The sequence below is a fragment of the Burkholderia sp. AU33423 genome (assembly GCF_002223135.1).
Lineage (GTDB): Bacteria > Pseudomonadota > Gammaproteobacteria > Burkholderiales > Burkholderiaceae > Burkholderia > Burkholderia lata_D.
This window is the reverse complement of record NZ_NKFH01000007.1, coordinates 1130302-1187972: the sequence shown is the minus strand read 5'-3', so window position 1 is coordinate 1187972 and position 57671 is coordinate 1130302. Positions and strand designations below refer to the sequence as shown.

Sequence of the window (57671 nt, the reverse complement as noted above, 5' to 3'; positions counted from 1 at the left end):
AAATGTCGAAATTCTCCTTCGCGCGCAGCGTATGGACGCCGTAGTAGGCCTCATTCGGAATGCTTCGCTTACCTAAAAGATCCGCTTCGACGCGGAAGCCGTTTTCTGTCATCGTGCCCCTCCTGGATGTCTCGTGCCGCTCGTCGTGCGCCGCTTCCCGACGCGACGGGTTCGCATTCTATGCCTTTGCAAAAACAAGCTCACTTCTGTATTATCGAAAGCGGTTTTGCGTGGGACGCAACAATGAGAATCGAATGAAAAAAGGCGCAAGGGAAACCGGCATCGATCACCTGGGGGCGATGCGCGCGTTCGTCAGAGTGGTCGAAACGGGGAGTTTTTCGGCGGTCGCCAAGGAGATGCACGTGTCGACGTCCACCGTCGCACGCAAGGTCACGGCGATCGAGGAGGCACTCGGCGTCGCGCTGCTGCACCGCTCCACGCATAGCGTGACGCTCACCGAAGCCGGCCACATCTACCTGGAACGCGCCGTCACGCTGATCGCCGATCTCGACGACACCTTGCGCGTGGTCGCCGAGCTGAATGCGCAGCCGAGCGGCCCGCTGAAGCTCACCGCACCGGTGGCATTCGGCCGCCGCCATCTCGCGCCGCTGGTCGCACCATTCCTCGCGCGCTACCCGACGATCCAGCTCGACGTGCGGCTCACCGACAACCACAACGACCTGGTGGCCGGCGGCTTCGATCTCGACATTCACGAAGGCGAGAACTACCTGGACAACCTCGTCGTTCACCGCCTGTCACGCAACGACAGCATCCTGTGCGCGACGCCCGGCTATCTCGACCGCTGCGGGCGCCCGTCCACGCCGGACGACCTCAAGCAACACAACTGCCTGCGCTACGTGCATCCGGAAGGCGATCCGCGCTGGGATCTCGTGAACGGCGACGCGCATCACAGCGTGCTGCCGGCCGGCAACCTCGTCACCGACCATTCGGAGCTGCTGCTCGAAGCGACCTGCGCGGGGCTCGGCATCGCGGAGTTCGAGATCTGGCTGGTGCGCGACCTGCTCGCGAGCGGCCGGCTCGAAGCCGTACTGCCGCGCTACCGGCTGCAGAACCGGCTGACCGGCGAATACATCTACATCGCGTATCTGGCGAACCGGCGCAGCTCGGCAAAGCTGCGCGTGCTGAAGGACTTTCTCGCGGAACACCTCGCGCATATCGGCGAGCTGTCGGCGCTGGAGCTGACGAAGATTCGCGGCGCGAGGGTGTAGCGCACGCGCCTTTGGTCGCGTTCGCGCCGCTGCGCACGGCCCGCGTCGCGGACCACCGGCAGCAGCGCATTCACGCCGTTTCAGGCCGCTCAAGCCGCCTGCAATTCGAACGGGAACGTGGCGTGCCCGATCTCGACGCCCTGCGTGTTGAGCATCCGCGGCCGATGGAAGCCGGCCAGTTGCGCACGCTGCTCGGCCGTGCCGATCTGCAGCCGCTCGAGCAGCTCGCTGACGACCATGTAGAGCACGTCGAGATTGCCGTCCTCGATCTTCACCGAGATGCCGAGCGCGCCATCGGCGCCCAGCGCCCGCGTGCGCGCCGACGCACGCACGCCGATTCCGTAGCACGCATCGGCGCCGAGCTTGCCGACCACCTGCCCGTCGAACGCGTTCATCAGCACCGTGCAATAGCGCCCTTCGCCGGCAACCAGCTCCGGATACGCGGTCATCGCATGATGAATGCGCGCCAGCGCACGGACGCGAGCGGTGATGTCGCCACCGCCCGCTTCCACCGTATCCGCCCCGTCGGCCAGCGACGCGTAAAGCCGCGCGAGCCGGTCCAGCGAAAACGCCGGCGTCGGCAGGTTGCACCCATCGATGCCCCACTCGACCTCGTCGTCGCGCAGCCCGCACGCATCGGCCACCACGTGCTTCACGCGCACCTGCATCGGATGCTCGGGCAGATGGTAATCGGCGATCGCGGCGCCGATCGCCTGCGCGCCGGCCAGCATCCCGACGTGCTTGCCCGAACAGTTGCTGCACACGCCGGTCGGCGTGTAGTCGCGCTTGATCCACGCGCGATACACCGCGTCCGACAACGGCGGATGGCCGCCGCAACGCAAGTCGGATTCGTGCGCGGCGACCTTGGCGAGCATCGCGCGCGTGCGTTCGATGTGCCGGTCCTCGCTGCTGTGCGACGCGCACATCAGCGCGATATCCGCATCGTCGAAGCCGAAGCGCTCGGGTGCGCCCGTCTCGATCACCGACAGCGCCTGCGCCGGCTTGGCCGCCGACCGCGCAAGCGTCATCCGGAACGGATCGCCAAACCGGGCCAGCAGCCGGCCGCGTGCATCGACCACCGCCACATGGGCGACGTGCGTGTTCTCGATCGCATCGCCTCGGTACGTGACGACTGCTGCGCGTTGGGTGTCCATCTTGTGTTGTCTCCATACTTCGGGCCTGCTTGCCGGGGCCCGTCCAACCGGTACGGCAGTGTATCGAGTCGTCGCCGCCGCGCACCGGCCGGGTGATGGAAAGTGGTGTTGCACGCCACGCAAAGGCAATCCGCCCCCCACGAAAGCCTGACCAAATTAGTACAAAAACCATTCGATCGTTTACAGAATTAGTACCAATCCGTACAATTGCGACCGCAAACGCGAATCATACGCATTTACATTGACGTTTTCCGATATTCCGTGCTGCCCGCCCGGCATCGAGAAGACGCATCCGCTCACCGAACCTTCTGCTGCCTCTCGATATGCCCGCCCAGTTCAAGACGAGGCCTCGCGCCCTCGTGTCGGCGCTGACCTGCTCCGTTTTCCTGACCCCGCTGCTCGCTTCCGCCGAAACCGCCCCTGCTCCGGCGCCCGCCGCCGGCCAGCCGGCCCCGTCCGCCGCCGGCCAGCCGGCCCCGTCCGCCGACGTGCAGGCGACGCTGCCGACGATCAACGTCCAGTCGACCGCGCCGTCGGACATGCAGGTGAAGCGTTCGCCGTCGTACAAGTTCACCGCGCCGCTGCTCGACACGCCGCGCTCGATCACGGTGATCCCCGAGCAACTGATCAAGGAAAAGAACGTCACGTCGTTCGCCGACGCGCTGCGCTCGGTGCCGGGCATCACGTTCCTCGGCGGCGATGCGGCCGCGAACCCGTCGGCCGATCGCCCGGTGATCCGCGGCTTCGAATCGCGCAACTCGATCTTCGTCGACGGGATGCGCGACTCGGGGCTGCAGAACCGCGAAACGTTCGCGGTCGAGCAGATCAGCGTGATCAAGGGCCCCGATTCGGTCTACGCGGGCCGCGGCTCGGTGGGCGGCAGCATCGACATCGTCACGAAGACGCCGAAGAACGACAACTTCATCAACAGCAGCATCGGCTTCGGCACCGACGGCTACAAGCGCGCGACTGTCGACGCGAACCACAAGATCAACGACACGACGGCCGTGCGCCTGAACGTGATGGGTCACGATGCGAACCAGGCCGGCCGCAACGACGTGTACAACAAGCGCTGGGGCGTCGCGCCATCGATCGTGTTCGGGCTGAATACGCCGACTACGGTAACGGTCAGCTACTACCACATGAACTCGTACGACATGCCGGACTTCAGCGTGCCGTTCCGCGCGTCGGGCGGCACGCCGGTGCCGACCGATCGCGGCCAGTTCTTCGGGTTGAACACGCGCGACTACCGGTACGGGCAGACCGACACCGCCCAGGTGCGCGTCGAGCACAAGCTCAACGACGACTGGAAGCTGAAGAACACGACGATGTTCGGCCGCTCGACGCTCGACTACGTCGCGACAAACCCGCAGATCCTCGCGTCGAACCCGAGCATGCTGAGCCTGCAGGCGAAGAGCGGCAAGTACGCGCTCAACGGCTTCTCGAACCAGACCGAAGTGACCGGCAGCGCGAGCCTGTTCGGCATGAAGCACACGATGACGGCCGGCGTCGAGTTCAGCCATGAACAGGCGCGCTACGAGGGCTACCTCGTGTCGGATTCGGCCGGCAACAACATCCGCTCGGGCGGCCCGTGCTCGGTGGCCGGCAACTGCACGCCGCTCGCGGGCGGCTGGAACCCGAACATGCCGTGGACCGGCAGCATCGTGCTGAACGGCGACAAGGGCTTCCCCGGCGCGACGACGAACACGCGCACCGACACGGTTTCCGCGTACATCTTCGATACCGTGAAGCTGTCCGAGCGCTGGCAGTTCAACACGGGGCTGCGCTTCGACCGCTACGACACGACCGGCAAGCAGGCCGGCGTGGCCGACCTGTCGAACACGTCGAACCTGTTCAGCTACCAGTTCGGCCTCGTGTTCAAGCCGGTGAGCAACGTGAGCCTGTATGCGTCGTACGGCACGTCATCGAACCCGCCCGGTTCGAACGGCGGCCTCGGCGGCGGCACCGACCAGATCACCGCGACGAACCAGGATCTCGCGCCGGAGCGCTCGCGCAACATCGAGATCGGCGCGAAGTGGGATGTGCTGCAGGACCAGCTGTCGCTGACGTCGGCGCTGTTCCAGACCGAGAAGACCAACGCACGCGTGAGCGACGGCCTCGGTCACACGGTCAACGCGGGCAAGCAGCGCGTGCGTGGCGTCGAATTCGGCTTCGCGGGCAACCTGAGCCCGAAGTGGCACGTGTTCGGCGGCTACTCGTACCTGAACGCGATCACGACCGATGCCGGCCCCGGCAGCCCGGGCGCATCGGGCCTGCCGATGGTGATGGTGCCGAAGCACAACTTCACGCTGTGGACGAGCTACGACGTGATGCCTAAGCTCACGCTCGGCGCGGGTGCAACGGTAATGAGCCAGACCTATGCGTCGGTATCGGCGACGACCAAGAAATGGACGCCCGGCTACGCGCGTTTCGACGCGGCCGCGACGTGGCGCGTGAACAAGACGATGGACGTTCAACTGAACGTGCAGAACCTGTTCGACAAGAAGTATTACTCGAGCGCGTATCCGATCTACGCGACGTGGGCGCCGGGCCGTTCGGCGATGGTCACGCTCAACTTCTATCAGTAACACTGCGGGCGGCGGGAGGGCCTGGTATGGCCTTCCCCGCCGCGCTCACCACGGCAGCGAGTACGTCTTCACGTTCGTGAAGCTCTTCATCGCTTCCTGCACACCCTCCTTGTACCCCAGCCCCGAATCCTTCACGCCGCCGAACGGCGTCACTTCGAGCCGGTAGCCCGGCACTTCGCGCACGTTCACGCTGCCGACCTCCAGCTCGGTGATGAAGCGCGTGATGTGGTCGAAGCGGTTCGTGCAGACCGACGACGACAGTGCATAGTCGGTACTGTTCGACATCCGGATCGCTTCGTCGATGTCGCGGAAGCGCATGATCGGCGACACGGGGCCGAAGGTTTCGTACTTCACGAGCGGCATATCGGGCGTCACGCGATCGATCACCGTCGGCGAATACAGCGCGCCGCTGCGCACGTTGCCGACCAGCAGCCGCGCCCCGCGTGCGATCGCGTCATTCACCTGCTGCTCGCAGAACTTCGCGGCTGCCTCGTCGATCACCGTGCCCATGTCGACCGACGGATCGGCCGGATTGCCGTATGACCACGCCTTGGTTTTCTCGACCACCAGCTCCGTGAAGCGATCGGCCACCGACTCGTGCACGAGCATCCGCTTGATCGCCGTGCAGCGCTGGCCCGAATTCTTGTACGAGCCCGACACCGCGAGCGTGCTCGCTTCGTCGAGATCGGCATCTTCCATCACGATGATCGGATCGTTGCCGCCGAGTTCGAGCACCGCGCGGCGGTAGCCCATCCGCGACGCGATCGACTTGCCGATCGACACGCCGCCCGTGAACGTGATCAGGTCGATCGCCGGGTTCGTGATCAGTTCGTCGGCAATCTCCTTCGGGTCGCCGGTGAGCACTTGCAGCATCTGCGGCGGCAACCCGGTTTCATACAGGATGTCCGCGAACAGGTAGCACGACAGCGGCACCTTCTCCGACGGCTTCACGACGATCCGGTTGTTGGTCGCGACCGACGGCACGATCTTGTGCGCGACCTGGTTCATCGGGTGATTGAATGGCGTGATCGCCGAGATCACGCCGAGCAGCGGGTCACGCTGCGTGTACACGCGGCGCTTCTTGCCGTGCGGGGTCAGGTCGCACGAGAAGATCTGCCCGTCGTCCTTCAGCACTTCACCGGCGCCGAACGTCAGCACGTCGGCCACGCGGCCGGCTTCGTATGTCGAATCCTTGATGCACAGACCAGACTCAGCCGTGATCAGCGCTGCAATCTCGGCAGTGCGCAAACGCACGATGTCGGCTGCGCGGCGCAGGATCGCCGCGCGATCGTAGCGCGTGAGCGTCGGCCGATAGGCGCGTGCGGCGGCAAACACGCGCCGCACGTCGTCCAGCGTCGCCTTCGGCACGGTGCCGACCAGCACGCCGTCGTACGGGTTGCGCACGTCGATGACGGCGTCGCGCCACACGCGCTGCCCGTCGATGCGCAACGCCTCGTGCCGCACGTCGGATGCGGGAATCGGCTTCAGGACCGTGCTCATGTCGTCTCCGTCTTTGTGCAGCGTGATCGTCGTCACGCTTCGGTTACCGCACCACCACCAGCCCTTCGTATTCGAGGCAGCGGCACAGCGTCGCCCAGGCCGGCGTATCGGGCCATTCCCGTGCGCGGGCATCGATGCGGATCGGCCGCCCGAATTCGCGCGACGCGCAAGCGAGCAGCGTGTGCGCGATGCCGCTGCGCCGATACGCGGGTTCGACGTACAGCCGCGTGAGCGACGGTGATCGCATGGCGCTGCCACCGTCGTCGTCGATGCCGAGTTCGCCGATCGCCTCGTCGTCGCGATACGCGACCGCCGTCGCACGTGCATCGTCGAACACGATGCGGATCACGCGCTCGCAGCGATCCCTGAATACGACGACGTGCATGGCGTCCCTCTCCTTGGCATCACGCTGAAGGCGAACGCGATGCGCGCACGCCTCCCTGCGCCCGCGAACCGGGGACTAATCCGGATCGTCCAGGGGCGACGGTTTGAGTATCGTCTTGCCACATCGGCACGCAGTAGTGCCAGACGGCACCTTTCATTGAGTCCACATCCATGGCGCGACGCGCGTATGCTCGCGACACCGCGCCCCTCGCGGGCCGCGCGCATCACGCGCACCGCCTCGCGTTTCCCGTACCGATCACAGGAGGAAGCATGCCGAGTCGGACCCCGACCGCCTTATGGGCCCAGCAGTTCCGGCGGTCGTCGGCGTCGAGCCTGCAGGACCAGATCCGGCGGATGCTCGTGGCCGCGATCCTCGACGGCCAGCTCGCGCCCGATGCCGCGCTGCCGTCGAGCCGCGAGCTCGCCGACCAACTCGGCGTCGCGCGCAACACCGTCGTGCTCGCGTACCAGATGCTCGTCGAAGAGGGCTACCTGATCTCGCGCGAACGCAGCGGGCACTTCGTGAACCCGAAGATGCTCGAGGGCCTGCCCGGCTTCTCGGCCGCCAAGCCCGCCGTGCAGCCCGGCGGCGGCGACGACACGCCGGGCCGTCCCGCATGGGACGAGCGCATCGCGCATCCGCCGTCGAGGCAGCGCAACATCGTGAAACCCGCGAACTGGCAGCACTACGAATATCCGTTCATCTACGGGCAATTCGACCAGTCGCTGTTTCCGACCAACGACTGGCGCGAATCCTGCCTGAAGGCGCTGTCGGTGATGGAGATCCGCAACTGGGCGCCCGACCTGATCGAACGCGACGATGAATCACTGATCCAGCAGATCCGCACGCGCGTGCTGCCGCGGCGCGGCGTGTTCGCAATGCCCGACGAGATCGTCGTCACGAACGGCTGCCAGCAGGCGCTGTATCTGATCGCGGACCTGCTGTGCGGCAAGCACACGACGGTCGGTTTCGAGAACCCCGGCTATCCGGACGCGCGCAACATCTTCGAGAACCGCAACGCACGGCTGCTGCCGCTACCCGTCGACGGCCACGGGATCGCACCCGGCGCGCTCGGCGCGACGCTCTCGCGCTGCGACTACGTGTACGTGACGCCGAGCCACCAGTGCCCGACCACCGCGACGATGCCGGTCGAACGCCGCCGCGCGCTGCTCGATTGCGCGCAGCAGCATGACTTCGTGATCATCGAGGACGACTACGAGAGCGAGAACACGTTCTCCGGCACGCCGCATCCGGCGCTGAAGAGCCTCGATACGGCCGACCGCGTGATCTACGTCGGCAGCCTCTCGAAGACGTTCGCGCCGGGGCTGCGGCTCGGCTACGTGGTCGGGCCGCGCGAGCTGATCCGCGAACTGCGTGCGCTGCGGCGGCTGATGGTGCGCCACCCGGTCGCGTATATCCAGCGCGCGTTCGCGACCTTTCTCGCGCTCGGCCATCACGACGCGTTGCTGCGTCGGCTCGCGCATGCGTACAGCGAGCGCTCGCAGGCGCTGATGGCCGCGCTCGATGCGCACTTGCCGGAAGCGCGGTACGTGCCGGTGACGGGCGGCGCATCGTGCTGGGTCGAGGGGCCGCCGTGGCTCGATGCGACGCGCCTCGCCGCCGATGCACAGGAAGCCGGCATCCTGATCGAGCCGGGCAGCGTGTTCTTCATGAACGATGAAGGCGATGCGCGGCGCTGCTTCCGGATGGGGTTTTCCGCGATCCCGCTCGAGCGGATCGAGCCGGGTGTGCGGGCGCTCGCGCAATGCGTGCGCACGCAACGTCCGGTGGCCTGACCGCACGCGAAAAAGCGTCGTGCGCCGGCGCAGCGCAGTCACCCGGGAGCACGAGCGTTGCGCGTGCGGCTGCTGGCGAAACCCGTTTCAACGATCGGCCGTGAGTCATCCTGCAACGTGACTCACGGCCGCACGCTTTCCGACCGCCTCGTCGGGTATCGATGAACCGCAGACGTGAACGCAAGACGCACCGATTCGACCGGCAGGCCATATCCGCTGCTTCATCGGACACCGCGTGCATCGCTCACGCTTGCAGACCGCTACAGTGCGGCTTCAACACACGATCGCCTGGATTGTTTTCGTTTCGATTCGTTTAGTAAATCCAATAAAAACATTACAACTCTCCAAATCCGATTGACAACGGATTCATCCAAATCCTAGTGTTACGACGCTGAAAGACGGCAACACGCCACGACGAACCGACGGTTCGATCGATTGGACTGCCGACGAAAAAGTGCATGGATAACCGGAGGGGGCGATCATGATTCGATTCACGACGCTCGCGGCAATCCTGGCCGCGGCGTGCGCGTTGAGCGGGTGCGGAGGCGGTGACGGCAGCGACGGAACCGCGGCGTCGGCATTGGCGGCACGCCCGTCGGACGCCGTGGCCGATACGACCAATCTCGATGACAACCGCAACCTGTCGTTGACACAGTACGTCGATCCGCTGATCGGCACGCTCGCGAGCAATTCTCCGAACCCGGTGCCGGCGGGACAGGCCGGCAGCGTCGAACCGGCCGCCGGCCTGCCGTCGGGCATGGTGCAGTGGGCGCCCGACACCAACACCACGCCCGCGCCGAACAACAGCCAGGAGCCGAACTCGCCCGCCGGCTACTACTACGATATCCACTCGATCCAGGGCTTCAGCGTGACGCACATGCCGGGCGCCGGCTGCAGCGGCAACAACGGCGAATTTCCGGTCATGCCGACCACCGACCCGGCTCAGCTCGCACCGACATTCAGTCATGCGAATGAAACGGCCAGGCCCGGCTACTACTCCGTGCTGCTCGACTCGCAAATCAAGGTGGAGCTGACCGCCACCCTGCGCACCGGCTTCGGCCAGTTCGCATACCCGGCCGGCAAACCCGCGCTGCTGGTACTCGATGCGACCCGCACCAATACCAAGACCTCGACCACTGGCGCCATCACGCAGGTTTCCGACAGCGCCATTTCCGGCAGCACGATCGGCGGCGGCTTCTGCGGCAACTCGGTGCCGGTACCCGTCTACTTCTACGCCGCCTTCGACCAGGCCTTCACGTCGGCGTCGATTTCGCACGGCGTGGCCCAGCTCGGTTTCCGCTCGGGCCAGACGGTCAGGATGAAGATCGGCATCTCCTACGTCAGCATCGCCAACGCGAAAGCCAACCTCGACGCGGAAACTCGCGGCTGGGACTTCGCGGGCGTACGCACGCAGGCCGACCGCATCTGGAACGACCGCCTCAATAGCATCCGCGTGGCGGGCGGCACGCTCGATGCGAAGAAGAAGTTCTACACGGCGCTGTATCACGCGCTGTGGGCACCCAGCATCTTCAGCGACGTGAACGGCCAGTACATCGGCTTCGACAATACCGTGCATCAGGTCGCCAAGGGCCAGCACGCCCAGTATTCGTCGTTCTCGGGCTGGGACATCTACCGCTCGCTGATCCAGCTGAAGTCGATCCTCAACCCGTCCGAAACGAGCGACATGATCCAGTCGCTGATCAACGACGCGGACCAATGCGGCGCGATTCCGCACTGGGTCAACGACAACGTCGAGGACGGCGTGATGCCGGGCGACGCCGGTTCGCTGATCGTCTCGAACGCCTATGCGTTCGGCGCGCGGCGCTTCGATACGCGATCCGCGCTGCAGCACATGGTGAAGATGGCGAACATCCCCGGCACGGCCTGCAACAACGTGACCACCAACGGCGGTCGCGCGAGCTACCTGCAGACCGGCTACATCACTGGCGGCGAGTGGGGGCAGGCTTCGTCCACGCTCGAATACACGAGCAGCGATTTCGCGATCTCGCGCTTCGCCGGGGCACTCGGCGACGCCGCCACGCAGCGCATGCTGCTGAGCCGCTCGGCCTACTGGCAGAACCTGCTCGACACCGCGCTGACGCCGCCGCTGATCGCGGCGCGCCAGTCGAACGGCGCGTGGATACCCGAGACGCCGAGCAGCGGCGACAACTACGTGGAAGGCAATGCCGAGCAGTACACGTGGATGGTGCCGTACAACGGTGCCGGCCTGTTCGCGCAGCTGGGCGGCAATGCGGCGGTGACGTCGCGGCTCGACCAGTTCTTCACGGTGCTCAATGCGGGCCTGAGCCTGCCCAACTTCTACATGGGCAACGAGCCGACCTTCGAGGTGCCCTGGCTCTACAACTGGGCCGGGCAGCCGTCGGGCACGCAGCGCGTCGTGCAGCAGATCCTCGCCAGCGCGTTCGGCACCGGCCCCGACGGCTTGCCGGGCAACGATGACCTCGGCGCCGTGTCGGGCTGGTATGTGTGGGGTGCGCTGGGCCTGTATCCGCAGATCCCCGGCGTGGCGGGCCTGGCGATCGGCAGCCCGCAGTTCCCGCAGATCGACGTCCGGCTCGGCAACGGCCGCACGTGGCGGATTCGTGCCGAAGGCGCGCCCGCGTCCGGCTATGTGCAGTCGCTGTCGATCAACGGTCGCGCGCACGATGTGCCGTGGGTCGCCTTCGACGACATCGCGAACGGCGCGACGCTGCACTTCGCGATGGGCAGCGCGCCGTCGCAATGGGGCAGCAGGAAACAGCCGCCGTCGTTCGGCGTGCCCGTGGCGATCAACGCGGTCGACAGCTACAACAATCGCGGCTTCAGCGCGGACGGTGCGACCAATGCCGACGGCCAGGGCGCGGACTTCGACGGCAGCCTGTTCAGCTACTCGCTGAATGCGTTGGCAGCGGCGGGCGTGCAGCCCGGCAAGCCGTTCGCGGTGGCCGGCGCCAGCGTCGCGGTCGCGGGCGGGCCGCTCTCGCTCGACAACACCGTGACCGTCGGCCAGACCGTGATGCTGCCGCCGGGATCGGCCGGCACCGGCGTGGTGGTGCTCGGCTCGGCCAACAATGGCCCGAGCAGCGGCACGGCGCAGTTGAATTTCGCCGACGGTTCGAGTCAGGCCGTCACGCTGGCGTTCGACGACTGGACGCTGAACGGCGGCAGCGCGCACGCCAGCGCGGCGATCGCCGTCACGATGGCGTACCGCAACTCGGGCAGCGGCCAGCAGGACAACGTCAAGACCTACATCTTCGCGCAGAAGATTCCGGTGCCGCCCGGCAAGGTGGTGACGAGCATCGTGCTGCCGCGCCAGGTGAGCGCCGGCAAGATGCATGTGTTCGGCATCGGCATGGCGGCGTCTTGACGTCCGCATGACCGACGGGGATGCATCGGGCCCTCCGATGTCTCCCCTCGCCGGCCGGCGCTGCTGCCGCGCGGCCCACGGCCGCCGTGACGTCCTCGCGTCACTGCAACGGTTCCGCGATATGCCCCTGCGGCAGCGCTTTTTGCTCATCGCTCCGCGTCGACGATTTCGATCGATGCGCGTCAAGGCACTCACCGTCGTGAGCCCGCGGGGCGCCGGCAGACAGGCGCACCGGTCAGGCGCCGCCGCTGGCCCAAGCGAATCCTCCCGACTGGCGCTACCGCCAAAAACGAGCGCTCACTAACGTGTCGATACCGCGTGCCGCATGCGCGCCAGCGCCTTGCGCACCGCCCACCATTCGACAGGAGACACGTTATGGCAGATACGCTCACCGCCCCCGTCACGGCCGCCACGCTCGCGGCGTTTTCCGACGCATTCAACCGGCACGACGCCAATGCGTTGATGGGCTTCATGACCGAGGACTGCGTGTTCGACGCGGCCGGCGGCCCCGACATCCACGGCACGCGCTTCGTCGGCCGTGACGCGGTACGCGCCGCGTTCGAAGCCGTGTTCAAGACCTTCCCCGACGCGCACTGGGGCCACGGCCGCCATTACATCGCCGGCGAGCGCGGCGTCTCCGAGTGGGTGTTCACGGGCACGCACGCCGAAGGCTGGCGCATCGAGGCCGAAGGCTGCGACCTGTTCGAATTCCGCGACGGGCTGATCGCCGTCAAGCGGGCATTCCGCAAGGAACGGCCGAAGCAGCCGGCCTGAGCGCACCGCCCCGGCCACCGTGCTCCCCACGCATTTTGAAACGAATCATTTCATTTCATTCCACATTCCCCGGCAGCGGGCGGAATGACTTGACCGGCCTTCCCCAGCAAATAGCATCTGGAACAAGACGTTCCGTTAATTGAACAATCGGAGACAACCCATGAGCGAACAATCCACCTCCCTGCGTGCATCGGCGAACGGTCCGCAGGACATGACGCCGTCCGAAGCCTTCGTCGAGACCCTCGCGGCCAACGGCGTGACCGACATGTTCGGCATCATGGGCTCCGCGTTCATGGATGCGATGGACATCTTCGCGCCGGCCGGCATCCGCCTGATCCCGGTCGTGCACGAACAGGGCGCGGGCCACATGGCCGACGGCTATGCGCGTGTGTCGGGCCGCCACGGCGTCGTGATCGGCCAGAACGGCCCCGGCATCAGCAACTGCGTGACGGCGATCGCGGCCGCGTACTGGGCCCATAGCCCGGTCGTGATCGTCACGCCGGAAGCCGGCACGATGGGCATCGGCCTCGGCGGTTTCCAGGAAGCAAACCAGCTGCCGATGTTCCAGGAGTTCACGAAATACCAGGGCCACGTCACGCACCCGGCGCGGATGGCCGAATTCACCGCGCGCTGCTTCGACCGCGCGCAGGCCGAGATGGGCCCGACCCAGCTGAATATCCCGCGCGACTACTTCTACGGCAAGGTCAAGGTCGAGATTCCGCAACCGCGCCGGCTCGACCGCGGCGCCGGCGGCGAACAGAGCCTGGACGACGCGGCCGCACTGATCGCGCAGGCGAAGTTCCCGGTGATCATCTCGGGCGGCGGCGTCGTGATGGCCGACGCGATCGAGGAATGCAAGGCGCTCGCCGAACGGCTCGGCGCGCCGGTCGTCAACAGCTACCTGCACAACGACTCGTTCCCGGCGAACCATCCGCTGTGGTGCGGCCCGCTCGGCTACCAGGGCTCGAAGGCCGCGATGAAGCTGCTGTCGCGCGCGGACGTCGTGATCGCGCTCGGCTCGCGCCTCGGGCCGTTCGGCACGCTGCCGCAGCACGGAATGGACTACTGGCCGAAGGACGCGAAGATCATCCAGATCGACGCCGATCACAAGATGCTCGGCCTCGTGAAGAAGATCTTGGTCGGCATCTGCGGCGATGCGAAGGCCGCGGCGATCGCGCTCACGCAACGCCTCGAAGGCCGCACGCTCGCGTGCGACGGCTCGCGCGGCGATCGCGCCGACCAGATCGCGACCGAGAAGGCCGCGTGGGAAAAGGAACTCGACGACTGGACGCACGAGCGCGACGCGTACAGCCTCGACATGATCGAGGAGCAGAAGCACGAGAAGCCGTTCAGCGGCGGCCAGTACCTGCATCCGCGCCAGGTGCTGCGCGAGCTCGAGAAGGCGATGCCCGAGGACGTGATGGTGTCGACCGACATCGGCAACATCAACTCGGTCGCGAACAGCTACCTGCGCTTCAACAAGCCGCGCAGCTTCTTCGCGGCGATGAGCTGGGGCAACTGCGGCTACGCGTTCCCGACGATCATCGGCGCGAAGGTCGCGGCGCCGCACCGCCCGGCCGTGTCGTATGCGGGCGACGGCGCGTGGGGCATGAGCCTGATGGAAACGATGACCTGCGTGCGCCACAACATCCCGGTGACGGCCGTCGTGTTCCACAACCGCCAGTGGGGCGCGGAGAAGAAGAACCAGGTCGACTTCTACAACCGCCGCTTCGTCGCCGGTGAACTCGACAACCAGAGCTTCGCGGCGATCGCGCGTGCGATGGGCGCCGAAGGGATCACGGTCGACCGCCTCGAGGATGTGGGCCCGGCGCTCAAGCGTGCCATCGACATGCAGATGAACGAAGGCAAGACGACGATCATCGAGATCATGTGCACGCGCGAACTCGGCGACCCGTTCCGTCGCGATGCGCTGTCGAAGCCGGTGCGCATGCTCGACAAGTACAAGGACTACGTGTAACGCCGCGTCGCCGACGCACCCCGTTGCCGGTCGCGCGCCCCTCTCGCGCGGCCGGCCCTCCGGCCGGACGCCGTGCCCCGTGCGGGCCGCCGCATCCGGCCGTTTTTCTTCCTTATCCGAGCAAACGATGAAAGCCCTCGACCGCATTCTCGACGCCGCGCGCCGCCAGCCGATGCGCATCGCGCTGTGCGAAGCCGACGATCCGCGCGTGCTGCAGGCCGCCGCACGCGCGACACGCGACGGCATCGCCCGCATCGTGCTCGTCGGCAACCGTGCGGCGATCCACGCGGCGGCCGCGCGCGACGCGATCGATCTCGACGGGATGACGCTCGTCGATCCGGCCACCGCCACGCAACGCGATGCCTATGCCGACACGCTGCACACGCTGCGCAAGAACAAGGGCATGACGGCCGACGCCGCGCGCGACGCGGTGCTCGACCCGCTCTGCCACGCGAACCTGATGGTACGGCTCGGCGATGCGGACGGCTCGGTCGCGGGCGCCGTGCATGCGACGGCCGACGTCGTGCGCGCGGCGATCCAGCTGATCGGCGTCGATCCCGCATTCCGGATCGTGTCGAGCTTTTTCCTGATGATGCTGTGCGAGCCGTTTCACACGATCAAGGGCGGGCTGATCTTCTCCGACTGCGCGCTGGTCGTCGATCCGGATGCCGATCAGCTCGCCGAGATCGCGATGGCTGCCGCCGACAGCGCGCACGCGCTGCTCGGCGAGGCGCCGCGCGTGGCGATGCTGTCGTTCTCGACGAGCGGCAGCGCGCATCACGCGGCGGTCGACAAGGTGACGGCCGCGACCGCGCACGTGCGCGCACTGCGCCCCACCCTCGCGATCGACGGCGACGTGCAGCTCGACGCGGCGATCGTCGCGGAAATCGCCGAGCGCAAGATCGCGCATTCGCAGGTGGGCGGCCACGCGAACGTGCTCGTGTTCCCGAGCCTCGAAGCCGGCAACATCGGCTACAAGCTCGCCGAGCGGATCGGCCGCGCGAAAGCCGTCGGCCCGCTGCTGCAGGGGCTGCGCCGCCCCGCGAACGACCTGTCGCGCGGCTGCAGCGCCGCCGACGTGTATCACGTGATCGCGGCAACCACCGTGCAGGCGCAGGCGGCCGCGCAACGCGCCGCAACCGGCGAGGCTGCGCACGCATGACAGCCGACAAACTGGCGATCCTGATCGCGGTGATCGGCGCCGGCAGCTATTTCCAGACCGTCACCGGCTTCGGGCTCGGGATGATCGTGATGGGCGCGACGAGCGGCTTCGGGCTCGCGCCGCTCGCCACCGTCGCCACGCTGATGAGCGTCGTGTCGCTCGCGAACGGCGCGACCGCACTGCCCGGCCGGCTGCATCACATCGATTGGCGCGCGGTCGGCGCGGCGACGCTCGGCATCCTGCCGTCCGTCGTCGCGGGCGTGCTGCTGCTCGAATGCCTGAGCCGATCGGCGGCCGACCTGCTGCAACTGATCCTCGGCGCGGTCGTGCTGTACGGCGGACTGAGTGCGGCGCTGCGCCCGACGCCGCTCACCGAGCGCTCGGACAACCGCAGCTTCTTCGTCAGCGGCCTGTTCGGCGGCTTGCTCAGCGGAATGTTCGGTGTGTCGGGGCCGCCGCTGATCTTCCAGTTCTACCGGCAGCCGCTGACGCTCGTGCAGATCCGCTGCGCGCTGATCGTGCTGTTCACGACAACCTCGGCCACGCGCGTGCTGTACAGCGCATGCGAAGGCCAGCTCGATCGCGACATCTGGCTGCTGGCCGCGATCGCGACGCCGGTCGTGATGCTGACGACGGTCGCCGCGCGCCACTATCCGCCGCCGCTGTCGCCGGTCGCGCTGCGCCGGCTTGCGTTCGGTGTGCTGATGGCGATCGGCATCGGGCTGATCGCAACGTCGCTGCCGCCGCTGCTGCATCGCGCTTGATGTCGCGCGGCGTGCGCCGCGTCGAACCGCCCTGTTCCCGGCGATCGATTCGGACTCGACGCGTACACATTCGCCGCGTCCGCGTCCGCATCGAATGCAGTCACCCGCGTCACCGCCGCGCGCCGATCCATCCGGCGATTTCGACGAGCCGCTTCATGTCCGGCGCTGACGCGAGATCGATCGCGAGCCGGTGCCGGTAATAGGGGCCGAGATCGAGCCCGACGCCGAGCCCGAGCACTTCGACGCGGCCGGCCGACTCCTGGCGCGCAACCACCTGCTTCAGGTGGTTGTCGAGGTAGAACGGATCGTTCGCGAGCGCCGTCGCGCTATCCATCGGGCTGCCGTCCGAGATCACGACCAGGATCTTGCGCGCCTCCGGCCGCGCCGCGAGACGCGCGCACGCCCATTCGACCGCTTCGCCGTCCACACCCTCGCGGAACAGATCGGCCTTGAACAGCGCGGCAATGCCCGTGCGCGCATGTCGCCAGCGGGTATCCGCGTCCTTGAACACCAGGTGGCCGGTTTCGTTGAGCCGGCCCGGATGGCGCGGCTTGCCGCGCGCGAGCCAGTCGTGCCGTGCGCGGCCGCCGTTCCAGGCGAGCGTCGTGAAGCCCAGCACTTCGGTTGCGAGACCGGCGGCATCGCCCGCGCGGGCCAGCGTATCAACCATCAGCGCGACGCCGTCGATCCACGTCTTCATCGACCCCGAGCAGTCGATCAGGAACGCGAGCGCGCAGTCGGCATGTGGCCGCACGCGTTCGAGCCGGAACAACCGCCGTTCGGCCGGCGAGCTGACGAGTTGCGCGAGCCGGCGGCCGTCGAGCCGGCCATGCTCCTCGCCGAACGACCAGCCGTCGGCCTGCGGCACGACGAGCGCCGCACGCAACACACGTGCGAGCCGCGTGACGTTGATCCGCTGCGCGGCGACCTGGCCGTCGAGCCGGTCGCGATATTCGCGCAGCAGTGCCGCACGGATCTGCGCGGCCGGCCGGAGTTCGCGGTCGTAGCGCGTCGTGTACGCACGGTAGGCGGCGTCGCCACCGTGTAGCACGACGCTGTCGCCCGTCTCCACGAGAGCCGGCAAGTCGATGCCTGTGTCGTCGAAATCGACCCACAGCGAGAAATTCGTCAATGCGTCGTCCTGCTCGCGTGCATCTTCCGTCGCCGTTTCCACGACGGCTGCGCGCGCGTCGAGAATCATCGCCGCGATGCGCTTCGCAAGCGTCAGCGCATGTTCCGCGAATGCGCGCTGATCGTGCCGGCACCGCTTTAGCCCTGCGAGCTGCACACCGATCTCGGGCACGATCGCCGCCCGCGACGCTTCGATCAGGCCCTCCGTCTCTTCGAGCACGGGCCAGCCCGTCAGCCGCGACCATGCGATCTGCGCGACCGTGTACACGAGAATCCCGACATGCGTGTCAGCCTGCCCCGACCGGTGAAATGCGCGCGACCAGGTTTCGAAACGATGGCGCAGGTTCTGCACGACACCGCGCATCGCGGGCGGCGCCAGCGACTCACAGCGCAGTTGCTCGAGCATGTCGAACAGCACGCGTTCGACCGGATCGTCGCCGGACAACGCGCGATGCAGGCCCGCATCCGAATGCAGGATGCGCAGTGCGGCGCCGTCGGCCGCACCGCGCCACGACGCGAGATCGTCGTCGGCGGCCTGCGCGCGCAGGTGCGGCGCATGGATCGGCAGCGGCCGCAGGTCGCGGCATACGCGGCCGGCGCGGTAATGCAGCGCCGCATCGCGAGTCAGCGCACGCACCGTCGACGCGCCCAGCGCTTCGCGCGCCGATGCGCGGCGCGCGGCGTCGCGATCGGCGCTCACCGCCCCGCTCCCGGCTCGCCGCCGACACGCGACGCAACCGCCAGCTCCTCGCCGAAACAGCGCTGGTAATACTCGGCGACGACCGGCCGTTCGGCGTCGTCGCACTTGTTCAGGAACGTGAGCCGGAACGCGAGCGCCGGATCGCGGAAGATCTGGCAGTTCTCGGCCCAGTTGATCACCGTGCGCGGCGACATCAGCGTCGACAGGTCGCCGGTCGCGAAGCCGTTGCGCGTGAGCTCCGCGAGGCTCACCATCGATTCGAGCAGCGGGCGGCCAGCTTCGTCCGCGAGTTCCGGCACGCGTGCGCGCACGATGCCGATCTCCTCGTCGCGCGGCAGGTAGTCGAGCGTCGCGACCACGTTCCAGCGGTCCATCTGCGCGTGGTTGAGCATCTGCGTGCCGTGGTAGAGCCCGTTCAGGTTGCCGAGCCCGACCGTGTTCGCGGTCGCGAACAGCCGGAACGACGGATGCGGGTGAATCACGCGGTTCTGGTCGAGCAGCGTGAACTTGCCGTCGCGCTCCAGAATCCGCTGAATCACGAACATCACGTCGGGCCGACCCGCATCGTATTCGTCGAAAATCAGCGCGACCGGACGCTGCAGCGCCCACGGCACGATTCCTTCCTGGAATTCGGTTACCTGCACGTCGTCGCGCACGACGATCGCGTCCTTGCCGACGAGGTCGAGCCGGCTGATGTGGCCGTCGAGATTGATACGCACGCACGGCCAGTTCAGCCGTGCCGCGACCTGTTCGATATGCGTCGACTTGCCGGTGCCGTGCATCCCCTGCACGAGCACGCGGCGGTTGCGTGCGAAGCCCGCGAGGATCGCAAGCGTGACGTCCGGGTTGAACCGGTATGCGTCGTCGATATCGGGTACGTGGTCGTCGCGCGCGCTGAACGCGGGCACCATCAGGTCCGAATCGAACCCGAACCGTTCGCGGACCGACACCATGCAATCCGGCTTGTTCGCCACCCCATCCATTGCGTTGCGCTCCTGTCGTTGCTGTCGTTGCTGGCCGCGCGGGCGTCGATCGTCGCGCCCGCGCCGGTCGTGTTGACGGAACGATGCGTTCCATCACTGAAAATGCGTGCCGGGTTGTCGCGCCCACTGCCCCACGTGGCCGGCTTTCCAGGCCGTTCGGTACAATGGCCGCACTCCAGTTTCCGGAACGCCTGCCATGCTGCCCGCGGATACGCCCACGCTGCGCGCCTTCGCGCTGCTCGAACATCTCGTCCAGGCCGGCGATGCCGTGTCGCTCGCCGATCTCGTGCGTGAAGTCGATATCCCGAAGGCGTCGCTGCACCGGATGCTCGCGTCGCTCGAGGCTGGCGGCCTCGTGATCCGCGAGCCGGGCCGCAAGAACGCGTATGCGATCGGCCCGCGCCTCGCGCGGCTCGGCACCGGCGTGATGCTGCATGCGGGCGCGCGCCGGCTGCGCCACGCGATCCTCGAACGGCTCGTCGCCGATCTCGGCGAAACCTGCAACCTCACCGCGCTGCATGACACGGAAGTCGTCTATCTCGACCGCGTCGAAGCCGACTGGCCGCTGCGGCTCGACCTGAAGCCCGGCTCGCGCGTGCCCGCGCATTGCAGCGCCAGCGGCAAGTTGCTGCTCGCGCTGCTGCCGCGCGACGAACGCACCGCGCTGGTACGCGCGCTGGCGCTGCCGCGCTACACGCCGAACACGATCTCGGACCCCGAGCTGCTCGAAGCCGAACTCGACCGCACCGCGCACAAGGGCGTCGCGATCGACACCGAGGAATACGTCGCGGGCATCGTGTGCATCGCGGCGCCGATCGTCGGCGACGACGGGGCGTGCATCGCCGCGGTCGCCGTGCATGCGCCCGTGTCGCGCGCACCGCTGTCGCGGCTGCTCGACCATGTGTCGCGTTTGCAGGAAGCGGCGCGCGCGCTCGCGGAAACGTTCTAGTTCCCGCACGGCACGGCGGCGCACACGCAACGTCACGACGCGCGCTGGTAGTAGATGTTCTGCGGATGCCACGCATCCGCGAAGAAGAACCAGCGTTCCGCGACCAGCCCCGCGTACTGGATCACGAACGCCGCGCCGAGCGCGACGGCGGCCGCGACCGACGTCGGCGCGAGCGCGCCCGCGCCGGTCAGCACGAACGGCACCGCAAATGCGCCGATCAGGAAGCCGGCTTTCACCGCACGCAGCGTGCCGTTGCCCTGCCCGTGGAAGAACTCCCGCGTATTGAACGCGCTGGCCGTGAAGCCGCGCGACTTCTGTTCGACCTTGTCGCTGCGGATCCCGGTCGCGCTCTGTACGGTCGACTTCGGCCGCAGCCGCGCATTGCGTGCAAGCGACGCGAGCCGTGCCACGCAACCCGCGAGCGTCAGCACACACGCGGCCACCGCGAGCCGACCTACCAGCGCCGGCGCGAGCCACGCGGCGCACGCCGTCGCCAGCGTGCAGCCCGACGCGCAGCCGAGCAGCACGAAGTTCACGAGCGTCAGCGGGCTTGCCCATTCCTGCAGGAAGCGCAGGCACGCGTAGATCATCGCGGTGCACACGAACAGCGCGACGCTTGCAAGCGCGCCCGCCGCGCCGATCAGCAACGTGCCGGGCCAGCCAAACAGGTGCGCCGCGCCATACGCGAACGCGCACGCGAGAAACACCGGCAGCGCGATGCATTCGCGTGACAGCCACGACGTGCGCCACATCGCGATCGCACGCCATGCGCGTTCGGGGTGGCCGAGATGGAAGAACGACGCCAGCAGGCCGAGTGCGCCGAGCGCGACCGACAGCGCGGCACCCGTCACGTAGAACGACGCAGCGATATCGACACCTGCCGCGCGCGCCAGTGCCTCGACGATCACGAGCGTCAGCAGCAGGCCTTGTGCGGCACCGCACAGCGTGGTGAGAAAAACGACCGAAAAGGCTGGGCGCATGGGGACTCCGTTTTTTCGACTATGAGTAAGGGGCTGCGCGTTCAGCGCTGCGTCGCAAGCGACACGAGATCGATGTCGCCACGGGCCGCGCGAGCTTCGAACGACGCGTCCTCGTCGCGGCCGTTCGACGTGCTGCCGCATCCGCCGCTACTCCCGCAACCGCACGATGATTCGGTCTTCATGCGCGGCAGGTAATGGTTCGACGGCCGCGTGTCCCATTCGGGCATCAGCTGATAGCCGCCGCGTTCGCGGATCGCGCGCGACACCTCCGACTCCGGATCGTGCACGTCGCCGAACAGCCGCGCCGACGTCGGGCACGCGAGCACACAGGCCGGCTTGCGGTCGCGTTCGGGCAGCGCCGGGTTGTCGATGCGGTCCGCGCACAGCGTGCATTTCGTCATCTCCTTGCGGCCTTCGTCGAGCTCGCGGGCGCCGTACGGGCATGCCCACGCGCAGTACTTGCAGCCGATGCACTTGTCGTAGTCGACCAGCACGATCCCGTCCGACTTGCGCTTGTAGCTCGCGCCGGTCGGACAGACAGGCACGCACGGCGGATCCTCGCAGTGCAGGCACGACTTCGGGAAGTGGATCGTGTCGGTCATCGGAAACACGCCCGCTTCGTAGGTCTGCACGCGATTGAAGAACGTGCCGGACGGATCGTCGTCGTACGGGCGCAGATCGGCGAGACTGCCGGCTTCGCCCGACGTGTTCCATTCCTTGCAGCTCGTCACGCAGGCATGGCAGCCGACGCATACGTTCAGGTCGATGACGAGGGCCATCTGGGTCATGGTGGTGCTCCTTCGATCAGCGATCTTCAGACTTCGGGCCGGCCGATGTCGCGCGCCGCAGCCGCGCGGCGAATGCGCCGGTTCCCGCGAAATACGCCTGCACGCGCTGCAGCACGCGCGGCGTGCCCGGCAGCGCCGGCATCGGCGCGAACTGCGGCAACGTCGTCGCCGCATCGGCTTCGGCCGGATAGATCCGCACCTGCACGTCGTACCAGCCGGCCTGCCCCGTGATCGGATCGGAGTTCGACATCCGCGCACCGCCGCGCGCCGCATCCGGCAGCTCGTCGGTGATCACGTGGTTCAACAGGAAGCCGCGCTGCGACTCGCCCGCCTGCGGCCCGAGGTTCCACGCGCCGGCCGCCTTGCCGATCGCGTTCCAGGTCCACACGGTGCCGGGCTCGACCGCCTCGCTGTAGCGCGCGCGGCAACGCACCTTGCCCCACGGCGATTCGACGTAGATCCACGCGCCGTCGTCGATCTGCTGCGCGGCGGCCGTGACCGGGTTCACGAACAGGTGGTTCTCGCCGTGGATCTGCCGCAGCCATGCGTTCTGCGAATCCCACGAGTGGTACATCGCCATCGGCCGCTGCGTGATCGCCGCGAGCGGATAGCGGCCCGCATCGGTCAGCCCGCTTTCGAGCGACCGATGCCAGAACGGCAGCGGATCGAAATAGCGCGCGATGCGCTCGCGCAGATGGTCGGGCGGCTGGCGGCCCGACGTGCGGCCCTGCGCGGCGAGCCGGAATTTCTGCATCACGTCCGAGTAGAGCTGGATCACGATCGGCACGCCGAACTTGCGCATCCCGTTGTCGACCGCCCACTGCATGTACGGGCCGTTGCAGTTGCGCATGTACTGCAGCGGCTCCGGCAACCGGTGGTGGTACACGCAGTTGTTCTCCGCGTAGCGCTTCCATTGCTCTGGGTTCGGCTCGCCGACGACGGCCTTGTCACCCTCCTTGCCGCGCCAGCCGATCAGGAAGCCGGTGCCGGAATCGGGCGCGGTCTGGAAATTGATGACGAAATCCGGATAGTCGCGGTACTTGCGCTGCCGGTCCGCGGTCGTGAAGGCCGGAAACTTCAGCCGGCTCGCAAGCTCGATCAGCACTTCCTGGAACGGCTTGCACTCGCCGGTCGGCGGCACGACGGGTACCCGCACCGAGTCGACCGGCCCGTCGAATTCGGAGATCGGCCGGTCAAGCACCGACATCACGTCGTGACGTTCGAGGTAGGTCGTGTCGGGCAGGATCAGGTCGGCGAACGCCGTCATCTCCGACGCGAACGCATCGCACACGACGAGGAACGGGATCCGGTATTCGCCGTCGTCGCGCTTGTCGACCAGCATCTTGCGCACTTCCGTCGTGTTCATCGACGAATTCCACGCCATGTTGGCCATGAAGATCAACAGCGTGTCGATCGGATAGGGATCGCCACGCCACGCATTGGTGATCACCGAATGCATGAGCCCGTGCACCGCGAGCGGGTACTCCCACGAGAACGCCTTGTCGAGCCGCGCGGGCGTGCCGTCCGGATGGACGAACAAATCCTCGGGGCCCGCGGGCCAGCCGAGCGGGCCGGTGGCGAGCGGCGTGTTCGGCTTGATCTGCGCCGGGTCGTTCGGCGGTTTCGCCGACGGCGGCACCGCGCGCGGATACGGCGCCTTGTGCCGGAAACCACCCGGCCGGTCGATCGTGCCGAGCAGCGACATCAGCACGGCGAGCGCGCGGATCGTCTGGAAGCCGTTCGAATGCGCGGCGAGCCCGCGCATCGCATGGAACGCGATCGGCACGCCCTTCACCGATTCGTGTTCCTTGCCCCACGAATCGGTCCAGCGCACCGGCAGCGCGATCGCGTGGTCGCGCGCGACCGTCTCCATCTCGCGCGCCAGGCGGCGGATCGTGTCGGCCGCGATGCCGGTGATGTCGGCCGCCCATTCGGGCGTGCATTCGGCCACCTGTTCGCGCAGCAGCGTGAACGACGGCGCGACAGGCGTGCCGTCGTCGAGCGTATAGCGGCCGTCGAGCGCGGGCGCCGCGCCTTCCGTGTGATGCAGCACCGCGCGGTTCGTCTTCGTGTCCCACCACATCCGGTTCTGCGGATACAGCGCGTTGACCTCCGGCGCGCCGGCGTCGCGCACGAACAGCCCGAACGTGTCGGCGCCGTCGCGCTGGTCGACCAGCTCCGCCGCGTTCGTGAAGCGCGACACGAATTCGAGGTCGAACGCGTTGCGCGCGATCAGCTCGTGCATCAGCGCCATGAACAACGCGCCGTCGGTGCCGGGACGAATCGGAATCCATTCGTCGGCAATTGCCGCGTAGCCGGTACGCACCGGGTTGATCGCGATGAAGCGGCCGCCCGCGCGCTTGAACTTGCCGAGTGCGATCTTCAGCGGATTCGAATGGTGGTCCTCCGCGGTACCGATCATGAAGAACAGCTTCGCGTTGTCGAGATCGGGGCCGCCGAATTCCCAGAAGGAGCCGCCGATCGTGTAGATCATCCCGGCCGCCATATTCGCCGAGCAGAACCCGCCATGCGCCGCATAGTTCGGAGTACCGAACTGTTTCGCGAACAGGCCGGTGAGCGCCTGCATCTGGTCGCGGCCGGTGAACAGCGCGAACTGCTTCGGATCGGTGGCGCGCAGGTGCGCGAGACGCTTTTCGAGCACGTCGAACGCGACGTCCCACGACACCGGCTCGAACTGCGCGTCGCCGCGCTCGGCGCCCGGCTTGCGCATCAGCGGCTGCGTGAGCCGCGCGGGCGAATACTGCTTCATGATGCCCGACGAACCTTTCGCGCAGATGACGCCCTGGTTCAGCGGATGCGCGGGATTGCCGTCGATATAGCGCACCTCGCCGTCGCGCAGGTGCACGCGGATGCCGCAGCGGCACGCGCACATGTAGCACGTCGTCGTCTTGATCTCGGCCTGCTCGTCCCGCTCGCGTGCCCGATGTTCCATCGTCTGTCCTCGTTCGCGGATTCGCGGATGAGGGTGCGCCCGGCGGGGCGCACCCGTGAATCGGTTCATCCATGCTATGCCGGCACGCGGCCGACATAAAGTCGCATCCTCTGATCGATGCTATCGGTCGGCCCGATAGTTGCGCCGATCAACCATCGGATCGGGCCGGAAGCCGCATGCATGAAGGCCCGGCACGCGGGCCGGGCCTTCGGCGTCAGCCGTTACCGCGCATTACCCCACATCAACGCGGCGGATAGGCGAGCAGTTCGCTGTCATCGAGATGCTCGCGGCGGCTGCGGCGCGTGAGCCCGTAGGCGACGACCAGCACGCCGAGGCTGGCGACACCGAGCCACAGCGGCTTGCGCTGGTCCGGAATGAACGCCATCGCGACGAGAATGCCGACCATGCCGATGATCGCGACCCACGTGAGGTACGGATACGCCCACATCTTGACACGCAGCTTGCTGGCCGCCACCGGGTCGAGACGCTTGCGCAGGCGCAGTTGCGAGAACGCGATCAGCACGTACACGAACAGCGCGACGGTGCCGTACGAATTGACGAGGAACGCGAACACGGTATCGGGCGACACGTACGACATCACCACCGACACGTAGCCGAACACCGTGCCGAGCAGGATCGCGCGCACCGGCACGCCGCGCTTGTTGACCTTCGCGAGCGCGGCCGGCGCGTCGCCGTGGCGGGTCAGCGCGAACAGCATTCGCGACGCCGCATAGAGGCCCGAGTTGAGCGCGGACAGCACCGCCGTCAGCACGATCGCGTTCATCACGTTGGCGGCAGCCGGCAGGCCCATCACTTCGAGTGCGCTCACGTACGGCGTGGCCATCTGATGCGAGTTCCACGGCACCAGCGCGACGACGAGCGCGACCGAGCCGACGTAGAACACCAGCACGCGCGTGATCACCGAATTGGTGGCCTTCGCGACCGCTTTCGCCGGTTCCCTGGCCTCGGCCGCCGCGATCGTGACGATTTCCGCGCCGAAGTAGAAGCCGGTCGCCGCGACCGCCCCGCTCATCACCGGCCCGATGCCGAGCGGCATGAAGCCGCCGTGGCCGAGCAGCGTCGGCAGCACGGATGTCGTATGCATCGACGCGGGCCACAGGCCGAGCACGTAGAGGCCGCCGAGGAACAGGAACACGATGATCGCGCCGACCTTGATCGACGAGAACCAGAACTCGAACTCGCCGTAGCTGCCGACCGAGATCAGGTTCGTGAGCGTCAGTACGACCAGCAGCGCGAGGCTGATGATCCACGCGGGTGTATCCGGCAACCAGAACTGGATCAGCTTGGCGCCCGCCACCGCTTCGAGCGCGACGACGATCACCCAGAAATACCAGTACATCCAGCCGGTCAGGAAGCCCGCCATCTTGCCGGGCCCGCGCCAGTTGCCGAAGGCGAGCCGCGCGTATTCGTAGAACGAACCGACGGCCGGCATCGCGCATGCCATCTCGCCGAGCATCCGCATCACGAGCACGACGAGCCCGCCCGTGATCAGGAACGACAGGATCGCGGCCGGCCCGGTCTGCTGAATCACCACGCCGCTGCCGACGAACAGCCCGGCACCGATCACGCCGCCAAGCGCGATCATCGTCATGTGGCGCTGCTTGAGGCCACACTTCAGGTCACTCTGATTCGAGGGTTGCATGTCTTCTCCATATCCAGTTGTCCGGACGCCGCCCGCACGCCACCGTCGGGTGAGCGCGGGCGCCGCCGGCGACGGCGCGTGCAGGGGCGCCTGCAGCCCCGGCCGCACGGATTTCTGTTGCTTTTATTGTGTTCGACAGCCCGGCGCGCGTTACGTCACGCCGGGCGATATGCACTACGTTCAGGGCTTTTCGTCGTTCCTGAAGTAAGACAGGTAGAGCATCCGTTGCCCGAGGCGCCGGAACGGCGCGAACGGGTGGCCTGGCAGCGGCGACGTGAAGATCGGCAGCGTCTGGCGTGCACCCTTCCCCGCGATCTGCTCGGCCAGCCGGCGGCCGGCCTGCTGCGAATACGACACGCCGTTGCCGCCGTAGCCGAGCGCGTAGTACACCGACTGCCGCGGGTCGGGCTGGCACACGCGCGGCATCATGTCGTGGCTCACGTCGACCCAGCCCCACCATGAATACTCGATCTCCACGCCGCGCAGCGCGGGAAACTTGCGCGCCATCCCTTCCTTCAGCAATTCGAAGTGACGCGGGTTCGGCGCATCGTCACCGGTGATCGCGCTGCGGCTGCCGATCTGCAGACGGCGATCGGGCAGGAAACGGTAGTAGAAGCGCAGCGTGCGCGTATCGGTCAGCACCTGCGTCGTGCGGAAGTTGCACGCGTCGATCTCCGCGTCGGTAAGCGGACGCGTGACCATCGAGTTCGACAGGATCGGCATCACCTTGCTGCGCAGCGACGGATGCAGCGTCTGCGCGGTGTACGCACCGGTCGCGATGCCCACCGCACGGGCCCGCACGACGCCGCCGGGCGTACGCAGGCGGTGCACGCCGTCGATCGTCTCGAAGCCGAGCACCGGGCTGCTCGTATGCACTTTCGCACCGGCTTCGCGCGCGAGGCGCAGGTAGCCGAACGCGAGCTTCAGCGCATGGATGCCGATGCCTTCCGGCTCGTGCAATGCGCCGGCCGCTTCGTGATCATTGATGAATTCGCGGCGGAAGGTTTCGGCGCTCAGCAGTTCGGACGGATAGCCGAACACGTCCTTCCACACCTTCGCCTCGGCCGCGAGCTTCGCCATGATGCGTGGGCGATGCGCGATCAGGAAATGGCCGCCCGGTTGCGGGTCGCAGTCGATTTCCGACACGAGCGACTTGAAGTTCTCGAAGCCTTCGAGGATCTCGTCGTGCATCTTCAGCGCGACGTCCTTGCCCCAGCGCTCGATCCACTGCGAGCGCGACAGCCGGCCCGATGCGTTCTGCCCCTGCCCGCCGTTGCGGCTGCTGCAGCCCCAGCTCGTGCGGTTGGCTTCCAGCACGACGGCCTTGATGCCGTGGTCCCGCGCGAGGCACAGCGCGGTCGCGAGGCCCGTGTAGCCGGCGCCGATGATCGCGACGTCGACATCGAGATCGCGCGTCACGGGGCCGTCGTCGGGCGGCGGGGTGCCGGCCGTCGCGACCCAGTAGGTCGGCGCGTACTGCCTGCCGCACCCGGGCCCCGGCGACACGAGCGGATCGTAGGTCGGGTCGTAACGCGTGTCGTTCGGCCGGCCGCCGGCAAAGCCGCTCGCGGACCGTTCGATGGAAGGGGTCGACATGCTCAGACCTCCGACGCGGGCTGGCCTGCCGCGCCGCAACGGGCGCACGAGGCGATTCGACTGACTGATGCGGGGCGCGCGCTCGCCGCACGGGCGAATGCTGCCGACTGCCTGTTGGTCATGCCTGTCTCCTGATCGTTCTCTTCGGGTCGATCGTGTGCAGATGCTTCAATGCGGCGATCTGTCGAGGAAAGTGTAGGCAGGCCGATTTTTCGCAGGTAGGGCCAGTGGACCGGATTCGCTTGGACCAGCGTGTGGGACAGCGAACGGCGGGTAACAGCTGGCGACAGGTGGACGGCGACGGTCAGAAAGGTTCAGCGGCACTAGCCCGCCGCCGCCGGGCAATCGGGACGTTGAACGGTGGGCAACAGCGGGCAGACCGCAGACGGCGTCGGTCGGCAAGGAGGCAGCGGCGTGGGCACGACGCCGCCGGACGACCGGGACACCGAACGGCGAGCAACGGGCAGACGGCGACGGTCAGCGTCGCAAGCACGACACCGCCAGAAGACCGGGCGCCGATACGACCCCCAACCGCGCCCCGCCCCATCCACCCCGCCCGCCGTCACATCGCGCGCACCACGACGCCGTCCACGCCGCCGCGCTTCTCGATCGCCCGCGCGGACACGATCGACAGGAGTGCAGACAACATCACGTAAACCCCGACGAGCCACGGCGCCCCGCCGTTCACGCGCAGCAACGCGGTCGCGACGATCGGCGTGAGCCCGCTCGCGAAGATGCCCGACACCTGGTAGACGAACGAGATGCCCGTGTAACGCACGTTCGCGTCGAACAGCTCCGCGAACAGCGCGGCTTCCGGCCCGTACGCCATCGCGTAGAAGATCCCGAACGGGATCACCAGCGCGAGCCACACGGCGAGCAGGTGGGTCGACTGCGTCTGCAGCAGCCAGAACGCGGGCAGCACCGACAGCCCGCACAGCGTCGCGCCCCATCGGTACACGCGTGCGCGGCCGAGCCGGTCCGACAGGCCGCCGAACACCGGGATGAACACGCACATCACGACCGCCGCGCTCATCACGCCGAGCAGCGCGTCGCCGCGCGAGATCGACAGGTTGCGCGTCATGTAGCCGATCGAGAACACCGCGAACACGTTGAAGAACACGCCGTCGATATAGCGCGCGCCCATCCCGAGCAGGATCGCCTGACGATAGTTGGCGAGCAGCTCGACGACCGGCAGCTTCGTATCGCGCCGCTGGCGCTTGAGCGCGACGAACTCGGGCGTATCGGCCACCCGTGTGCGAATGTAGAAGCCGACCGCGACCAGCAGCAGCGACGCCGCGAACGCGACGCGCCAGCCCCACGCGAGAAAGGCGGCGTCCGGCAGCGCACGCGACAGCGCCGCGACCACGCCGGCCGCGAGGCACAGCCCGATCGCGAGCCCGATCTGCGGCAGGCTCGCATACAGCCCGCGCCGGTGCGGCGGCGCGTACTCGTACGCCATCAGCACCGCGCCGCCCCACTCGCCGCCCAGGCCGATGCCCTGCAGCACGCGCAGCGTCAGCAGCAACACCGGCGCCCACATGCCGATCTGCGCGTAGGTCGGCAGGAACGCGACGCCGGCCGTCGACACGCCCATGATCAGCATCGTCAGGATCAGCGCGGACTTGCGCCCGACGCGGTCGCCGAGATGGCCGAACAGCAAGCCGCCGAGCGGCCGCGTGACGAAGCCGACCGCGAACGTCGCATACGCGAGCATCGTCGACACGAACGCGTCGCCGGCCGGAAAGTACTGCTTGTCGAACACGATGCCGGCGACCACGCCGTACAGGAAAAAGTCGTACCACTCGACGGTCGCGCCGATCACGCTGGCCGCGGCCACGCGTCGGACGACCCGGGAATCGATTGCCATGCGAGCTTCTCCAGGTAAGGATGCGCCGCAACCTGCCCCGGCGCCGTACCGGCGGGGGCATCGATGAACGCGCGGCGGCCGTCCGGGCGCAGGCGCACGGGCCACGCGGGTGATGCGTGGCGACGCCTTACGCGAGCGCCTCGGCGGCCGGCGCGACGCTGCGGCCGCGATCGGCCGCGCGCGCGTCCTCGAGGATCATGTCGGACGCCTTCTCGGCGACCATCACGATCGGCACGTTGGTATTGCCCGATACGAGGGTCGGCATGATCGAACAGTCGACCACGCGCAACCCGCGCGTGCCGTACACGCGCAGCCGCTCGTCGACGACCGCGAGCGGATCGCTCGCGACGCCCATTTTCGCGGTGCCGGACGGATGGAAGATCGTCTGTCCGTATTCCCGGCAGAACTCGAGCAACTCGTCGTCCGTCTGCGCGTCCGCGCCCGGCCGCACCTCGCGCTTCATCAGCGGCGCCATCGGCTCGGTCGCCGCGACGCGTCGCGCGAAGCGCACGCCGGCCACCGTCGTGCGGCGGTCGCGCTCGGTGTCGAGATAGTTCGGCTGGATCGACGGCGCATCGCGCGCATCGTCGGTGCGGATGCGCACGGTGCCGCGCGATTCGGGCCGCAGCTGGCAGATCGAATACGTGCAGCCGGGAAACGGATGCACGCTGCCGCCCGCCGAATCGGCCGACAGCGTCGAGAAATGGAACTGGATATCCGGCGTCGCCGATTCGTCCGGCAGCGCACGGCAGAACATCCCGCCCTGGTTGATGCCGATCGCGAGCGGGCCGCCGCGAAACAGCGCCCATTGCAGCCCCATCTTCGCGCGGCCGATCCACGAATGCAGCTCGTCGTTGGTCGTGATCGGCTTCGTTACTTCGTAGATCAGACGAATCTGCAGGTGATCCTGCAGGTTCTCGCCGACGCCCGCGCGATCGGCGACGACCGGAATCCCGTGCCGGTTCAGCAGCGCGGCCGGCCCGACGCCCGACACCTGGAGCAGTTGCGGCGACTGCAGCGCGCCGGCCGCGAGAATCACCTCGCGCAACGCGCGCACCTCATGCACCTTGCCATGCTGGACGTAACGCACGCCGGACGCCTGCGCGCCGTCGAACAGCACCTTCAGCGCCTGCGCATCGGTTTCGACATGCAGGTTCGGCCGCCCGCGCGCGGGCTTCAGGTAGGCCACCGCCGTCGAGCAGCGCAGCCCGTTGCGCGTGGTGAGCTGGTAATAGCCGACGCCTTCCTGGTCGCCCGTGTTGAAATCGTCGACCGTGCGCACGCCCAGCCGGTTCGACGCGGCCACGAACGCATCGACGAGTTCGTGCCGCTGCCGGATCGCGGACGCCCACAGCGGGCCGCCGGTGCCGCGCGTCGGCCCTTCGCCGAGCGTGTTGTGTTCGAGCTTGCGGAAATACGGCAGGCACTCGCGCCAGCTCCAGCCGCGATTGCCGAGTGCGGCCCAGTGGTCGTAATCCTGCTGCTGCCCGCGCACGTAGATCAGCCCGTTGATCGAGCTGCAGCCGCCGAGCGTGCGGCCGCGCGGCCAGTACAGGCGGCGGTTGTGCATGTTCGGATCGGGATCGGTGTGGAAGCCCCAGTTGTACACGGGGTGGAACATCGTCTTGCCGTACCCGATCGGCACGTGAATCCACATGTAGCGGTCGGCGGGGCCCGCTTCCAGCAGGCACACCGTATGGCGCCCGCCGTCGGACAGCCGGTTGGCGAGGACGCAACCGGCCGATCCCGCGCCGACCACGACATAGTCGAAGCTGCGTGTCATTCGTGTCTCCGTTCCGGGGTTTTGGAAAAATCCGGTATGTTTTGTCCAAATTTATTGAGCACACGGAACGCATACAAGCCGATTTATTGTCCACGCCGCGAATGTGGTACAAAAACCGGTCAATTCGTTTCATTTCCCACGCACACACCATCCCGGGACGCACGTCGATCCCGACGGAGGAGACACATGCGCGACACCGCCCCCGCGCCGCCCGATGGCGCGCCCGCCGACGACGCACGCGTCCTGCGCGCCCTCGCGGTGCTCGAAGCGCTCGCGTCGGCCGGCCAGCCGTACACGCTGTCGCAGCTCGCGGCGCGGCTGCATATCCCGAAGGCGACGCTGCTGCGCCTGATCGAATCGCTCGAAACGCGTGGCTACGTGATCCACATGCCCGACTCGCGCGGCCACGATCGCGGCATCGCGCTCGGCCCGCGCGCCGCGCAGTTCGCGCTCGCGGCGCTGTCGAACAACACGTTCACGCGCGGCTGCCGCTCGGTGCTGCGTGCGCTCGTCGACGTGCTCGGCGAAACCTGCAACCTCACCGCGCTCGACGGCGACACGGTGCTGTACGTCGAACGGGTCGAGACGACCGAGCCGTTGCGGCTCGAGATGCGGCCCGGCATGCGCGTGCCGCTGCATTGCACGGCGAGCGGCAAGCTGTTCCTGTCGCAGATGAATGCGCTGGAGCGCAACGCGATGCTCGCGCGGCTCACGCTGAAGAAGATGACCTATCGGACGCTGACCGATGCGCAGTTGCTCGCGGCCGAGCTCGACCGGCTCGCCGCGCGCGGCATCGGGATCGACAACGAGGAGTTCGTGCGCGGGATGGTGGCGGTAGCGGTGCCGGTGAAGGAAGCAGCAAGCGGCCGCGTGCTCGCGGCGCTCGCCGTGCATGCGCCGACCGCGCGCGCGACGCTCAGCGACCTGCTGGAGAACGTGCCGAAGATGCGGGAAGCGGCGACGCGGCTCGCACCGCTGCTGCATGCGGCCGAGGGTGCGCCGCCGGGTTGATTGCCGTTACGCGCTAAAGCGTTGAAGCGTTGAAGCGTTCAAGCCAGGTGATAACGCAACCAGAAAGTCTCGCGGCACGCGTTGTCGAACGTCATCCGCGTCGGGCCGATCGGTTGCGCATCGGGATGACGAAGCACGTCGTAGTCGATCCAGCATTCCGCACACAGCAGATCGGACGGCGCGCGATCCTGCTCGACCGAGCGGCGCACGATCGCGCCGTTGTCGAAGCGGTATTCGGTTTCGTCGCGCGTGACCTCGACGTCGTCGTCGGTCCAGCGGTCGTGCGACGTCGCGTGCGACACGATCGATACCGGGCCCGAGAGTCCGTGGATCGCGGCGACGTAGGTAATGAGCTTGTCCATGGCGAGGCGGCAAACGGATGGATGGCCGCATCGCGCAGCGCATGCGGCGCGATGCGGCCCGAGCGGCGAGTATAGCCGCGTGCCGAAGACCTTGCCGCCGGCGGGGTTTCGCGCGCTACGCCTCCAGCGCGAGCAGCGCGAACGTCGCGAGCCAGTGCTCGCCCATGTAGTCGCCGGCCACGTGCGCGAGCGCACTCGCGAGATGCCGGTCGGCCGCGTCGAGCAGCTTCGCGCGCCGCGCATCGCCTTCCGGCAGCGCGCCGGCGAGCGAGCGCTGGCACCACGCGCGGCTCAGGTTCAGCCCGTCGAGGTGCGCGATCTTCCCGTCGCTGCGATCGCTGACCGTCGCCGGCTCGAACAGCGTCGCCGGTTCGCCGCGCGCGAGATCGGGCAGGAAGCGCGCGAACCAGCCGTCGAATTCGGCGGCCGGCAGCACGCGCCGCATCAGCTCCGCCTCCATCAGCGCGGGCGACAGGAATTCGTCGCCCGACGGCTCCCATGCCTGGCACGCGACATCGTTCAGGTGCCAGCGCTTCGCGGTATCGACGATCAGCGCCGCGAGCCCGTCGCGCTGCGTGTCGCGCGCGAAGTCGAGCGTGAGCGCCAGCGCGAACGCGGTGTTGAAGTGCGTGCCGACCCGCAGCGGATAGGTCGCCTTCGGCAGGAAGGTTTCGAAGCGCGACACGAACAGGTCGGTCAGCGGCGCCATCGTCTTCGCCCAGCGCGCGGCCTGCGGCATCGCCCCCTTCAGCGCGAGCCGCTCCAGCTGCGCCGACAGCGCGAGCAGCCACGCCCAGCCGTACGGCCGCTCGAAGCCGCTGTTGTGCGGCCGCGCGAGATACGCGCGCTCGCCGGCGACGTTCGCCTCGGTGAAGTGCGCGTCGACGGTCGCGACGATGCGTTCGGCCTCCGGCAATGCCGGATAGCGTTCGAGCACGCGCAGCACGAGCCAGTAGCCGTGCACGCACGAGTGCCAGTCGTAGCTGCCGTAGAAGATCGGGTGCAGTGCGCGCGGCCCCTGCACGTCGTGCGGACCTTCGAGCGAATGCGTAAGCTTGTTCGGATATTCGCGGGTCAGGTGCGCGAGCGCGAGCGACGCGAATTTCGAGGCGAGTTCGGGGGTCAGTCGGTCGGTCATCGGGATCTCGTCAGAAGCGGAATGCGAACGCGTACATCAGCAGCGTGTTCACGGCGAGCAGCAGCAAGGCCGTCGGCCACTGCACCTTGATCACGCCATTCTTGTCCTTCAGTTCGAGCAGCGCCGCCGGCACGATGTTGAAGTTCGCGGCCATCGGCGTCATCAGCGTACCGCAGAAGCCGCTCAGCATCCCGATCGCGCCGACGATCGCCGGGTTGCCGTGGAACTGGTGGACGATCAGCGGCAGGCCGATGCCGGCCGTCATCACGGGGAACGCGGCGAAGCCGTTGCCCATGATCATCGTGAACAGCGCCATGCCGACCGTGTAGGCCGCGACCACCGCGAACGGCGAATCGATCGGCACCCAGTCCTTCACGAGCCCCGACACCACGCCGCCGACACCCGCGACCGCGAACAGCGCGCCGAGCGCCGCGAGCATCTGCGGCAGGATCGCGGCCCAGCCGACCGCGTCCATCGTGTGGCGTGCCTCCTTCACCGCATGCACGGGCGAATCACGCAGCATCGCGAGCGCGACGGCGAACGCGACGAGCGTGCCGAGCACGAGCGAGATCAGCGTCACGCTCTTCGGGTCGACGAACGGCACAAGTTTCAGCGCGAACGTGCCGATCAGCGTGACGACCGGAATCAGCAGCGCGGGCAGGAACAGCGTGTTGCCGAAACGCTGCGCGCGCGTCTCGCGCCGCACGGCCGCCGCTTCCCCGGCTTCGTCGGACTTGCCGCGCCCGAGCTTGCCCGAGCCGGCGATCACCGCGAGCGCGATCGCGAGGCAGCCCGTCACGAAATGCGGCAGCCGCGCGCCGAACAGGAACGTGACCGCGTAGATCGCCCAGAACGCGAAATTGACGACGCGGCGCGGGTTCGCGCGATCGGTCAGGTTGAAGTAGGCGAACGCGGCGAACATCAGCCCCGCGAGCGTGTACAGCGATTCGAGGCCGATCATCGCGCGCCCTCCTGCGCCACCAGGCCGCAGCCGCGCGTGAGCCGGCGGTCGAGCAGCGCAAGGCGCGCGCAGTGGATCAGGAGTGCGGCGATCGCGGTCGGGATCGCCCACACCGACAGGTGCAGCGGCTCGATGGCGATGCCGTTCTGTTCGAGAAAGCCCTTGATCAGCAGGATCGACTGGATCGCGATGAAAATGTCCTCGCCGAAGAACACGGCGACGTTGTCTGCGCCCGACGCATGCGCGCGGATCTGCTGGCGCATCGACTCGGGCAGCTCGCCATGCCGGTTGACCGCGGCGGCCTCGGCCATCGGCGCGATCAGCGGCCGCACCATCTGCGCATGGCCGCCGAGCGACGTGAGGCCGAGCGCGGCCGTCGCCTGGCGCAGCACGAAGTACAGCATCAGCACGCGGCCCGTGGTGGCCGCTTGCACGCGCGAGATCATCCGCTTCGCCTGCTCCTTGAGCCCGTTGCGCTCGAGCAGCGCGATCACCGGCAGCGTCAGCCAGATGAGCCCCATGTAGCGGTTTTCGGTGAACGCCTTGCCGAACGCGCTGACGATGTCGACGAGATTCAGCCCGCCCGCCAGCCCCGTCGCGAGCCCCGCGATCGTGACCACCAGCAGCGCATTGAAGCGCAGCGCAAAACCGATCACGACGATCGGCACCCCAATCAGCACCAGCATTGCTCCTCCTTGTATCGGACGCGCGGCGCCTTGGCCTGCGCCGCCTGCCCGGTTTGGACCGGGCTCTGACGGCGCAATCTAACACGAGACTTTATCGACAAAAAGTCGACAATTTACTGCCTCGGGTAAACGTTGAAGCGTGCGAACACGTTGCCCGGGGCAGGTGTCGGCGGTGTTTCATCCGAGGAATCGGGGGACGGACGGACGGCGCGAACGCACCGGTTGCGGGACGCGCGTCAGCGCCCCGGCCGGCGGCGTGCCGCGGGCCGCGCGCGTGGCGGAGCCCCGGTGCGCCGACTACACTGGAAAGCATCGGCAACGGACGGGAGAGCCGCCATGATTGACGTATTCCAGACCATCGGCAGCCGCGCGTTCTCCGCTCATCTGGCGAAGGACGGGATGGTGACGCTGAAGGAGCAACGCCATGAGGTCGATCGCGTGACGCTCGCGACCGCGTATGCCGCGCTCGTCGAGGAGTCCGAGCAGGAAGTCGACCTGCTCGACGCGACGGTCGAAGGCATGATGCGCGCGCTGATCCAGGGGTACGCGCGCAGCCATTGACGGCGCGGCTCCGCCCGTTGAAGCGGATGGCGGGCCGGCGCGGGCGCTACGCGGCCGGCGTACCGGCGCCCATGTCGAACCACCGGCCCGCGCGCAGTTGCCGGTAGTCGGCCTGCGTGAAGATCCTCAGCAGGTTCGCGACCGCGCCGTTGCTGGCGCGGTCGCGTTCGGTCATGAACGCTTCGACTTCGTCGCGGCCGGCAAACAGGACCGTGCGAAAGTAGCGTTCGCGTTCCGCGTCGGACAGGTTCGTTGCGCGCAACTGGTACGGATGGTGAAGCGCCGCGAACAGGAAGTAAAAGCGCTCGGCGTCGTCGCGCAGCACGCACACCGCGTCCGGATCGACCGGAAAATCGCGGTGGAACGACGCGTGCCCGCTCTCGATGTGGATCCGGTACAGCAACCGGCCGTCGTGCTCGGTCACGATCGGCGCGTACGGATCGCGGCTGACCAGCAGGGTGTCGGGCACGGTCATCCGGCATTCTCCCCGTCTTTTTTATCGAAGCCGCCACGGTAACATGCCGGCTTCCGCGGCCGGTCGTGCCGAAACCGCCGGACAGGCATGCGCGGGCCGGCCCGGTTCCCCTGCCCTCCGCCAACACCCCACAGTCATAGAGGAAACGCACTGAAACGGCACCATGCGCGAATTTTTCGATTGCCGCCGCCCGCGCCGCATGACAGCATGCGGGCGTCGCCAACCGAAAACAATGCCGCGCCGTCCGGCCGCCGATGCCGTCCGGCGGCGCCGAACAGGCAGCCCCTTCCATGAACCCGGCCCACCTCCAACACTACGAACCGACCGGAGAATTCCGCTTGTGAACATCGGCATCGTCAACGACCTCCCGCTTGCCGTCGAGGCGATGCGCCGCGCGATCGCGCGCCGGCCCGAGCACCGCGTGCTGTGGGTCGCGACCGACGGCGCGCAAGCCGTCGAGCTGTGCGCCGCGCAGCCGCCCGACGTCGTGCTGATGGACCTGATCATGCCGAAATTCGACGGGATCGAAGCGACGCGGCGGATCATGCGATCCGAACGACCGTGCGCGATCCTGATCGTGACGAGCTGCATCGGCGCGAATGCATGGCGCGTGTTCGAGGCGATGGGCGCCGGCGCGCTCGACGCGGTCGATACGCCGCGGCTCGGCGACGGCGCGGCCGGCGACACGACCCGGCTCCTGCTCGCGAAGATCGACCAGATCGGCCGCCTGCTCGACGCGCCCGGCGGCACGCGCCTCGCCGGCACGGCCTCCCGCGCCGGCGGCGGCCCGCTGGTCGCGATCGGCGCGTCGGCCGGCGGCCCCGGCGCGCTCGCGTCGGTCCTCGGCGGCCTGCCGGCCGATTTCAGTGCACCGATCGTGATCGTCCAGCACGTCGACCGCGCGTTCGCCGAAGGCATGGCGCAATGGCTCGACGGCCAGACGCCGCTCGCGGTGCGCGTCGCGCGCGAAGGCGACCGCCCGCAGCCGGGCGTCGCGCTGCTCGCCGCGACCGACGACCACCTGCGCATCACGCGCGCCGGCACGCTCGAATACACGCGTGAGCCGGCCGCCACGCCGTATCGCCCGTCGGTCGACGTGTTCTTCAACAGCCTGACCGAGCACTGGCCCGGCCGCGTGATCGGCGTGCTGCTCACCGGAATGGGCCGCGACGGCGCGATCGGCCTGAAGGCGCTGCGGATGAAGGGCTACCATACGATCGCGCAGGACGAGGCGACGAGCGCCGTGTACGGCATGCCGAAGGCGGCCGCGACGCTCGGCGCGGCGCGCGCGATCCTGCCGCTCGGGCGCATCGCGGGCGAGCTGGCGGCGCTCGCGAGAATCTGAGCCCGACGATGAACACGCGCAACACCCATGCCTGCCCCTGCGACAACCGCAACAACCCGCATCGACCATGACCATTGACCTGACTCGCCCGCCGGGCGGCCCCTACACGCCGCCCGTCGACGTGCCGGCGATGGTGCTGCTGGTCGATGACCAGACGATCGTCGCGGAAGCCGTGCGGCGCGCGCTCGTCGACGAGGAAGGCATCGATTTTCACTACTGCCCGCGTTCGGACGACGCGATGGCCACCGCGATCGAGACGCGGCCGACCGTGATCCTGCAGGACCTCGTGATGCCCGGCACCGACGGGCTGAGCCTCGTGAAGGCGTACCGCGCGAATCCGGCGACGCGCGACGTGCCGATCATCGTGCTGTCGACGCAGGAAGAGCCCGTGATCAAGAGCGCCGCGTTCGCGGCCGGCGCGAACGACTACCTCGTGAAGCTGCCCGACCGCATCGAGCTCGTCGCGCGGGTGCGCTACCACTCCCGCTCGTACATGAACCTGCTGCAGCGCGACGAGGCCTATCGCGCGCTGCGGCAATCGCAGCAGCAGTTGCTCGAAGCCAATCTCGAGCTGCGGCGCCTCACGCACTCCGACGGCCTGACCGGGCTGTCGAACCGCCGCTATCTCGACGAATACCTCGCCGCCGAATGGCGGCGCGGCACACGCGAGCGCAGCGAGCTGTCGCTGCTGATGATCGACGTCGACAACTTCAAGCTGTACAACGACACGTACGGCCACGTGTCGGGCGACAGCGTGCTCAAGCAGATCGCGTCGACCATCGAGCGCTGTCTCGGCCAGTCGGGCGATCTCGCCGCGCGTTTCGGCGGCGAGGAATTCGCGGTCGTGATGCCGGCCACGTCGCCGGGCGCCGCACGGCTGCTCGGCGAGAAGATCCGCCTTGCGGTCGAGGCACTGCGGCTGCGGCACGCGCATTCGTCGACGGGCAACACCGTGACGATCAGCATCGGCGGCGCGAGCATCGTGCCGATGCCCGGCCTGCCGACAACCCTGCTGATCGAAGCGGCCGACCGTGCGCTCTATCGCGCGAAGCACGAAGGCAAGAACCGCGTCGAGATCGATGCGCCGCCGCCGACGCCGGTCCCCGGCGGGTTCGGCGGGCCGCGCGTCGACTGACCGCCGAACGCCGAACCCGCGCCGCGCTCACACGGCGCCGAGCCGGCGCGCGTAGTCGTTCGCGTCCAGCGGGCGGCTGAACAGATAGCCCTGCTGCATGTCGCAGCCGATCTGCTGCAGAAACCACGATTGCGCCTGCGTCTCGACGCCTTCGGCCGTGACCTTCATCCCGAGCGAATGCGCCATCGCGACCACGGCCTGCGTGATCGCCACCGAGTCGTGATGATCGGGCACGCCCGACACGAACGAGCGGTCGACCTTCAGGTTGTGCAGCGGAAAGCGCTTCAGGTACGCGAGCGATGAATAGCCGGTGCCGAAATCGTCGACCGAGATCTTCACGTTCATGTCCGTGAGCGCCTCGAGCATCGGCAGCACGGTGTCCGTGTCGTTCATCAGCAGTCCTTCGGTAATCTCGAGTTCGAGCGCGGACGGATCGAGCCGGGTCTGCGCGAGGCAGCGACCGACCGATTCGACGAGCCCTTCGTGGAATTGCCGTGGCGACAGGTTGACGGCCAGCATCAGGTCGGGCGCGATCGTGCGGCGCCATTCGGCCGCCTGCCGGCACGCGGTTTCGAGCACCCACTGGCCTATCGCGACGATCTGCCCCGTATCTTCCGCGACCGGAATGAACTCCGCCGGCGACATCGGCCCGAGCTCGGGGCTCGTCCAGCGCAAGAGCGCCTCGGCGCCGACCGTGCGGCCGCTGCGCGCGTCGACGACGGGCTGATACGCGAGCCGCAGCATGTCCGACGAAAGCGCGCGCCGCAGCGACTGCTCGATCGCGAAGCGGCGCTGCAGCCGCAGGTTGAGCTGCGCGGTGAAGAACGTGAAGTGGTTGCGGCCGCGCTGCTTCGCGTCGTACATCGCCGAATCGGCATTGCGCATCAGCGTGACGGCATCGTCGCCGTCGCGCGGCGCGACGCTGATCCCGATCGACACGCCGAGCCAGTATTCGTTGTTCGCGATTGCGAACGGCTTCGCGATCGCGTCGATCACCTCGCGCGCGAGCACCTCGAGCCGGTCGGGATCGTCGCAGTCGTCGACGAGGATCACGAACTCGTCGCCGCCGACCCGCGTCAGCGCGTACTGGCCGCCGCCGCACGCCGCGAGCCGCGTGGCAACGCTGCGCAGCAGCGCGTCGCCCGCGTCGTGGCCGGCCGTGTCGTTGACCTTCTTGAAACCGACGAGATCGATGAACAGGATCGCGACGCGCGCGGGCCCGCCCGTCGCATCTTGTCGGCCGAACAGCTCGCGCATGCGGTCGCCGAGCCAGCGGCGGTTGTAAAGGCCCGTCAGCGCATCGCGCGTCGCCAGGTAGCGCAGCTGTTGCTGCGCTTCGCGCACGGGGCCGATGTCGTTGAACGACACGAGCACCGAATCGGCCTGCTTCTCGCCCGGCTTCACGATCGGCACCGCGTTGCCGCGCACCCAGATGACGTCGCCGTCCGCAAGGCCGAAGCCGACCGTGTAGCCGAGCATCGGCGTGGCCGTCTCGAGCGCGCGCAGGCTCGGCCATTCGTCGGGTGGGATCGGCGTGCCGTCCTCGTGCAGCTTGCGCAGGATCACCGTCGACAGCCGGCGGCCGACGAGGTCGCCCTTCACGCGCATCATCCGGTTCGCACTCGGGTTGCTCGCGACCACGACGCCGTCGCGCGACACCACGAGTATCCCTTCGTTCAGGCTGTTGACCACGAGCCGGTGATGTTCCTCGCTGCGCGCGAGCTGTCGCGCGATCCGGTCCTGGTGCACCGCGAGGCCGACGCTGTTGCCGATATCGCGCAACAGTTCGGTTTCCTCGTCGCCCGGCCGGCGCGGCGTGCGGTAATAGACGGCGAACGCGCCGAGCACGACGCCCGCTTCATCGAGGAACGGCACCGACCAGCACGCGCGCAAGCCCAGCGGCAATGCGACGGCACGGTAATCGGCCCACAGGGGATCGGTTTCGATGTCTTCGACGACGACCATCCGGCGCAGGTACATCGCCGTGCCGCACGAGCCGGCCACGGGCCCGATCGACGCGCCTTCGATCGCCGCGCTGTACTGCACGGGCAGCGATGGCGCGGCACCGACGTGCACATGCACGCCGTCGGTATCGAGCAGCAGGATCGTGCACGACGCACCGTCGCCGAGCAACGCCTCGGCACGCCGGCAGACCTCGACGAGCAGTTCCGGCAGCGGTGTGTTGCGCGTGATCAGCCTCAGCACGCTTTGCTCTGACGCGAGTACTTCCGCCGCGAGCCCGAGACTGTAACGAGAACTTTGCGGTTCGGTATTCAAGATGAATCCTGCCGTCTGTCCGACCGGGTCTGATGCGCCCGATTCGTTTTCGATCCTTCGTGCCGTATGTCGCCCCGGGTTTACGCCGATGCCCGGTGCGCCCCGTATTGCGCGCGGTGCCAACGCGCGCCGAAATATATTTAACACCAATCCGTGACAAGCGGCGCATCCACGTACATCAGGGGTTACGCGCGGTCGGCACGGCGGTTGCAGCCGGCAGTCAGCTTGCCGAAAGACTTGCGCACGGCGCGACGGCCCGGGGCAAGGCCGCGCGTGGTGCGCGGCGAGCATGCAAACCGTTCGCCAGATTGTCGCGGCGCCCGGCTCCGTTCGCCTTCATGCCACCGCGCCGGGTTCCGTGCGCGTCACGGCCTTCAATGCATCGATCGCGGCCGTGACCGACACGCCCGCGGGCGCCGCATACAACGCGCCGACCGTTTCCGGCATCGTCGACAGCTTCAGCGGCAACCGGCCAACCCGCTCCCCCGAGCGCACGGCCAGCTCGAACGCGCGGGCCGACTGCACGAACAGGCAAGGCGACTGCTCGGCCACCACGCGGTTGGTCTGCCATGACACCGATTCCATCCGCACGGGTGGCGGCGGCAAGCCCGCATTCGCGAACTCGGCGTCCAGCGCCGTGCGCGCGGGCGACCCGAGCGGCGGCGCGATCCACGGGAACGCGGCCGCGTCGCGCCAGCCGATCCGCGCGCGCCTGAGCAGCGGATGGCGCGGCCCGCATACGACGATCATGTCGTCGCGGTACAGCGGCGCGACGTCGAGCCCCGCGCTCAGCGCCGACGCGTCGAGCCGGCACACGAGCAGGTCGAGCTCGTGGCGCTGTGCCTGCGCGAGCATCCGGTCGAGCGTGTCCTCGCGCACGTTGAGCTGCACCGGGCGGCCGGCTTCCTGCAGCCACGCCAGCGCGCCCGGAATCAGTTGCGGCGCCATGTTCGGCAGCAGGCCGATCGACACCGGGCGGCCGGTGCCGGTACGCAACGCATCGAACGCGGGCGCGACGCCGCGCATGTCGGTCAGCACGCGGCCGATGCATTCGAGCAGCGCATCGCCATAGACGGTCGGCGCGACGCGCCGCGACGTGCGTTCGAATAGCGGCAGGCCGAGCGCGTCCTCGAGCTCGCGCAGCCATTTCGACAACGCGGGCTGCGTGATCGACGCGGCCTCGGCCGTGCGCGCGAAGCTGCGCGTGCGCCCGAGCGAGTCGAGCGTTTCCATGTCGCGCACGCGCAGCCGGCGCAGCGCCTGCGCGATGCGCTGCTCGTGGGCCGGCGCGCCGGGCGGCGCGAGCGGTGCCGGCTGCGTGCGGCGGGCCGGGCCACGTGGGTCGTAGGTCACGGGCGCCTCCGTCATTCATATTCATCAGGTTATCGATCGACCTCGATCTTTCATCGATCGATACACGATCCTGCCGCATAGTCGTCCGCATGAAAACCCCCGGCACGAGCCGGCATGACCAGGAGACAGTCGACGTGAAAGACGATCAGGACACCCCCGCCGCCGAACCCACCCCGCGGCGCCAGTTCCTCAAGCTGGCCGGCGCGGCAGTCGCGGCGGCCGGCTTCGGCGCCGACGCGCTGGCCGCGAGCGCGCCGCCGGCCGCCCCCGCCGCCCCGGTCACCGCCGGCGCGGGCGTCGATCCCGCGCCCGCATTCCACGGCGCGACGACCGCGCCCGCCGCGCCGCCCGCCGGCTACAACATCCTGTTCATCCTGACCGACCAGGAGCGCCACTTCGACCGCTGGCCGTTCCCGGTGCCGGGCCGCGAAGCGCTGCGCCGCGACGGCATCACGTTCATGCACCACCAGATCGCCGCCTGCGTGTGCTCGCCGTCGCGCTCGACGGTCTACACCGGGCAGCATATCCAGCACACCGGCGTGCTCGACAACGCAGGCGTACCCTGGCAGAAGGACATGTCGCCGGACGTGCGCACCGTCGGCCACATGCTGCGCGACGCCGGCTACTACGCCGCGTATCTCGGCAAATGGCACCTGAGCGCGTCGATGCACGAAACCGCGAGCCCGTACACGGCCCCCGTGGCCGACTACAACCGCACGATCCGGTCGTACGGTTTCGACGACTATTTCGGCGTGGGCGACCTGATCGGGATGGTGCGCGGCGGCTACCAGTACGACGGGATCACGGCCGAGGCGGCGGTGAGCTGGATGCGCAACCACGCGCCGCGTCTCGCGAAGGAAGGCAAGCCGTGGTTCCTCGCGGTGAACCTGGTGAACCCGCACGATGCGATGTTCGTGAACACCGACACGAACGGCTCGACGGTGCAGGACGCGAACCACCCGATGCTCGGCAACGCGCCGCCGCCGAACGACGCGCTGTATCGCACGTCGTGGCACGACGTGCCGCTCGCGGCATCGCGGCGGCAGCCGTACGACGAGCCGGGACGGCCACCGGCGCACGGGATGTTCAACGCCGCGCATGCGAACCTCGTCGGGCGCTATCCGTTCACCGACGAACGCCTGCGCATCTATCAGGACAACTACTTCAACTGCGTGCGCGACTGCGACACGCACGTCGTGCGCCTGCTGCAGTCGCTGCAATCGCTCGGCCTCGACGAACGCACGATCGTCGTGATGACGGCCGACCACGGCGACCACATCGGCGCGCACCAGCTCGTCGGCAAGGGCGCGACCGCCTACCAGCCGCAGAACCACGTACCGCTCGTGATCCGCCATCCCGCGTATCCGGGCGGCATGCAGTGCGATGCGCTGACGTCGCACATCGACATCGCACCGACGCTGCTCGGGCTCACCGGTCTCGACGATGCGCGGCTCGCGTCGATTCGCGGCAGCGCGCTGAAGGGGCACGACCTCACGCGCTGGCTCGCGAAGCCGGCCGAGGCGAAGCTGCACGCGGCGCGCGATGCCACGCTGTTCAACTACGCGATGCTGCTCTACTACGACAGCGAATGGATGCTAAAGGAGCTGGGCACGATGCGCCAGAAAGGCGTGCCCGAAGACGAGCTGCTGCGCCGCGCGCTCGCGCAGCAGCCCGATTTCCGGTTGCGCGGCACGATCCGCAGCGTGTTCGACGGCCGCTACCGGTTCACGCGCTATTTCTCGCCGCTCGAATTCAACCGGCCGACGACGATGGAGGCCTTGTTCGCGCGCAACGACGTCGAGCTGTTCGACGTCGCGAGCGATCCGGGCGAGATGCGCAATCTCGCGATGGACCGGAAGCGACACGGCGATCTGCTGCTCGCGATGAACGGCCGCCTGAACGACCTGATCGCGAGCGAAGTCGGCGACGACAGTCCCGACGTCATGCCGATCCGCGACGGCAAGGTGCAGGTGCAGATCCGCAAGTGGCATTGAAGGCGGCCGGCCGTCTTCCGGAACCGGCAATCCTCGGACGATTCCGCATCCCGTGATCCCCTGCCGTGCGGTCGCGCCATGCGACCGTACGCGGGGCTTCCCTTTTCATCGTCGTCCGGGACAGGTAAGCATCGAGTAAGCATGACGCCCTACAGTGTGCTGATTCTCCAAGGCGGATCATCGCGGCGAGCGCGCGCTTCGCCCGGGTCCAGGCTACATGAAGGGAAACGGCATGCAGAACCGGCCAGCATTGAGCTATGTGTGTGCGAAACATCCCGACGGGTGCCGGTCGAACTGGCAACCGCCCGCGAGCTGGAAACGGCAGCTTGCGACGCCGTCGCGCGGTGTCGTCGCGATCGATCACTACATCGCGGATGCGTCGGAGCTGATCGATCTCGAGACGACCGAGCCGGTCTTCACGCTGCACTTGCGCGCGCCGACCGGGCTCGAAATGCGCACCGACGGCAACGGCTGGGCCGCGCACACGATGCGCACGCCGTTGACCTACGTACCGCCCGGCTTCGCGTGTTCCAGCCGGTGGTCGAACGACATCGAGTGGCTCGCCGTCCACTTCGACGTGGCCTGGCTGTCGCGCTCCGGCCTGCTGGCCAGCACACCGACCGTGCCGGCCGTGCCCCGCTTCGACGTGAGCGACGATCTGCTCGTGCAGATCATCCGGAGCATCCATGAAGATGCGGTCGCGGGGATGCCGTCGGGGCCGACCTACGTCGAAACCCTGGGCGCGGCCGCGCTCGGCCGCATGTCGTATCTCGAGTCGACGCGCAAGGCCCGCGAGTACACGCATGCACAGGGCATGCGACGAGCCGTCGAGTATATCCGCGACAATTTCCGCGATCCGCTGACGCTGGTGACGCTCGCCGAAGCGGTCGACTACCCCGGCGACCTGTATTCGTTCATCCGGAACTTCAAGAAAGCCAACGGGCTGACGCCACATCAGTACATCGTCGAAACCCGGCTGCAAGCCGCCCGCGATCTGATCGAACGCGGTCGATGCGATGTGACCGAGGCCGCGCTCGCGTGCGGCTTTTCGACCACCAGCCACTTCTCCGCAACGTTCCGCAAACGGTGGGGGTTCTCGCCGTCCGGGCTCAAGCCGCGTGCCGCGAACGTCACGCGAGCGGCAGTGACAGGATCCACAGGCCGCTGATCGTCAGCGCGATCGTCAGCACCAGCAACGGCAACTGGTTGAGCACCACGGTGCCGGCCAGCACGCGATGACGGACGGCGATCGTGTGCGTGACGACCACGCTCAGCACATGCCCGGCGAGAATCAGCAGGACCTGCGCATGCCAGATGTAGCCGACGTTGATCAGCAGCGCGGTGGGCGCGACCTGCGCCGGTTCGATCGACAGCAGGTTCCAGCCGATGCCGAGCGGATCGGACAGCAGTGAAACGATCTGCCGCCCCTGATCGATGAACAGCGTGAAGTAGTGGCACACGTTGTAGAACAGCGCGATCGGCAACAGCAACAGGCAGAACTGCCGCGCAAACGCGCCGCCATCCAGCCCCGAACGCGACCCCGCCGCGCCGAGTGTGCAGAAGCCCCGGAACAGTCCATGGTAGGCCAGCCCGACCGCGGCAAAGGTGGCCCACTGCCCGGCAAGCACGAGGTCTCCCGCTATCGCGTAGTCGTTTTTCAGCGCCGGAAACACCGCGACGATCAGCGGATAGATGCCGCGCCAGAAGAAGGTGTTCCACACGGCCGTATCGCGCAGGCCGTCGTAGGCCGTCGACGACAGCATGAACAACAGGAAGAGCACGATGCTGGTGTCGAACGGCGGCTCCGACGCCATCGCGGCGACCGGATTCCTCAGCCTGACGTCGATTTCTCGCGCCGCCCCGCGACGCCATTCGAATGGCGACAGTCGTGCGCACAATCCGCACAGGATGCCGAATGCATCGAGATGCCTGAGCCATATGTCGCGGCCGAAACAGAATGATCCGACCAGTGCGTAGATTGCGTAGCCGGCAAGAAACAGGCTGGCGTCTCGCGGCCTTGCCGCGCCGAACAGCTCCAGCGCGATCAAGGCGACATACGCGAACAGCGCGGGATACGATGCGAGGCCACGCGGATAGCGATACCGGCCCCTGTCGATTGCCGGGACGCAGCGCGCCGCGATCCACAACATCAATGCGAACGGATTCGTGAACGCATAGAGGTCGCCGAACACCGCACTGACATAGATCGACCCCAGGTAGAACCAGAGCCAGAATCCCGACATGCCGAGGTTGACGAACGGGTTCTGCGTGCCGAAGAGGCCCGATACGATCAGCAGGACGACGAAGCCCAGGCTGGCGGCCTGCCCCGCGGCGAGTACCACGTCCGGTATCCGCCATGCCCGCCGCCATCGGATCGCCGGCGCGCGCGTGCCCGGCACACGCGCGCCCGAGCCCGATGCGAACGCCAGGATCATGAAGGACACCACGAGCGTGCCGGTCGCCGCGTACGCATAGAGCCACAACGGCACCGGCAGGTAGTAGGGAATATTCCACGCATGTGCATCGGCACAGGTCGGCGCGCAGCCGACGAGCGCCGCAGCCCCTGCGACCCGCCGCGCGTTACGGCGCGGTACGTGGAGGCTGGCCAGGTGGGTCGCACCGGATTCGAAGTCGTCGTGCATGTCAGTAATCGGATGACGCAATCAGTCCCGTGACCTTCCAGCCGGCCCCGCTTCCCTGCTCCGATACCACGCCGATCGTGTCGTACGGCGCATCGAGCAGCTTGATCAACGCGACGGCGCGCTTGTTGCCGTCTGCCGAATCGGGCAGTGGAAACACCAGGAACGGCAGGATCGGCGATGGCTTGTCGCCCTCCACGATGAGCGGCAATACCGCATCGTTCAACGACTTGAAGACCGCGAACGACGCGCGATCGCGCAAGATCGCGCTCGCGCTTGCCGTCGGCTGCGACGGGGTTCCGATGGCGAGATAGGCACCGTGATCCCGCAAGCGCCAGCCGGTCAATTGCTCGACCAGCGCGCCGTCGGGCTTGCCGGCGCGGCCGGCAGCCAGAGCGGGCAGCCAGCGCCTGTCCACCGGCGACGTCGTGACCCAGTCGCTGAAGAAGCGCGCGTAGAAATCGGCGAGCCCCGTGTCGACGCCGGGTTGCGCGCGCGGCGAGGCCGGCTTCGGCACGTCGCGCCGGCCGTGCCAGCGGACCGCCTGCCATGCGGGCCCGTCAGGCAGGCTCGTGCCGTCGAGAAACGACGTGTCCTTCACGCCATTCGCGACGAACCAGCCTGCTTTCGCATGCTTGGTTCGCGCGTCGATGAAACCGGCGAGCCTCGGCCGGATGTGCTCCCACGGCAGCACATTTCTCGACGCGCCGTCGATCTTCGGATAACGAATCATCTGGAGATACGTCGACTTCGCCATCGCCTCCGTATCGACGGGCCAACGCCAGGTCATCTCGGCGGCGTGGCCGGCCGGACCACCGCGCTCGACCGGCGCGGCCATCGCCAGACCGGTGTCGCATTCGATCCCGTAGCGACGCCAGTCGGGTACGGACGGCGTGCCTTGATGCGCCCACGCATCCTGCAGCGCATGCAGCGCCCGGCCGAACTCGCCCAGCATGAAGCCCGCGTTGTGCCCTTCCGCACGCCGCAGCGCGGCATCGACCCATGCGCGTGAGGCCGGGCCATCCGGCACCACGGCCCGGGCTGCCGCGGCGGCCGGCACCCGCGTCTCGCCCGGATAGTGCGCCGCCTGGGTATCCCGCGCATCGGGCGCGAAGCGCGACAGGCAAGCGAACTGCAGCGGCGACGTCATGTATTCGATCGAGCCGGCATCCAGCCGCTGGTCGGCGAGCGCAATCGCGTCGGCTTCGCCGGGCGCGAACCCCGCCTGCCGCGCGAGCCAGAACGTGAGGCCGAAGTGCACATCCGCTTCGAACCCCGAGCACGTCAGCGGCATCGCGAGCGCCGCCAGCAAGGCCAGCACGGCCACGCCCGGACGGCGCCGGGCGCGACCTCGCGCGCCGGCCCCGCCGGTGGCGGCCCTCTCACACGACGCCCCGCGATCGACCTGTCTGCTGCGCATCAATTGCCGATCTCCGTCGCTTTCGTGCTTTCAGGAAACGGCCACGCACCGTTCTCGAACGACAGCACGAGCAGGCCGTTGTCCTGGCAGGCGGTGGTCAGCAGATGGCGGTCGAAGTCGAAATCGAGACGCGACGCACACCAGTCCGGGCCGCCCGGGCGGTACTGGCCGAACATCAGATGGCCGGAACCGGCGCCGGGCGACTTCGCAGAAGGCGGGTTGTAGTACGCAATTTCCTTGGGCTTCGCCGGATCGCGAATGTCGAACACGCGCACACCGGAGTTGAAGTAGCTGCACGCGAGCGCCGTGGCGTTCTCCCGGTTGTCGACGCTGCAGTAATGCGACCCGTACGTGAAGGTGGAAAGGCCGAGAATGTCGGGCATCACCTTGCTGCAGTTCTGCACTGCGTGGGTTTCGAGCCGCAGCTCGGACACGAGCTTGGGCGCCGCTTCGTTCGACATGTCGTAGATATGGCCCAGCGGGAACGGCGTCATCCCGGCATTGCACGCGGCCTTCACGCCCGCCGCGCCCGGGTCCTGGAGGCCGCCGGACCCGCCTTCATCCACTTCGACCAGATAAGGCTTGCCGCCCACGATGAACGGAATCGTGTGCTGCCCCGCACTGCCGTCGCGCACCGGCACCGTCGCGATCCGGTGCATCTGCGCATTGGGACGACGGCTCTGCACTTCGCTGGTGTCGATGACGAAGAACCCGTTGTCGCCGTTCGAGTTCGCGTTGTCCAGCGGCGGTGCGCCCGCGCCGGCCGCCGCGCCCGTGTTGCCGAGGCCGATGAAGTATGCGCGGTTGCCGTCCCGGCTCACCGACAGCCCGTGCGGAACCGCCCCGAAGCCCAGGTCGGCCATCGTGATCGCCGAGATCAGCTTCGGCCGCATCGGGATCGTCACGTCGACCGCGTAGTACGACTTCGAATAGGCACCGCCGATGTAATACGTGAAGCCGTCCGGCGAAAAACCGCCTTCATGGCCCATCGGCTTGACACTCGGGAGAATGCCGCCGTCGGCGCCCGTGCCAATGGGTACGCTCGCGAGCAGTTGCGGGCGCGTGCAGTCGGTCGCCACGTCGTACAGGTCGACTTCGGGGCCGGCGCCGCCGCCGAGCCCGTTATCGGCGGCGAGAATCCCGCGCGCGACGTTCACGCGCAGCGATTCCCACGGGTCGATCATCGCCGTAGACGTCAGCGAACTCACCCGCACCGGCTTGGCCGGGTCGGTGATGTCGATCACCGGCACGCCCGGGTTCACGCGCGGCGGTGCATCGGGGTAGTTGAAGGCCGGTGTGGCGCCCATCGTCGCATGGTAGAAGCAGGTCTTGCCCTGCCGGTCGGTGTATGTCGCCGCCGACCACGACGCGCCCTCGCCCTGCACCTGGCTGACGCGCTTCAGGTTGCAGTTGAAGCCGCCGAACCCGGACTGGCGCAGCGCGGCGGGCACCTGCCCTTGCAGCGCCGTCTCGGGCGTATCGCCGGGGCTGCAGCCGGGCACGCGCGGCACGACGTAGTCGGCCACCGATACGGCGGGCGTCGCGCTCGTCGTGACGTTGTCGTCTCCGCCGCAGCCGGCGAGCATGAGTGTGCCGAGCGATAGCGTGATCGCCAGGCGATTCAGTGCGTGCATCTTTGTCTCCTCCTGTTTCGAACTTCGTTTCGAATTTCGTTGCGTTCCGTCTTTATCGTTAGTTATCCGGATATATCTCGATGACAGCCACTTCGATCTGCTCGCCGGTCCGACTGTGAAAGTGCAGCGAAAAGCGCCCGGTGATCCCGACGGGGAGAATGTCCATCGACTGATCGGTTCCGGACGTGCATGCCGCAAGCGCACCCGGGATTTCATGCGCCATCAGCACACCCGCCGCTCGCGCATGCACGCGGATATGCGCCGGCGTGCCTTCGCGAATCGCGATCACGGATCGCTCCCAGGGTGCCTTGTCCCGATCGACGTCGACGGAAAAAACCTGTTGATCCGATGGTCTAGTCGACGCGTGCGACAGATGTCGTGCCACACCGTAGGCGAACACCAGCGCCGACACGGTCGCGATCAACGCGACGAGTCGACGCCGCGGTCGCAGATTCCTCTCCTCCATGTCGGCGCTCCGTTTCATCGGCTCTCACGCCGCGCCGACGCTTCGTGCCCGCAGGCCGGCCATCCGCGCGGCGCTCAGCCGTTCGACGAATGGTAGAGAGCGGTCCGATGCGGCGATATCTGCTTATTGCGGGTTGTCGGAAAATTGCGTCCGGAGTAACCCGAGCCGGGGCAGCGAGACGGGGGGTGCGCGAAGGATTCCGGATGCGTCACCCGCGAATCTCGCGGGGCGCCGATGTCCAAGGGACAGTTCACGCGCCACGCGGCCGGGCCGTTCGACATGGCGACCGTCCCAACCGCCTTTGCATATCCGTGATTCAATGTCGAACGAACCGGCGTCGCGCAGTCGGGCGGCACGGCGATTCGCCACCTCATCGATCGACTCTCACGGGATCACCATGACGAACCCTGCCGAAATCAAGGCGCTCGTTTTCGATGTCTTCGGAACGATCGTCGACTGGAGAAGCGGCGTTGCACGCGGCGCCGCCGCGTTCCTCGACCGCTACGCCCCCGCGCTCGACCCGCTCGAATTCGCCGATGCATGGCGGGCCGAATATTCGCCGTCGATGGAAGAAATCCGCAGCGGACGCCGCCGCTACGTGCGCCTCGACGTCCTGCACCGCGAGAACCTGGTGCGCACGCTCGACCGCTACGGGATCGACGACGTGCCCGACGCCGACATCGACGCGCTCAACCTCGCGTGGCACAGCCTCGACCCGTGGCCCGACGCCGTCGCGGCGCTGCAACGGCTGAAGCGACGCTTCATCATCGCGCCGCTGTCGAACGGCAACATCCGGCTGATGGTCGACGTCGCGAAACGCGCTGGGCTGCCGTGGGATGCGATTCTCGGTGCGGAGGTGGTCCGCGCGTACAAGCCGTCGCCGCAGGTCTATAGCGATACGGTCGAGATTCTCGGCGTCGAGCCGGCCGAGCTGTGCCTGGTCGCCGCGCACAACGGCGATCTTGCGGCCGCACGCCGGCAGGGGCTGTCGACCGCGTTCGTGCTGCGGCCGACCGAACACGGGCCCGGCCAGACGACCGATCTGAAAGCCGACGATGCATGGGACTTCGACGTCAGGGATCTGAACGAACTCGCGGACCGGCTCGAGTGCCCGGGTTGAAAACCGGGTTCCGGTGCGCGATCGCGGAGTGGCCGGCGGCTCGTCGAGCGCCCGCGCCCAAGGCCTAGCGCGCCGGCGCCATCTCGGCCGCCTGCCCCTGCGCCGCCATCGCGAGGCGCCGCCAGTTGCGGGCCGCATATCGGTGCGCCTGCTGCAACGCGAGCCACAACCCGATCTGCCGAACCGGCTTGAAGAAGCCGCGCGCCTGGAACACGGTACGCCGTTCAACGCGCGTCCTGCCGCCCTCGATCGGCGTCAGCGTGAATTCGTCCTCGAGCAGCCCGACCCAGTCGCGGCACCACACCGTCGACGCCACCATCCGGTAACGCAGCCGGCGAGGCTCGTCGAGCACGAGAATCCGCTGGTCGATCGTGCCGCGATCGGTCGTGCACTGCCGCGTGTTGCCGACGGCCGGCACGCCTTCCAGCACGCGGCAACTGACCGGCTTCGGCACGCCGAGGCGGAACAGCAACGGCCGCGTGTCGTCCATCCGGGCATGGAGGAAATGCGGCCAGACATGCTCGGGCCGGCAATCGAACGTCCACTGCGAGTGAATTTCCACGACCGTCTCCTGGCGGCTGTCGGTGCGGCCATGATGGCACAACGGCTCCGCCGCCCCTGCAACCGCCACGCTCGCGCCGCTATTCCGGCTCGCCGACGAACCTCAGCCTCCCCGACTCCCCCGACAGCAGCGCGCGATTCGCGTCCGCTGCCGCGCGCAGGTAATCCCACAGCGCGGTCACGCGCCGCAGCTTGCGCAGATCCTCGCGGCACGTCAGCCAGAAGCATCGCGTAACGACCACGTCGTCCTGCAACACCGGCACCAGCGCCGGCTGCGTGGCCGCCATGAAACACGGCAGGATCGCCAGCCCGCCGCCCTGCAGCGCCGCGAAATACTGCGCGATCACGCTCGTCGTGCGCAGCCCGGCCGTCGCGCCCGGCACCGCGCGGTCCAGGTACAGCAGCTCGTTGCTGAACGCGAGATCGTCGACATAGCTGATGAACGCGTGCTGCGCGAGATCGTCCGTGCAGGTGATCGGATCATGGTTCGCGAGATAGTCGCGCGTCGCATAGAGCCGCAGCTGGTAGTCGCACAGCTTGGTGACCACGTAAGGCCCGCGCTCGGGCCGCTCGAGCGTGATCGCCAGGTCCGCCTCGCGCTTGGGCAGGTTGACGAAATGCGGCACCGGCAGCAGGTCGACCGTCACGTGCGGATGCTCGGCGCGAAACTGCGCGAGCTGCGGCGCGAGAAAAAAGCAGCCGAACCCTTCCGTCGACCCGATCCGCACATGGCCCGACAGCGCCTCGCCCGTATTCGCGACCTGGTCGCACGCGGACTGCACGGTCGTCTCCATCGCGTCCGCATACGCGACGAGCCGCTGCCCTTCGGCCGTCAGCGTAAAGCCGCCGGAACGCGACTTGTCGAACAGCAGCGTGCCCATCGCGGCCTCGAGCGCGCGAATGCGCCGCGCGACGGTCGTGTAGTCGACGCCCAGCCGCTTCGCGGCGCCGCTCGCGCGCTGCGTGCGCGCGACTTCGAGGAAAAAGCGCAGGTCGTCCCAGTTCAGGTTGCCGGAAACCGGCTCGGTGGCAGTTCGCATCGACGGGGAAAAAGGGGGCTGGAGTCTCCGGGCCGGCCGTCGATATGCATAAATGCACATCCAACCGGTTTCTTTATCGGTACATCATGAATCTGCGCATAACTATACTCGACCGTGACCTGCGGACCATGAGCCGCGGGCAATAAAACCGGAGACACCATGCAGACCCGATCCACCCTCGATGAGCATGCGACCATCGCGGCGCCGGCGCCCGAGCGCACCGCGAAGCACTACCTGCTGGCCGGCTGGGCCAGCATGGCCGGCACCACGATCGAGTGGTACGACTTCTTCCTCTACGGCACGGCCGCCGCCCTTGTCTTCAACCGCATCTTCTTCCCGTCGCTGGACCCGGTCGTCGGCACGCTCGCCGCGTTCGGCACGTTCGCGGTCGGCTTCATCGGCCGGCCGATGGGCGGCATCGTGTTCGGCCACTTCGGCGACCGCATCGGCCGCAAGTCGATGCTGATGATCACGCTGCTGCTGATGGGCGTGCCGAGCATGATCATCGGGCTGATCCCGTCGTACGACAGCATCGGCTACTGGGCCGCCGCGCTGCTGATCGCGATGCGCTTCCTGCAGGGGATGGCCGTCGGCGGCGAATGGGGCGGCGCGGTGCTGATGGCCGTCGAGCACGCGCCGAAGGGCCGCAAGGGGCTGTTCGGCAGCCTGCCGCAGACGGGCGTCGGGCTCGGCCTGATCCTGTCGTCGGTCGCGATGGCCGCGGTGGCCGCGCTGCCGGAAGCCGACATGCTGTCGTGGGGCTGGCGCGTGCCGTTCCTCGCGAGCATCGCGCTCGTCGGCCTCGGCTGGTTCATCCGCGCGAAGGTGCCCGAGTCGCCCGACTTCGAGAAGATGCAGCGCCAGGGCAAGGCCGAGAAATCGCCGGTGACGGCCGCGCTGCGCCGCCATCCGCGCGAGGTGCTGACGATCGTCGGCGCGCGTGCCGCCGAGAACACCTGGTTCTACATGGTCGTCACGTTCGCGCTCGCCTACGCGACGCAGCAGCTGCATCTGCCGAAGGCCGAGATGCTGCACGCGATCACGGCCGGCGCGGCGCTGTCGCTCGTCACGATGCCGCTGTGCGGCCACCTGAGCGACCGCATCGGCCAGCGCCGGATGTTCGCGATCGGCCTCGTGCTGATGTGCGCGTTCGCCGCGCCGTTCTTCATGATGCTCGGCACGCAGCAGACGTCGTACGCGTGGTGGGCGATCGTGCTCGGCCTCGGCGTCGTGTTCCCGATCCTCTATGCGCCGGAATCGCTGCTGTTCGCGCAGCAGTTCCCCGCGGAAATCCGCTACAGCGGCATCTCGCTGTCGGTGCAGCTCGCCGGCGTGATCGGCGGCGGCTTCGCGCCGATGATCGCGACGTCGCTGCTCAAGGCCGGCGGCGGCCAGCCGCATTACGTGATCGCGTACCTCGTCGGCTTCGGCGTGTTCGCGCTCATGTGTACCGCGTTGATGCGACCGGCACGCGCGTGAGCACGCCGGCCGGCATTCGATCGATTTCAGTTCAGCCTGCTGCCCGCCGCGCATGCACGCGCGGCGGAAGCAGACACCCTTTTCATCGTCACACCGCTTTACGGAGACATCCATGAACGCCGCAGTTCCCCAGACCACCCTCGCCCTGCCCACCGCCAAGCTGCTGATCGACGGCGCGTTCGTCGAATCGCAAAGCGCCGAATGGGGCGACATCGTCAACCCGGCGACGCAGGAAGTGATCGGCCGCGTGCCGTTTGCGACGCTCGACGAGGTCGACGCCGCGATCGCGTCCGCGCAGCGCGCGTTCCAGACCTGGAAGACGACGCCGATCGGCGCGCGGCTGCGCATCATGCTGAAATTCCAGGATCTCGTGCGCCGCAATCTCGAACGGATCGCGCACACGCTGACGGCCGAGCAAGGCAAGACGCTGCCCGACGCACAGGGCGACATCTTCCGCGGCCTCGAAGTGGTCGAGCACGCGTGCTCGATCGGCACGCTGCAGCAAGGCGAATTCGCGGAGAACGTCGCGGGCGGCGTCGATACCTACACGCTGCGCCAGCCGATCGGCGTGTGCGCAGGCATCACGCCGTTCAACTTCCCCGGCATGATCCCGCTGTGGATGTTCCCGATGGCGATCGTGTGCGGCAACACGTTCGTGCTGAAGCCGTCGGAGCAGGACCCGCTGTCGACGATGCAGCTCGTCGAACTCGCGATCGAGGCCGGCGTGCCGCAGGGCGTGCTGAACGTCGTGCACGGCGGCAAGACGGTGGTCGACCGTCTCTGCACGCACCCGGACATCAAGGCGATCTCGTTCGTCGGCTCGACGCGCGTCGGCACGCACGTGTACAACCTCGGCAGCCAGCACGGCAAGCGCGTGCAGTCGATGATGGGCGCGAAGAACCACGCGGTCGTGCTGCCCGACGCACATCGCGAACAGTCGATCAACGCGCTCGTCGGCGCGGGCTTCGGCGCGGCCGGCCAGCGCTGCATGGCGACGTCGGTCGTCGTGCTGGTCGGCAAGGCGCGCGACTGGCTGCCCGAACTCGTCGAGAAGGCGAAGGCGCTGAAGATCAACGCGGGCCACGAGCCGGGTACCGATGTCGGCCCGGTCGTGTCGAAGGCCGCGCATGCGCGCATCACCGCGCTGATCGACGAAGGCGTGAAGGCCGGCGCGAAGCTCGAACTCGACGGCCGCAACGTGAAGGTGCCCGGCTACGAGCAGGGCAACTTCGTCGGCCCGACGATCTTCTCGGGCGTGACGACCGACATGTCGATCTACACGGAAGAAATCTTCGGGCCGGTGGTGGTCGTGCTCGAAGCCGACACGCTCGATGAAGCGATCGCGCTCGTCAACCGCAACCCGATGGGCAACGGCGTGGGCCTGTTCACGCAGAGCGGCGCGGCCGCACGCAAGTTCCAGAGCGAGATCGACATCGGCCAGGTCGGCATCAACATCCCGATCCCGGTGCCGGTGCCCTACTTCAGCTTCACCGGCTCGCGCGGCTCGAAGCTCGGCGATCTCGGCCCGTACGGCAAGCAGGTCGTGCAGTTCTACACGCAGACGAAGACGGTCACCGCGCGCTGGTTCGACGACGACGCGACGGCCGGCGGCGTGAACACGACGATCGCACTGCGCTGACCCCGGGAGCCCGCACATGGAAATCGCATTCATCGGACTCGGCAACATGGGCGGCCCGATGGCCGCCAACCTGCTGAAAGCCGGCCACGCGCTGACGGTGTTCGACCTCGACGCGCACGCGGTCGACGTCGCGGTGCGCGCCGGCGCGACGGCCGCCGGCTCGCCGCGCGAGGCGGCCGCGCGCGGCGCCATCGTGATCACGATGCTGCCGGCCGCGCAGCACGTGCGCGCGGTGTATCTCGGCGATGACGGCGTGCTGGCCGGCGCGCGCGCCGGCGCTGCGCT

45 protein-coding genes (2 of these 45 only partly in view) are annotated in these 57671 nt (G+C 67.8%); 19 read left to right on the top strand and 26 right to left on the bottom strand.

The window, feature by feature from the left end:
• Positions 1-112, bottom strand: the start of a protein-coding gene (locus CFB50_RS23945) for an aspartate ammonia-lyase (protein WP_069251263.1). It extends 1295 nt beyond the left edge of the window; the window shows 112 of its 1407 coding nt (coding positions 1-112); it begins with the start codon at positions 110-112; the stop codon falls past the left edge of the window.
• Between the two features lie 142 nt (positions 113-254).
• Here CFB50_RS23945 and CFB50_RS23940 point away from each other — a divergent pair, with 142 nt between their 5' ends.
• Positions 255-1229, top strand: a complete 975-nt coding sequence (locus tag CFB50_RS23940) for a LysR family transcriptional regulator (RefSeq protein ID WP_069251262.1) — start codon at positions 255-257, stop codon at positions 1227-1229.
• Between the two features lie 89 nt (positions 1230-1318).
• On the opposite strand, the gene CFB50_RS23935 is transcribed toward CFB50_RS23940, so the two are convergent.
• Positions 1319-2383 (bottom strand): asparaginase, encoded by a 1065-nt coding sequence (locus CFB50_RS23935; protein WP_069251261.1) that lies wholly within the window; start codon positions 2381-2383, stop codon positions 1319-1321.
• 323 nt (positions 2384-2706) lie between these two features.
• Between CFB50_RS23935 and CFB50_RS23930 the strand changes: the two genes are divergently transcribed.
• Entirely contained in the window at positions 2707-4971 is a 2265-nt protein-coding gene (locus tag CFB50_RS23930) for a TonB-dependent receptor (protein ID WP_089447439.1), read from the top strand.
• A gap of 45 nt (positions 4972-5016) precedes the next feature.
• Here CFB50_RS23930 and phnY read toward each other — a convergent pair whose 3' ends face one another.
• On the bottom strand, positions 5017-6471 hold the full coding sequence (phnY, locus tag CFB50_RS23925) for a phosphonoacetaldehyde dehydrogenase (RefSeq protein WP_069252899.1): 1455 nt from the start codon (positions 6469-6471) through the stop codon (positions 5017-5019).
• Between the two features lie 43 nt (positions 6472-6514).
• Complete coding sequence (locus CFB50_RS23920) at positions 6515-6856, bottom strand: GNAT family N-acetyltransferase (protein ID WP_069251259.1); 342 nt, start codon at positions 6854-6856, stop codon at positions 6515-6517.
• A gap of 269 nt (positions 6857-7125) precedes the next feature.
• On the opposite strand from CFB50_RS23920, the gene pdxR reads away from it, so the two are divergent.
• The 6 genes from pdxR (at position 7126) to CFB50_RS23890 (ending at position 16697) form a co-directional block, all read left to right on the top strand.
• Positions 7126-8652 carry a MocR-like pyridoxine biosynthesis transcription factor PdxR gene (gene pdxR, locus CFB50_RS23915; RefSeq protein WP_069252898.1) on the top strand — a complete coding sequence of 509 codons (1527 nt, stop codon included), beginning with the start codon at positions 7126-7128 and terminating at the stop codon, positions 8650-8652.
• Between the two features lie 481 nt (positions 8653-9133).
• Positions 9134-12019 carry a GH92 family glycosyl hydrolase gene (locus CFB50_RS23910; RefSeq protein WP_089447438.1) on the top strand — a complete coding sequence of 962 codons (2886 nt, stop codon included), beginning with the start codon at positions 9134-9136 and terminating at the stop codon, positions 12017-12019.
• 375 nt (positions 12020-12394) lie between these two features.
• A complete protein-coding gene (locus CFB50_RS23905) occupies positions 12395-12793 on the top strand; it encodes a nuclear transport factor 2 family protein (RefSeq protein ID WP_069251257.1) in 399 nt (132 codons plus the stop codon).
• 160 nt (positions 12794-12953) lie between these two features.
• A complete protein-coding gene (gene xsc / locus CFB50_RS23900; RefSeq protein WP_089447437.1) occupies positions 12954-14771 on the top strand; it encodes a sulfoacetaldehyde acetyltransferase in 1818 nt (605 codons plus the stop codon).
• Positions 14772-14898: 127 nt separating this feature from the next.
• A complete protein-coding gene (gene pta / locus CFB50_RS23895; RefSeq protein WP_069251255.1) occupies positions 14899-15933 on the top strand; it encodes a phosphate acetyltransferase in 1035 nt (344 codons plus the stop codon).
• Positions 15930-16697 (top strand): sulfite exporter TauE/SafE family protein, encoded by a 768-nt coding sequence (locus CFB50_RS23890; RefSeq protein ID WP_069251254.1) that lies wholly within the window; start codon positions 15930-15932, stop codon positions 16695-16697. Before pta ends, CFB50_RS23890 begins: the two co-directional genes overlap by 4 nt.
• A 109-nt stretch (positions 16698-16806) precedes the next feature.
• Here CFB50_RS23890 and CFB50_RS23885 read toward each other — a convergent pair whose 3' ends face one another.
• Both CFB50_RS23885 and CFB50_RS23880 read right to left on the bottom strand, forming a co-directional pair.
• Positions 16807-18528 (bottom strand): cobaltochelatase CobT-related protein, encoded by a 1722-nt coding sequence (locus tag CFB50_RS23885; protein WP_069251253.1) that lies wholly within the window; start codon positions 18526-18528, stop codon positions 16807-16809.
• On the bottom strand, positions 18525-19511 hold the full coding sequence (locus CFB50_RS23880; protein ID WP_069251252.1) for an AAA family ATPase: 987 nt from the start codon (positions 19509-19511) through the stop codon (positions 18525-18527). Before CFB50_RS23880 ends, CFB50_RS23885 begins: the two co-directional genes overlap by 4 nt.
• Before the next feature lie 196 nt (positions 19512-19707).
• Between CFB50_RS23880 and CFB50_RS23875 the strand changes: the two genes are divergently transcribed.
• Positions 19708-20460, top strand: coding sequence for an IclR family transcriptional regulator (locus CFB50_RS23875; RefSeq protein WP_089447436.1), 753 nt, complete (start codon positions 19708-19710; stop codon positions 20458-20460).
• A gap of 32 nt (positions 20461-20492) precedes the next feature.
• On the opposite strand, the gene CFB50_RS23870 is transcribed toward CFB50_RS23875, so the two are convergent.
• From CFB50_RS23870 to CFB50_RS23835, 7 genes are all read right to left on the bottom strand, one after another.
• Positions 20493-21440 (bottom strand): dimethyl sulfoxide reductase anchor subunit family protein, encoded by a 948-nt coding sequence (locus CFB50_RS23870; RefSeq protein WP_069251250.1) that lies wholly within the window; start codon positions 21438-21440, stop codon positions 20493-20495.
• Positions 21441-21481: 41 nt separating this feature from the next.
• Complete coding sequence (locus tag CFB50_RS23865; protein WP_069251249.1) at positions 21482-22228, bottom strand: 4Fe-4S dicluster domain-containing protein; 747 nt, start codon at positions 22226-22228, stop codon at positions 21482-21484.
• A 16-nt stretch (positions 22229-22244) separates the two neighbouring features.
• Complete coding sequence (locus tag CFB50_RS23860; protein WP_089447435.1) at positions 22245-25181, bottom strand: molybdopterin oxidoreductase family protein; 2937 nt, start codon at positions 25179-25181, stop codon at positions 22245-22247.
• Between the two features lie 241 nt (positions 25182-25422).
• Positions 25423-26844, bottom strand: a complete 1422-nt coding sequence (locus CFB50_RS23855; protein WP_069251247.1) for an amino acid permease — start codon at positions 26842-26844, stop codon at positions 25423-25425.
• A gap of 180 nt (positions 26845-27024) precedes the next feature.
• Positions 27025-28440 (bottom strand): NAD(P)/FAD-dependent oxidoreductase, encoded by a 1416-nt coding sequence (locus CFB50_RS23845; RefSeq protein WP_069251246.1) that lies wholly within the window; start codon positions 28438-28440, stop codon positions 27025-27027.
• Between the two features lie 562 nt (positions 28441-29002).
• Positions 29003-30307, bottom strand: a complete 1305-nt coding sequence (locus CFB50_RS23840; protein ID WP_069251245.1) for an MFS transporter — start codon at positions 30305-30307, stop codon at positions 29003-29005.
• Between the two features lie 127 nt (positions 30308-30434).
• On the bottom strand, positions 30435-32090 hold the full coding sequence (locus tag CFB50_RS23835) for a GMC family oxidoreductase (protein ID WP_069251244.1): 1656 nt from the start codon (positions 32088-32090) through the stop codon (positions 30435-30437).
• A gap of 186 nt (positions 32091-32276) precedes the next feature.
• Between CFB50_RS23835 and CFB50_RS23830 the strand changes: the two genes are divergently transcribed.
• Positions 32277-33101 carry an IclR family transcriptional regulator gene (locus CFB50_RS23830; protein ID WP_069251243.1) on the top strand — a complete coding sequence of 275 codons (825 nt, stop codon included), beginning with the start codon at positions 32277-32279 and terminating at the stop codon, positions 33099-33101.
• Positions 33102-33139: 38 nt separating this feature from the next.
• Here CFB50_RS23830 and CFB50_RS23825 read toward each other — a convergent pair whose 3' ends face one another.
• The 4 genes from CFB50_RS23825 to CFB50_RS23810 all read right to left on the bottom strand — a co-directional run bounded on the left by CFB50_RS23825 (position 33140) and on the right by CFB50_RS23810 (position 36248).
• On the bottom strand, positions 33140-33463 hold the full coding sequence (locus CFB50_RS23825; protein ID WP_069251242.1) for a hypothetical protein: 324 nt from the start codon (positions 33461-33463) through the stop codon (positions 33140-33142).
• A 115-nt stretch (positions 33464-33578) separates the two neighbouring features.
• Positions 33579-34601, bottom strand: a complete 1023-nt coding sequence (locus tag CFB50_RS23820) for a DUF2891 domain-containing protein (RefSeq protein WP_069251241.1) — start codon at positions 34599-34601, stop codon at positions 33579-33581.
• Positions 34602-34611: 10 nt separating this feature from the next.
• Positions 34612-35562, bottom strand: a complete 951-nt coding sequence (locus CFB50_RS23815) for a DUF979 domain-containing protein (RefSeq protein ID WP_089447434.1) — start codon at positions 35560-35562, stop codon at positions 34612-34614.
• Positions 35559-36248, bottom strand: coding sequence for a DUF969 domain-containing protein (locus tag CFB50_RS23810; RefSeq protein WP_069251239.1), 690 nt, complete (start codon positions 36246-36248; stop codon positions 35559-35561). Before CFB50_RS23810 ends, CFB50_RS23815 begins: the two co-directional genes overlap by 4 nt.
• 336 nt (positions 36249-36584) lie before the next feature.
• Between CFB50_RS23810 and CFB50_RS23805 the strand changes: the two genes are divergently transcribed.
• Positions 36585-36809 carry a hypothetical protein gene (locus CFB50_RS23805; protein WP_069251238.1) on the top strand — a complete coding sequence of 75 codons (225 nt, stop codon included), beginning with the start codon at positions 36585-36587 and terminating at the stop codon, positions 36807-36809.
• A gap of 46 nt (positions 36810-36855) precedes the next feature.
• Here the strand turns inward: CFB50_RS23805 and CFB50_RS23800 are convergent, their stop codons facing one another.
• Complete coding sequence (locus tag CFB50_RS23800; protein WP_069251237.1) at positions 36856-37284, bottom strand: hypothetical protein; 429 nt, start codon at positions 37282-37284, stop codon at positions 36856-36858.
• A 340-nt stretch (positions 37285-37624) separates the two neighbouring features.
• Between CFB50_RS23800 and CFB50_RS23795 the strand changes: the two genes are divergently transcribed.
• Both CFB50_RS23795 and CFB50_RS23790 read left to right on the top strand, forming a co-directional pair.
• Positions 37625-38629: a chemotaxis response regulator protein-glutamate methylesterase gene (locus tag CFB50_RS23795; RefSeq protein ID WP_069251236.1), complete on the top strand. Its 1005-nt coding sequence runs from the start codon at positions 37625-37627 to the stop codon at positions 38627-38629.
• Between the two features lie 67 nt (positions 38630-38696).
• A complete protein-coding gene (locus CFB50_RS23790) occupies positions 38697-39764 on the top strand; it encodes a response regulator (protein ID WP_069251235.1) in 1068 nt (355 codons plus the stop codon).
• A 27-nt stretch (positions 39765-39791) separates the two neighbouring features.
• Here CFB50_RS23790 and CFB50_RS23785 read toward each other — a convergent pair whose 3' ends face one another.
• Positions 39792-42041 (bottom strand): putative bifunctional diguanylate cyclase/phosphodiesterase, encoded by a 2250-nt coding sequence (locus CFB50_RS23785; protein ID WP_069251234.1) that lies wholly within the window; start codon positions 42039-42041, stop codon positions 39792-39794.
• A 336-nt stretch (positions 42042-42377) separates the two neighbouring features.
• Positions 42378-43394 (bottom strand): LysR substrate-binding domain-containing protein, encoded by a 1017-nt coding sequence (locus tag CFB50_RS23780; RefSeq protein WP_089448405.1) that lies wholly within the window; start codon positions 43392-43394, stop codon positions 42378-42380.
• Between the two features lie 134 nt (positions 43395-43528).
• On the opposite strand from CFB50_RS23780, the gene CFB50_RS23775 reads away from it, so the two are divergent.
• Positions 43529-45388 carry a sulfatase-like hydrolase/transferase gene (locus CFB50_RS23775; protein WP_069252896.1) on the top strand — a complete coding sequence of 620 codons (1860 nt, stop codon included), beginning with the start codon at positions 43529-43531 and terminating at the stop codon, positions 45386-45388.
• Between the two features lie 232 nt (positions 45389-45620).
• The gene (locus CFB50_RS23770) at positions 45621-46556 is read left to right on the top strand and encodes an AraC family transcriptional regulator (protein ID WP_069252894.1); all 936 of its coding nucleotides are present in this window, start codon (positions 45621-45623) and stop codon (positions 46554-46556) included.
• Here the strand turns inward: CFB50_RS23770 and CFB50_RS23765 are convergent.
• The 4 genes from CFB50_RS23765 to CFB50_RS23750 all read right to left on the bottom strand — a co-directional run bounded on the left by CFB50_RS23765 (position 46519) and on the right by CFB50_RS23750 (position 51547).
• A complete protein-coding gene (locus CFB50_RS23765) occupies positions 46519-48030 on the bottom strand; it encodes a hypothetical protein (protein ID WP_256979226.1) in 1512 nt (503 codons plus the stop codon). The two genes, CFB50_RS23770 and CFB50_RS23765, sit on opposite strands and share 38 nt — an antisense overlap.
• Position 48031: 1 nt before the next feature.
• Complete coding sequence (locus CFB50_RS23760) at positions 48032-49348, bottom strand: DUF6765 family protein (protein ID WP_256979225.1); 1317 nt, start codon at positions 49346-49348, stop codon at positions 48032-48034.
• Between the two features lie 98 nt (positions 49349-49446).
• Positions 49447-51081 (bottom strand): LVIVD repeat-containing protein, encoded by a 1635-nt coding sequence (locus CFB50_RS23755; protein WP_069251233.1) that lies wholly within the window; start codon positions 51079-51081, stop codon positions 49447-49449.
• A 58-nt stretch (positions 51082-51139) separates the two neighbouring features.
• A complete protein-coding gene (locus CFB50_RS23750) occupies positions 51140-51547 on the bottom strand; it encodes a hypothetical protein (RefSeq protein WP_231937898.1) in 408 nt (135 codons plus the stop codon).
• A gap of 397 nt (positions 51548-51944) precedes the next feature.
• On the opposite strand from CFB50_RS23750, the gene CFB50_RS23745 reads away from it, so the two are divergent.
• Complete coding sequence (locus CFB50_RS23745; RefSeq protein ID WP_069251231.1) at positions 51945-52667, top strand: haloacid dehalogenase type II; 723 nt, start codon at positions 51945-51947, stop codon at positions 52665-52667.
• A 64-nt stretch (positions 52668-52731) separates the two neighbouring features.
• Here the strand turns inward: CFB50_RS23745 and CFB50_RS23740 are convergent, their stop codons facing one another.
• Together CFB50_RS23740 and CFB50_RS23735 are read right to left on the bottom strand one after the other, a co-directional pair.
• Positions 52732-53229 (bottom strand): SRPBCC family protein, encoded by a 498-nt coding sequence (locus CFB50_RS23740; protein WP_069251230.1) that lies wholly within the window; start codon positions 53227-53229, stop codon positions 52732-52734.
• 79 nt (positions 53230-53308) lie between these two features.
• The gene (locus CFB50_RS23735) at positions 53309-54268 is read right to left on the bottom strand and encodes a LysR family transcriptional regulator (protein WP_069251229.1); all 960 of its coding nucleotides are present in this window, start codon (positions 54266-54268) and stop codon (positions 53309-53311) included.
• Positions 54269-54427: 159 nt separating this feature from the next.
• Between CFB50_RS23735 and CFB50_RS23730 the strand changes: the two genes are divergently transcribed.
• The 3 genes from CFB50_RS23730 to mmsB all read left to right on the top strand — a co-directional run.
• Entirely contained in the window at positions 54428-55747 is a 1320-nt protein-coding gene (locus CFB50_RS23730) for an MFS transporter (protein WP_069251228.1), read from the top strand.
• 112 nt (positions 55748-55859) lie between these two features.
• The gene (locus tag CFB50_RS23725) at positions 55860-57386 is read left to right on the top strand and encodes a CoA-acylating methylmalonate-semialdehyde dehydrogenase (protein WP_039357325.1); all 1527 of its coding nucleotides are present in this window, start codon (positions 55860-55862) and stop codon (positions 57384-57386) included.
• A gap of 16 nt (positions 57387-57402) precedes the next feature.
• Positions 57403-57671, top strand: the 5' end (the start) of a protein-coding gene (gene mmsB, locus CFB50_RS23720) for a 3-hydroxyisobutyrate dehydrogenase (RefSeq protein WP_069251227.1). The gene runs 622 nt beyond the window's last position; only the first 269 of its 891 coding nucleotides appear in the window; its start codon is at positions 57403-57405; its stop codon lies off the right edge, out of view.

Coding starts and splice junctions, on each gene's coding strand:
- CFB50_RS23940 (WP_069251262.1), top strand. CDS start 255: ATGAAAAAAGGCGCAAGGGAAACCGGCATCGATCACCTGGGGGCGATG.
- CFB50_RS23935 (WP_069251261.1), bottom strand. CDS start 2,383: ATGGACACCCAACGCGCAGCAGTCGTCACGTACCGAGGCGATGCGATC.
- CFB50_RS23930 (WP_089447439.1), top strand. CDS start 2,707: ATGCCCGCCCAGTTCAAGACGAGGCCTCGCGCCCTCGTGTCGGCGCTG.
- phnY (WP_069252899.1), bottom strand. CDS start 6,471: ATGAGCACGGTCCTGAAGCCGATTCCCGCATCCGACGTGCGGCACGAG.
- CFB50_RS23920 (WP_069251259.1), bottom strand. CDS start 6,856: ATGCACGTCGTCGTATTCAGGGATCGCTGCGAGCGCGTGATCCGCATC.
- pdxR (WP_069252898.1), top strand. CDS start 7,126: ATGCCGAGTCGGACCCCGACCGCCTTATGGGCCCAGCAGTTCCGGCGG.
- CFB50_RS23910 (WP_089447438.1), top strand. CDS start 9,134: ATGATTCGATTCACGACGCTCGCGGCAATCCTGGCCGCGGCGTGCGCG.
- CFB50_RS23905 (WP_069251257.1), top strand. CDS start 12,395: ATGGCAGATACGCTCACCGCCCCCGTCACGGCCGCCACGCTCGCGGCG.
- xsc (WP_089447437.1), top strand. CDS start 12,954: ATGAGCGAACAATCCACCTCCCTGCGTGCATCGGCGAACGGTCCGCAG.
- pta (WP_069251255.1), top strand. CDS start 14,899: ATGAAAGCCCTCGACCGCATTCTCGACGCCGCGCGCCGCCAGCCGATG.
- CFB50_RS23890 (WP_069251254.1), top strand. CDS start 15,930: ATGACAGCCGACAAACTGGCGATCCTGATCGCGGTGATCGGCGCCGGC.
- CFB50_RS23880 (WP_069251252.1), bottom strand. CDS start 19,511: ATGGATGGGGTGGCGAACAAGCCGGATTGCATGGTGTCGGTCCGCGAA.
- CFB50_RS23875 (WP_089447436.1), top strand. CDS start 19,708: ATGCTGCCCGCGGATACGCCCACGCTGCGCGCCTTCGCGCTGCTCGAA.
- CFB50_RS23870 (WP_069251250.1), bottom strand. CDS start 21,440: ATGCGCCCAGCCTTTTCGGTCGTTTTTCTCACCACGCTGTGCGGTGCC.
- CFB50_RS23865 (WP_069251249.1), bottom strand. CDS start 22,228: ATGACCCAGATGGCCCTCGTCATCGACCTGAACGTATGCGTCGGCTGC.
- CFB50_RS23860 (WP_089447435.1), bottom strand. CDS start 25,181: ATGGAACATCGGGCACGCGAGCGGGACGAGCAGGCCGAGATCAAGACG.
- CFB50_RS23855 (WP_069251247.1), bottom strand. CDS start 26,844: ATGCAACCCTCGAATCAGAGTGACCTGAAGTGTGGCCTCAAGCAGCGC.
- CFB50_RS23845 (WP_069251246.1), bottom strand. CDS start 28,440: ATGTCGACCCCTTCCATCGAACGGTCCGCGAGCGGCTTTGCCGGCGGC.
- CFB50_RS23840 (WP_069251245.1), bottom strand. CDS start 30,307: ATGGCAATCGATTCCCGGGTCGTCCGACGCGTGGCCGCGGCCAGCGTG.
- CFB50_RS23835 (WP_069251244.1), bottom strand. CDS start 32,090: ATGACACGCAGCTTCGACTATGTCGTGGTCGGCGCGGGATCGGCCGGT.
- CFB50_RS23830 (WP_069251243.1), top strand. CDS start 32,277: ATGCGCGACACCGCCCCCGCGCCGCCCGATGGCGCGCCCGCCGACGAC.
- CFB50_RS23825 (WP_069251242.1), bottom strand. CDS start 33,463: ATGGACAAGCTCATTACCTACGTCGCCGCGATCCACGGACTCTCGGGC.
- CFB50_RS23820 (WP_069251241.1), bottom strand. CDS start 34,601: ATGACCGACCGACTGACCCCCGAACTCGCCTCGAAATTCGCGTCGCTC.
- CFB50_RS23815 (WP_089447434.1), bottom strand. CDS start 35,562: ATGATCGGCCTCGAATCGCTGTACACGCTCGCGGGGCTGATGTTCGCC.
- CFB50_RS23810 (WP_069251239.1), bottom strand. CDS start 36,248: ATGCTGGTGCTGATTGGGGTGCCGATCGTCGTGATCGGTTTTGCGCTG.
- CFB50_RS23805 (WP_069251238.1), top strand. CDS start 36,585: ATGATTGACGTATTCCAGACCATCGGCAGCCGCGCGTTCTCCGCTCAT.
- CFB50_RS23800 (WP_069251237.1), bottom strand. CDS start 37,284: ATGACCGTGCCCGACACCCTGCTGGTCAGCCGCGATCCGTACGCGCCG.
- CFB50_RS23790 (WP_069251235.1), top strand. CDS start 38,697: ATGACCATTGACCTGACTCGCCCGCCGGGCGGCCCCTACACGCCGCCC.
- CFB50_RS23770 (WP_069252894.1), top strand. CDS start 45,621: ATGCAGAACCGGCCAGCATTGAGCTATGTGTGTGCGAAACATCCCGAC.
- CFB50_RS23765 (WP_256979226.1), bottom strand. CDS start 48,030: ATGCACGACGACTTCGAATCCGGTGCGACCCACCTGGCCAGCCTCCAC.
- CFB50_RS23755 (WP_069251233.1), bottom strand. CDS start 51,081: ATGCACGCACTGAATCGCCTGGCGATCACGCTATCGCTCGGCACACTC.
- CFB50_RS23750 (WP_231937898.1), bottom strand. CDS start 51,547: ATGGAGGAGAGGAATCTGCGACCGCGGCGTCGACTCGTCGCGTTGATC.
- CFB50_RS23745 (WP_069251231.1), top strand. CDS start 51,945: ATGACGAACCCTGCCGAAATCAAGGCGCTCGTTTTCGATGTCTTCGGA.
- CFB50_RS23735 (WP_069251229.1), bottom strand. CDS start 54,268: ATGCGAACTGCCACCGAGCCGGTTTCCGGCAACCTGAACTGGGACGAC.
- CFB50_RS23730 (WP_069251228.1), top strand. CDS start 54,428: ATGCAGACCCGATCCACCCTCGATGAGCATGCGACCATCGCGGCGCCG.
- CFB50_RS23725 (WP_039357325.1), top strand. CDS start 55,860: ATGAACGCCGCAGTTCCCCAGACCACCCTCGCCCTGCCCACCGCCAAG.